This is a genomic window from Thermanaerothrix sp., assembly GCF_056331585.1.
Genome location: NZ_JBWGPQ010000005.1, coordinates 1 through 57,671, shown reverse-complemented (window position 1 = coordinate 57,671; position 57,671 = coordinate 1). Strand labels below are relative to the sequence as shown.

The 57,671-nt window shown below is 51.9% G+C and carries 51 protein-coding genes and 2 tRNA genes (1 of these 53 running past the window's edge); 14 read left to right on the top strand and 39 right to left on the bottom strand.

The genetic code is table 11. The features are described 5' to 3' along the window. Window positions 1-832, bottom strand: partial view of a PIG-L deacetylase family protein gene (locus tag AC01YT_RS03460; RefSeq protein WP_476672814.1) — the 5' portion only. Its footprint begins 59 nt before the window's first position; the window shows 832 of its 891 coding nt (coding positions 1-832); the start codon lies at window positions 830-832; its stop codon lies off the left edge, out of view. A 49-nt stretch (window positions 833-881) separates the two neighbouring features. Continuing rightward, window positions 882-2,036, bottom strand: coding sequence for a molybdopterin-synthase adenylyltransferase MoeB (gene moeB / locus AC01YT_RS03455; protein WP_476672813.1), 1,155 nt, complete (start codon window positions 2,034-2,036; stop codon window positions 882-884). A gap of 83 nt (window positions 2,037-2,119) precedes the next feature. On the opposite strand from moeB, the gene AC01YT_RS03450 reads away from it, so the two are divergent. Continuing rightward, window positions 2,120-4,780, top strand: a complete 2,661-nt coding sequence (locus tag AC01YT_RS03450; RefSeq protein WP_476672812.1) for a CBS domain-containing protein — start codon at window positions 2,120-2,122, stop codon at window positions 4,778-4,780. Beyond that, window positions 4,780-5,325 (top strand): GNAT family N-acetyltransferase, encoded by a 546-nt coding sequence (locus AC01YT_RS03445; protein ID WP_476672811.1) that lies wholly within the window; start codon window positions 4,780-4,782, stop codon window positions 5,323-5,325. The genes AC01YT_RS03450 and AC01YT_RS03445 overlap by 1 nt, the downstream gene beginning before the upstream one ends. Here AC01YT_RS03445 and AC01YT_RS03440 read toward each other — a convergent pair. After that, a complete protein-coding gene (locus AC01YT_RS03440) occupies window positions 5,311-5,907 on the bottom strand; it encodes a class I SAM-dependent methyltransferase (RefSeq protein WP_476672854.1) in 597 nt (198 codons plus the stop codon). The genes AC01YT_RS03445 and AC01YT_RS03440 overlap by 15 nt on opposite strands. A 90-nt stretch (window positions 5,908-5,997) precedes the next feature. Between AC01YT_RS03440 and fusA the strand changes: the two genes are divergently transcribed. From fusA to AC01YT_RS03405, 7 genes are all read left to right on the top strand, one after another. Next, window positions 5,998-8,073, top strand: coding sequence for an elongation factor G (gene fusA, locus AC01YT_RS03435; RefSeq protein WP_476672810.1), 2,076 nt, complete (start codon window positions 5,998-6,000; stop codon window positions 8,071-8,073). 80 nt (window positions 8,074-8,153) lie between these two features. Further along, complete coding sequence (locus AC01YT_RS03430; protein ID WP_476672809.1) at window positions 8,154-8,402, top strand: hypothetical protein; 249 nt, start codon at window positions 8,154-8,156, stop codon at window positions 8,400-8,402. A 73-nt stretch (window positions 8,403-8,475) separates the two neighbouring features. Further along, window positions 8,476-9,042 (top strand): LOG family protein, encoded by a 567-nt coding sequence (locus tag AC01YT_RS03425; protein WP_476672808.1) that lies wholly within the window; start codon window positions 8,476-8,478, stop codon window positions 9,040-9,042. Beyond that, window positions 9,039-10,475 carry a proline--tRNA ligase gene (proS, locus tag AC01YT_RS03420; RefSeq protein ID WP_476672807.1) on the top strand — a complete coding sequence of 479 codons (1,437 nt, stop codon included), beginning with the start codon at window positions 9,039-9,041 and terminating at the stop codon, window positions 10,473-10,475. Before AC01YT_RS03425 ends, proS begins: the two co-directional genes overlap by 4 nt. Before the next feature lie 9 nt (window positions 10,476-10,484). Continuing rightward, window positions 10,485-11,336 (top strand): hypothetical protein, encoded by an 852-nt coding sequence (locus tag AC01YT_RS03415; RefSeq protein WP_476672806.1) that lies wholly within the window; start codon window positions 10,485-10,487, stop codon window positions 11,334-11,336. A 91-nt stretch (window positions 11,337-11,427) separates the two neighbouring features. After that, on the top strand, window positions 11,428-11,700 hold the full coding sequence (rpsO, locus tag AC01YT_RS03410; RefSeq protein ID WP_476672805.1) for a 30S ribosomal protein S15: 273 nt from the start codon (window positions 11,428-11,430) through the stop codon (window positions 11,698-11,700). A 176-nt stretch (window positions 11,701-11,876) separates the two neighbouring features. Beyond that, the gene (locus AC01YT_RS03405; RefSeq protein WP_476672804.1) at window positions 11,877-14,129 is read left to right on the top strand and encodes a polyribonucleotide nucleotidyltransferase; all 2,253 of its coding nucleotides are present in this window, start codon (window positions 11,877-11,879) and stop codon (window positions 14,127-14,129) included. Window positions 14,130-14,184: 55 nt separating this feature from the next. Here AC01YT_RS03405 and AC01YT_RS03400 read toward each other — a convergent pair whose 3' ends face one another. The 19 genes from AC01YT_RS03400 to AC01YT_RS03310 all read right to left on the bottom strand — a co-directional run bounded on the left by AC01YT_RS03400 (window position 14,185) and on the right by AC01YT_RS03310 (window position 32,780). Then, window positions 14,185-15,783: a UDP-N-acetylmuramoyl-L-alanyl-D-glutamate--2,6-diaminopimelate ligase gene (locus AC01YT_RS03400; RefSeq protein WP_476672803.1), complete on the bottom strand. Its 1,599-nt coding sequence runs from the start codon at window positions 15,781-15,783 to the stop codon at window positions 14,185-14,187. A gap of 104 nt (window positions 15,784-15,887) precedes the next feature. Further along, on the bottom strand, window positions 15,888-16,625 hold the full coding sequence (gene atpF / locus AC01YT_RS03395; protein ID WP_476672802.1) for a F0F1 ATP synthase subunit B: 738 nt from the start codon (window positions 16,623-16,625) through the stop codon (window positions 15,888-15,890). Window positions 16,626-16,648: 23 nt separating this feature from the next. Continuing rightward, entirely contained in the window at window positions 16,649-16,885 is a 237-nt protein-coding gene (gene atpE, locus AC01YT_RS03390; protein WP_476672801.1) for an ATP synthase F0 subunit C, read from the bottom strand. A gap of 56 nt (window positions 16,886-16,941) precedes the next feature. Then, complete coding sequence (gene atpB / locus AC01YT_RS03385) at window positions 16,942-17,910, bottom strand: F0F1 ATP synthase subunit A (RefSeq protein WP_476672800.1); 969 nt, start codon at window positions 17,908-17,910, stop codon at window positions 16,942-16,944. Beyond that, on the bottom strand, window positions 17,894-18,202 hold the full coding sequence (locus AC01YT_RS03380) for an AtpZ/AtpI family protein (RefSeq protein WP_476672799.1): 309 nt from the start codon (window positions 18,200-18,202) through the stop codon (window positions 17,894-17,896). The genes atpB and AC01YT_RS03380 overlap by 17 nt, the downstream gene beginning before the upstream one ends. A 35-nt stretch (window positions 18,203-18,237) precedes the next feature. After that, entirely contained in the window at window positions 18,238-19,695 is a 1,458-nt protein-coding gene (locus tag AC01YT_RS03375; protein WP_476672798.1) for an NADH-quinone oxidoreductase subunit N, read from the bottom strand. Further along, complete coding sequence (locus AC01YT_RS03370; RefSeq protein ID WP_476672797.1) at window positions 19,696-21,168, bottom strand: complex I subunit 4 family protein; 1,473 nt, start codon at window positions 21,166-21,168, stop codon at window positions 19,696-19,698. Between the two features lie 11 nt (window positions 21,169-21,179). Further along, entirely contained in the window at window positions 21,180-22,718 is a 1,539-nt protein-coding gene (locus tag AC01YT_RS03365) for a complex I subunit 4 family protein (protein ID WP_476672796.1), read from the bottom strand. Between the two features lie 22 nt (window positions 22,719-22,740). Beyond that, window positions 22,741-24,921 carry an NADH-quinone oxidoreductase subunit L gene (gene nuoL / locus AC01YT_RS03360; RefSeq protein ID WP_476672795.1) on the bottom strand — a complete coding sequence of 727 codons (2,181 nt, stop codon included), beginning with the start codon at window positions 24,919-24,921 and terminating at the stop codon, window positions 22,741-22,743. Between the two features lie 25 nt (window positions 24,922-24,946). After that, window positions 24,947-25,267 (bottom strand): NADH-quinone oxidoreductase subunit NuoK, encoded by a 321-nt coding sequence (gene nuoK, locus AC01YT_RS03355; RefSeq protein ID WP_424912002.1) that lies wholly within the window; start codon window positions 25,265-25,267, stop codon window positions 24,947-24,949. Continuing rightward, window positions 25,264-25,782, bottom strand: coding sequence for an NADH-quinone oxidoreductase subunit J family protein (locus AC01YT_RS03350; RefSeq protein ID WP_476672794.1), 519 nt, complete (start codon window positions 25,780-25,782; stop codon window positions 25,264-25,266). Before AC01YT_RS03350 ends, nuoK begins: the two co-directional genes overlap by 4 nt. Further along, the gene (gene nuoH, locus AC01YT_RS03345) at window positions 25,779-27,008 is read right to left on the bottom strand and encodes an NADH-quinone oxidoreductase subunit NuoH (protein WP_424912004.1); all 1,230 of its coding nucleotides are present in this window, start codon (window positions 27,006-27,008) and stop codon (window positions 25,779-25,781) included. Before nuoH ends, AC01YT_RS03350 begins: the two co-directional genes overlap by 4 nt. Before the next feature lie 32 nt (window positions 27,009-27,040). Then, on the bottom strand, window positions 27,041-27,397 hold the full coding sequence (locus AC01YT_RS03340) for an NADH-quinone oxidoreductase subunit A (protein WP_315625910.1): 357 nt from the start codon (window positions 27,395-27,397) through the stop codon (window positions 27,041-27,043). Between the two features lie 152 nt (window positions 27,398-27,549). Next, window positions 27,550-28,188 carry a hypothetical protein gene (locus AC01YT_RS03335; RefSeq protein ID WP_476672793.1) on the bottom strand — a complete coding sequence of 213 codons (639 nt, stop codon included), beginning with the start codon at window positions 28,186-28,188 and terminating at the stop codon, window positions 27,550-27,552. 15 nt (window positions 28,189-28,203) lie between these two features. Further along, window positions 28,204-29,361, bottom strand: coding sequence for a geranylgeranyl reductase family protein (locus AC01YT_RS03330; RefSeq protein ID WP_476672792.1), 1,158 nt, complete (start codon window positions 29,359-29,361; stop codon window positions 28,204-28,206). Window positions 29,362-29,466: 105 nt separating this feature from the next. Next, entirely contained in the window at window positions 29,467-30,282 is an 816-nt protein-coding gene (locus AC01YT_RS03325) for an FTR1 family iron permease (RefSeq protein ID WP_424912007.1), read from the bottom strand. 186 nt (window positions 30,283-30,468) lie between these two features. Continuing rightward, entirely contained in the window at window positions 30,469-30,984 is a 516-nt protein-coding gene (locus tag AC01YT_RS03320; RefSeq protein WP_424912008.1) for a thioredoxin domain-containing protein, read from the bottom strand. An 85-nt stretch (window positions 30,985-31,069) separates the two neighbouring features. Further along, entirely contained in the window at window positions 31,070-31,270 is a 201-nt protein-coding gene (locus tag AC01YT_RS03315; RefSeq protein WP_315625905.1) for a YgaP family membrane protein, read from the bottom strand. Window positions 31,271-31,349: 79 nt separating this feature from the next. After that, window positions 31,350-32,780 (bottom strand): MFS transporter, encoded by a 1,431-nt coding sequence (locus AC01YT_RS03310; RefSeq protein ID WP_476672791.1) that lies wholly within the window; start codon window positions 32,778-32,780, stop codon window positions 31,350-31,352. A gap of 159 nt (window positions 32,781-32,939) precedes the next feature. On the opposite strand from AC01YT_RS03310, the gene AC01YT_RS03305 reads away from it, so the two are divergent. Next, complete coding sequence (locus AC01YT_RS03305) at window positions 32,940-33,494, top strand: ECF transporter S component (RefSeq protein ID WP_476672790.1); 555 nt, start codon at window positions 32,940-32,942, stop codon at window positions 33,492-33,494. Here the strand turns inward: AC01YT_RS03305 and AC01YT_RS03300 are convergent. Continuing rightward, the gene (locus AC01YT_RS03300; RefSeq protein WP_476672789.1) at window positions 33,489-34,313 is read right to left on the bottom strand and encodes an energy-coupling factor transporter transmembrane component T family protein; all 825 of its coding nucleotides are present in this window, start codon (window positions 34,311-34,313) and stop codon (window positions 33,489-33,491) included. The two genes, AC01YT_RS03305 and AC01YT_RS03300, sit on opposite strands and share 6 nt — an antisense overlap. Next, window positions 34,310-36,046, bottom strand: a complete 1,737-nt coding sequence (locus AC01YT_RS03295) for an energy-coupling factor transporter ATPase (RefSeq protein ID WP_476672788.1) — start codon at window positions 36,044-36,046, stop codon at window positions 34,310-34,312. The genes AC01YT_RS03300 and AC01YT_RS03295 overlap by 4 nt, the downstream gene beginning before the upstream one ends. A 110-nt stretch (window positions 36,047-36,156) precedes the next feature. Here AC01YT_RS03295 and AC01YT_RS03290 point away from each other — a divergent pair, with 110 nt between their 5' ends. Then, window positions 36,157-38,280 (top strand): acetate--CoA ligase family protein, encoded by a 2,124-nt coding sequence (locus tag AC01YT_RS03290; RefSeq protein ID WP_476672787.1) that lies wholly within the window; start codon window positions 36,157-36,159, stop codon window positions 38,278-38,280. A 20-nt stretch (window positions 38,281-38,300) separates the two neighbouring features. Here AC01YT_RS03290 and AC01YT_RS03285 read toward each other — a convergent pair. Next, a tRNA-Met gene (locus AC01YT_RS03285) sits at window positions 38,301-38,372 on the bottom strand. A gap of 86 nt (window positions 38,373-38,458) precedes the next feature. Here AC01YT_RS03285 and AC01YT_RS03280 point away from each other — a divergent pair. Further along, on the top strand, window positions 38,459-39,193 hold the full coding sequence (locus tag AC01YT_RS03280; protein WP_476672786.1) for an alanyl-tRNA editing protein: 735 nt from the start codon (window positions 38,459-38,461) through the stop codon (window positions 39,191-39,193). Between the two features lie 4 nt (window positions 39,194-39,197). On the opposite strand, the gene radC is transcribed toward AC01YT_RS03280, so the two are convergent. The 8 genes from radC to AC01YT_RS03240 all read right to left on the bottom strand — a co-directional run bounded on the left by radC (window position 39,198) and on the right by AC01YT_RS03240 (window position 48,626). Further along, on the bottom strand, window positions 39,198-39,896 hold the full coding sequence (gene radC, locus AC01YT_RS03275; RefSeq protein ID WP_476672785.1) for a RadC family protein: 699 nt from the start codon (window positions 39,894-39,896) through the stop codon (window positions 39,198-39,200). 15 nt (window positions 39,897-39,911) lie between these two features. Then, window positions 39,912-40,952, bottom strand: a complete 1,041-nt coding sequence (gene holA / locus AC01YT_RS03270; protein WP_476672784.1) for a DNA polymerase III subunit delta — start codon at window positions 40,950-40,952, stop codon at window positions 39,912-39,914. A gap of 40 nt (window positions 40,953-40,992) precedes the next feature. Continuing rightward, complete coding sequence (locus AC01YT_RS03265; RefSeq protein ID WP_476672783.1) at window positions 40,993-41,511, bottom strand: DUF6391 domain-containing protein; 519 nt, start codon at window positions 41,509-41,511, stop codon at window positions 40,993-40,995. A gap of 20 nt (window positions 41,512-41,531) precedes the next feature. Next, window positions 41,532-42,848, bottom strand: coding sequence for a BCD family MFS transporter (locus tag AC01YT_RS03260; RefSeq protein ID WP_476672782.1), 1,317 nt, complete (start codon window positions 42,846-42,848; stop codon window positions 41,532-41,534). Window positions 42,849-42,860: 12 nt separating this feature from the next. Continuing rightward, window positions 42,861-44,318 (bottom strand): DNA repair protein RadA, encoded by a 1,458-nt coding sequence (radA, locus tag AC01YT_RS03255; protein ID WP_476672781.1) that lies wholly within the window; start codon window positions 44,316-44,318, stop codon window positions 42,861-42,863. 101 nt (window positions 44,319-44,419) lie between these two features. After that, entirely contained in the window at window positions 44,420-46,909 is a 2,490-nt protein-coding gene (locus AC01YT_RS03250; RefSeq protein ID WP_476672853.1) for an ATP-dependent Clp protease ATP-binding subunit, read from the bottom strand. A 221-nt stretch (window positions 46,910-47,130) separates the two neighbouring features. Beyond that, window positions 47,131-48,183 carry a M42 family metallopeptidase gene (locus tag AC01YT_RS03245; RefSeq protein ID WP_476672780.1) on the bottom strand — a complete coding sequence of 351 codons (1,053 nt, stop codon included), beginning with the start codon at window positions 48,181-48,183 and terminating at the stop codon, window positions 47,131-47,133. 5 nt (window positions 48,184-48,188) lie between these two features. Continuing rightward, a complete protein-coding gene (locus tag AC01YT_RS03240) occupies window positions 48,189-48,626 on the bottom strand; it encodes an acyl-CoA thioesterase (RefSeq protein ID WP_476672779.1) in 438 nt (145 codons plus the stop codon). A gap of 147 nt (window positions 48,627-48,773) precedes the next feature. Between AC01YT_RS03240 and AC01YT_RS03235 the strand changes: the two genes are divergently transcribed. Further along, the gene (locus tag AC01YT_RS03235; RefSeq protein ID WP_476672778.1) at window positions 48,774-49,187 is read left to right on the top strand and encodes an RrF2 family transcriptional regulator; all 414 of its coding nucleotides are present in this window, start codon (window positions 48,774-48,776) and stop codon (window positions 49,185-49,187) included. Window positions 49,188-49,192: 5 nt separating this feature from the next. On the opposite strand, the gene surE is transcribed toward AC01YT_RS03235, so the two are convergent. Both surE and AC01YT_RS03225 read right to left on the bottom strand, forming a co-directional pair. Further along, window positions 49,193-49,999: a 5'/3'-nucleotidase SurE gene (gene surE, locus AC01YT_RS03230; RefSeq protein ID WP_476672777.1), complete on the bottom strand. Its 807-nt coding sequence runs from the start codon at window positions 49,997-49,999 to the stop codon at window positions 49,193-49,195. A gap of 69 nt (window positions 50,000-50,068) precedes the next feature. Further along, a tRNA-Arg gene (locus tag AC01YT_RS03225) sits at window positions 50,069-50,142 on the bottom strand. Window positions 50,143-50,395: 253 nt separating this feature from the next. On the opposite strand from AC01YT_RS03225, the gene AC01YT_RS03220 reads away from it, so the two are divergent. Next, a complete protein-coding gene (locus AC01YT_RS03220; protein WP_476672776.1) occupies window positions 50,396-51,985 on the top strand; it encodes a S1C family serine protease in 1,590 nt (529 codons plus the stop codon). A gap of 156 nt (window positions 51,986-52,141) precedes the next feature. On the opposite strand, the gene AC01YT_RS03215 is transcribed toward AC01YT_RS03220, so the two are convergent. From AC01YT_RS03215 to AC01YT_RS03200, 4 genes are all read right to left on the bottom strand, one after another. Continuing rightward, window positions 52,142-53,290: an HD-GYP domain-containing protein gene (locus tag AC01YT_RS03215; RefSeq protein ID WP_476672775.1), complete on the bottom strand. Its 1,149-nt coding sequence runs from the start codon at window positions 53,288-53,290 to the stop codon at window positions 52,142-52,144. Between the two features lie 64 nt (window positions 53,291-53,354). Then, on the bottom strand, window positions 53,355-53,657 hold the full coding sequence (locus AC01YT_RS03210; RefSeq protein WP_476672774.1) for a hypothetical protein: 303 nt from the start codon (window positions 53,655-53,657) through the stop codon (window positions 53,355-53,357). A 209-nt stretch (window positions 53,658-53,866) separates the two neighbouring features. Continuing rightward, a complete protein-coding gene (locus tag AC01YT_RS03205) occupies window positions 53,867-54,004 on the bottom strand; it encodes a hypothetical protein (RefSeq protein ID WP_476672773.1) in 138 nt (45 codons plus the stop codon). Between the two features lie 230 nt (window positions 54,005-54,234). After that, window positions 54,235-57,471 (bottom strand): winged helix-turn-helix domain-containing protein, encoded by a 3,237-nt coding sequence (locus tag AC01YT_RS03200; RefSeq protein WP_476672772.1) that lies wholly within the window; start codon window positions 57,469-57,471, stop codon window positions 54,235-54,237. Window positions 57,472-57,671: the final 200 nt, after the last annotated feature.

The window sequence follows — 57,671 nt, the reverse complement described above, 5'->3', positions numbered from 1 at the left end:
CATTTTCCGGCAACGGATAAGCCCGCATAAACGTATCCCGCGCCATCCAATGTCGAAAAACACGCCCCAACCATCCACTGGTCAAGCCACCTCCGCCCTGGCTGGCATGGCAGGCCGCCGCCTCTTCACGAATCGCCGCCACCTCATGATAATCTACAACCGCATTGACGGGAAATTCCACTGCCGCAATGGCGGCGAGGTCAATGTCTCCGTTCCGCCCAAAACGATGGGGGTCACGACCCGTCATCCGCATCAAACGGACGCTCAGGCGCAGAAATGTGCGCGGGATAGTGTGAAAATATAGTTTTGCTGGCTGATAAGGCGGCAAACCCTGGGCGTCGAGCCATGGATCGGGTTGTGCAGCCAAATCAAAGGCTCGCACGGTGGCTTGGTGAATGGCAATGTGATCCGGATGTCGGTAGCCTCCAATCGGATCAAAGGTGATGATCACCTGAGGTCGTAAGCGACGAATATACCCAATAATCTTACGCGCCACCTCATCAAGAGGCGCGTTGATCAAAGCCTTTGGATGATGGTTATCGGCACTGCCGGGCATGCCGGAATCGCGATAATCCAGAAAATAGACCCCCGCAAGGCCTAACTTCCCTGCCGCACAACGCAACTCCGCCTCGCGGCGTTCGGCGATCGAGCGATAACCTTGCAAGTACTTTTCATCCACATCACCAGCCTCGCCCCGCGTGGCACAGATCAAATAAACCTCCACGCCCCGGCGAGCATAGTAAGCCAAAGTGCCACCAACGCCAAATGACTCGTCATCAGGATGAGCCAACACCGCTAACAAGGTGGGTTTTATGACCAATTCATGCATCATAGGCATAACCCTCGTTGTCCCTTAGAAAATTAAACTGATAAACTCACGACTAATAGCGTAACATTTTAGGGTCAATCCGCTCAGCCCAGGCATTTAGGCCGCCTTTCAGGTGTTTCACATGCTGAAAGCCCGCCGCACGCATGATCTTAAGCGCGCGGGCCGAACGAACCCCGGTTCGACAAAACAGCACATATTCCGCCTGTGGATTTAATTCCTGCAATTTTGTGGGTAGTTTCTCTAACGGGATCTGCAACGCACCCGGCAACGCCGAAATCTGGCTTTCAACCGGATGACGCACATCTATCAACACCGGCGAAGCACCACTTTGCAAACGTTGGGCCAATTCCTCGGGAGAAAGATCAAACCCTTCGCCCGCCTCAACCTGGGGATGTGGACGCGCTGGCACACCGCAAAAAGCCTCATAGTCAATAAGATGCGTAATCTCGGGATGCTCACCACACACTTTACACTGTGGGTTTTTGCGCAGCGCAATGACTTCAAAGGACATATCCAGGGCGTCATATAGAAGCAACTTACCAATCAGAGGTTGTCCTGCATTTAAGATGAGTTTGATCACCTCTGTTGCTTGCAAGGTGCCAATTGTGCCGGGTAATACACCAAAAACACCGGCATCCGCACAAGAAGGCACACTTTCTGGGGGTGGCGGCTCAGGGAATAAACAACGATAACACGGACCGCGCCGGGCATCAAAAACGCTCACTTGTCCCTCAAAGCGGAACACCGAGCCATACACATAAGGACGACCGGTTAGAACCGCCAGGTCGTTTAACAGATAGCGGGTAGGGAAATTATCGGTTCCATCCACCAGGATTTCATACTCTGAAGCAATGGTTTCCGCATTTTCTGCTGAAAAGATTTCATTATAGACGTCTACCTGGATGAACGGGTTGAGTTCCAAAAGGCGTTTGCGTGCCGATTCCACCTTGAGCATACCAAGACGGTCTGTCCCATGGACAATCTGGCGCTGCAGGTTCGACTCATCCACCACATCATAATCTACCAGCCCAATACGCCCTACGCCTGCTGCTGCCAGGTACAAAGCAATTGGTGAACCCAACCCCCCTGTTCCAATAATGAGCACGGAGGCCGCTTTCAGTTTGCGCTGCCCTTCCATGCCCACTTCCGGGATAACCAGGTGACGCGAATAACGCAGCACTTCCTCTTGGGTTAACTCAGGCAACATGCTGCCCTCCACATTACTCATCCTTAAAAATAAGAGCCGATTTATCCGGGTTTCAATTGTACCGCAGATGTTACAATTAAGCCGTGCACGTCATCTTGACCCATGAACAAGCCGATTTTGATGCCATAGCCGCTTTGCTCGGTGCTTCCCTATTGGATGAGCGGGCATTACCCGTTTTGCCGCGCCGCCTCAACCGCAATGTTCGGGCTTATTTAAATCTCTATGGGAGTGAACTCCCGTTTCACGAGGTGCGTGACCTACCCAATGAGCCCATTGAATGCGTTACTCTTGTGGACACCCAATCCCTGGTTACGCTCAAAGGGATGGGGAAACATACCAAGGTGCGCGTGATTGATCATCACCAACCTCGCACCGATTTACCCGCAGATTGGCAGGTGACCATCGAACGTGTGGGCGCCTGCACGACTTTACTTGTCGAAGCCTTGCGCGAACATCTGGAACCCCTCAATGCCCATCTGGCGACCCTTTTACTCCTCGGCATATACGAAGATACCGGCTCACTCACGTATAACAGCACTACCGCTCGCGATGCCCAAGCCGTTGCCTATTTACTGGAGCAAGGTGCCAGCCTGCATCTTGCCAATCAATTTCTCAATCCACCTCTCTCAGATGACCAACGTGAGGTCTATCATCGCCTCTTAGCCAACGCCGAAACGCATGAGATCAACGGCCAAACCATTGTTATCGCCAAGGGAGAAGCCACCGGACTGGTAGAAGAGGTCTCCAGCATTGCCCATAAACTACGCGATTTATTGGATCCTGATGGTTTGTTTCTACTGGTCAAAACAGCCGAAGGTATACGCTTAGTCGCGCGATCCACAACTGACCGCATTAATGTCGCCAAAGTTGCGGCTCTTTTCGGGGGTGGAGGTCACGAACGCGCCGCAGCAGCCTTGATTCGCCTTTCTGATCTAGAAGTTAATAATGAGGATGAAGCGCTCGAATTTATTTACAGGCGCTTGGTGGATGCGTTACCCCAGTTGGTGGAACCAGCCGTTACCGTGGAACAGATCATGTCCCCACGCCCAATGGTGCTCTCACCCGAGACCTCCGCCCAAGAAGCCGCTCAATTGATGCAACGTTACGGCTATGAGGGCTATCCGGTGGTTAAAGAAGGCAAAGTGATCGGATTGCTGACTCGCCGCGCAGTAGATCGGGCCCTTGCTCATCGGCTTAACTTACCCGCCTCGAGCCTGATGGAGGCCGGAGAGGTCGTAGTCCGCCCTCAAGACCCGCTCGAAGTCGTACAGCGCCTGATGGCTGAAACCGGATGGGGACAAATCCCCGTCGTTGATCCCGAATCTCACACAGTCATCGGTATCGTTACCCGAACGGATCTATTAAAAGCATTAGGACGCAACCATCTTGCCGCACCTTCACGACAGAACTTTGCCGACCGCCTCGAAGCCGCCCTTCCCCCAGCGCGGCTGGCCCTGCTCAAGTTGGTGGCTCAACGTGCCCATCAGCACCGCTTGCCCGTTTATGTGGTTGGGGGCTTTGTACGCGACCTTCTCCTAAACCGCCCCAGCCAAGATTTCGACATCGTTGTCGAAGGGGATGCAATTGCACTGGCGCGAGCCTTAGAGCGTGAATTTGGTGGGCGCGTCACCAGTCATAGCCGTTTTGGCACTGCCAAATGGCATATTGCCGAGATTCGCGTCTCACTTCTGAAGAACGCACTGCACCTAGATGAATCTAATGCAAACGATTTACCGGAGTTCTTGGACTTGATTAGCGCACGCACGGAGTTTTATGACTATCCCACCGCTCTGCCTACCGTCGAGCGCAGCAGTATCAAACTCGACCTTCATCGCCGTGATTTTACGATCAACACCCTGGCGCTGCGCTTGGATGGGCGGCATTACGGAGATCTTTACGACTATTGGGGCGGATACGCCGATCTTCAACGAGGGTTGATCCGTGTCTTGCATTCTCTCTCATTTGTGGACGACCCCACGCGTATGTTGCGCGCCGTGCGCTTCGAGCAGCGTTTTGGATTCCAAATTGAAGAGCGCACCTTACAACTAATGCAAGAGGCACGCGATTTACTCCGCCAAGTCTCTGGCGATCGCTTGCGCCATGAAATAGACCTAATCCTGGCTGAAGAGAACCCCTTACCGGCCTTAAAGCGCCTGGATGATCTCCAACTATTTACAGCGATTCATCCCGATTTACATTGGGAGCCCCATCTTACCGAACCTATGCGCAAGGTACTCAAAGACCCCCTCGAACCTGCATGGTGTCTCCCCGAAACCTGGGGCGGCACCCCAATTCGTCGTGCTTTGGCTTACTTGGTATGGTTCCTGCCCTTATCTACTGAGAAAAGCCTCAGCCTGGCACAACGTCTCCGCCTCCCCCATCATCTGCGCGAGGGATTGAAAATTGGCACAAACCTTGTCCCTAACCTAAAGGATTTGCCCAACCTCACGCCTAGTCAGGTCGTAGCACGCTTAGATGGCGTACCCTTGCCGGTGAGTTATGCACTTTACCAGTTATATTATGATAATGAAGTCGCTGCTGTTCTTCACACGTATGCTACCCGGTGGCGTCACATCCACCCCGTAACAGATGGCCATACCTTACGTACAATGGGTCTTACCCCCGGTCCGTCCTATCGTCGCATCTTATGGACACTGCGTGCCGCCTGGTTGGATGGGCAAGTGCAATCTGCGGATCAGGAGCGCGCCTTGCTGGAGCAACTTCTTGCCTCAAGAACATCGTGATGGATACAACGCCTGTTCCCACCCTTACCCGCAACTGGTTGACACATGTCCGTCTGCGTTACCTCCAGGAAGATGATTTACCGGCCCTGGAATGGGACGGCGTTTACACCCATTTTCGGCACGTTTACCGCGAGGCTTACCAGGCCAGTCTGAAGGGGCAAGCCCTACTGTGGGTAGCCGACCACGAAACGGCAGGGATCATCGGACAAGCCTTTGTCCAATTGGCCAGTTCTCGCCCAGAATTGGCCGATGGCGAAACCCGTGCTTATCTTTATGGTTTTCGCATCAAGCCTGCATACCGCAATGCCGGTTTGGGCTCTTTTATGCTTACCACTATCGTCAACGACCTGAAGCAGCGCGGATATACCTGGCTCACCCTAAATGTTGCCATTGAGAACTTAGCAGCACGAAGGCTTTATGAACGGTTTGGTTTTGTCGTGGTTGGTTACGATCCGGGCTGTTGGTCATATCTCGACCACGAAGGGCAGCGACGTTTTGTCGAAGAGCCGGCTTGGCGAATGCAAAAATGGTTAGGGGACCCCTAACTTTTTCTGAAAAAGAAGCCACACCGCCGGTCTTTGATTACCCTCCCAGGTATCCTTACGCCAAATCGGATGCAAGATGGAGTCCCATGCGTTAATGTCCGCGTCATCGACCCCATGAGTGCTCCGTTTTTCTGCCATTGAGCGGAAATGGGCATACCACAAAAAATACCCCTCCATAGCGAGCCAGGATTGCACCCGCTCACGATATCTTTGCCGCTCGATAGCGCCCAACTGATGATAACAACCGATATCCAAGATTAAGTCAAACGTTGCCTCAGGAAAAGATAAATTAAGCACATTCCCTAAATACAAATTGGCTGATATGCCTTGAGCGCGTAATTTGCGCCTAGCCCGCCAAACGGCCAGGCAGGATAGATCCACCCCGTAAACCTCCCACCCCGCACGTGCGAGCGTTACCACATTCGTCCCACTACCGCATCCAATATCTAACGCTCGTCCCGGTGGATTTGACGCGATAAAATCCATCAACTCAAGGGGCGAGACCCCAGTATCCCAGGGCGGGCGCCCCAGGTAGCGCCACTCTAAATACAACCGCTGCTTCAGGTGCTTTATTCCCCGCACAAACGGCAATTCGTGATTCCTTTTTGACAAGAACGTCGAGAGGCCTTAAAATAACAAGGCTGTGATTCTAGGATAAGAAGGGTTGAGCGCATGAAAGAGTATACCACTGAGTTCATTCGGAATGTTGCATTAGTCTCTCACAGTAGCGCCGGCAAAACCATGCTAACCGAAGCCTTCCTGCACTTTACCGGCGCCACCACACGAATGGGGCGGGTCGAGGATGGCAGCACTGTCTCCGACTTTGATGAGGAAGAGATACGTCGTGGTATCTCGCTTTACACCTCGGTTATTCCCATTGAGTATCGTGATGTCAAAATCAATTTTCTGGACACCCCAGGTTACACCGACTTCATCGGGGAGGTCATTTCCGCACTGCGGGTGTCCGATAGTGCGTTAGTGCTCATTGATTCGGTCTCAGGCGTAGAGGTCGGTACCGAAATTGCCTGGAATTATTGCAACCAATTCAAGTTGCCCCGCTTTATTGTCATCAACAAAATGGATCGGGAAAATGCCAACTTCCAGAAAGCGTTGGCATCAATCCAAGAGTTCTCCGAAGTTCGCCTGGTGCCGGTGCAATTACCGTGGGGTGAAAAGCAAAACTTCCAAGGGGTCATTGACCTAGTTACCATGAAAGCCTACAAGGGCGAGGGGAAAACAGCAGTGGACATTCCTGCTGAATACCGCGCTGCGGCAGAAGAAGCCCGCGTGGCATTGGTGGAAGCCGCCGCCGAAGGTGATGATGAACTGCTGGAGAAATATCTCGAAAGCGGTTCTTTGACAGATGAAGAGATTATACGCGGTTTACGGGGCGCGCTACGGAATCACACGGCATACCCGGTCTTCGTTACCGCTGCTACCGCCGAAATTGGTATTGCACCGCTGTTAGATGCCATTGTGGACTTGTTGCCCTCCCCCGCAGATATGCCCCCTGCTCGGGCAATTGGCAAGGACGGCGAGGAAGAACTACCCGCCTCCGATAGCGGCCCACTCGCCGTTTATGTGTGGAAAACCACCGCGGATCCCTTCGTTGGGCGTCAGACCTTCTTCCGCATTTACTCTGGTCTTCTGGCCTCAGATACACGCGTCTGGAATCAGAGCAAAGGGGTAGAAGAGCGCCTTGGCACCCTCAGCGTACCGCGTGGCAAGGAATTGTTCCCGGTTAAGACCCTTCACTGCGGTGATATCGGCGTCGTGCCCAAACTCTCCGAAACCGTCACTGGTAATACCCTCTGCGATAAAGCCCATCCCTTAACCTTGCCCATTCCTGAGTATCCGAAAGCCCTGTATCAGGTCGCCATTGCGCCTAAGACCCAGGCCGATTCGGCGAAGATCACCCCAACGTTGACCCGCCTGTGCGAAGAGGACATGACTCTCTCCTGGCACATGGAGCCTGCCACCAACCAAACTATCCTCCAGGGCATGGGCGATCAACACATTGAAGTCGCCGTGCGGCGGGCGGAGACCAAATTCCAGGTTGGGTTAGTGATTAGCGAACCCAAAGTTCCCTATCTCGAAGCTATCACCAAGAAAGCCAGTGCCATGTACCGCCACAAGAAGCAAACCGGCGGGGCCGGGCAATTCGGTGAGGTTCACCTGCGTATCGAGCCGCTAACCCCGGATCAGGAATTGGAATTCGTCTGGGAAGTCTTTGGCGGCGCCATTTCCTCATCCTTTGCGCCCTCCATCCAAAAGGGTATCCAGAGTGTGATGAAGGAAGGCGTCCTGGCCGGATACCCCATCCGCGGTATTAAGGTGGCCGTATATGATGGTAAAGAACACCCGGTAGATTCAAAACCCATTGCGTTTGAAATTGCCGGCCGTGAAGCCTTTAAATTAGCCTTCAAGGACGCAGGGCCAGTCCTTTATGAACCGATCATGAAAGTTGAGATCATCGTCCCGGAGGCCAACATGGGCGATGTATTGGGCGACCTTAACTCCCGTCGTGCCCGCGTCCTGGGAATGAACACCGAACGCGGTCGCTCGGTCATCACCGCGCTCGTGCCCTTGGCCGAAATGTTGCGCTACACCACACAACTGCGCTCTCTAACCGGTGGCCGTGGGTTCTTCACGATGGAATTTTACAACTATGAGATGGTACCACCTCATATCCAACAAGAAATTGTAGCGGCGCGACAAAAAGAACTCCAAGCCCAAAAGGCGGATTGATTCCGTCCCGATACAACGACAACCTGTCTGGTACGGGCTAGGTCTAGCCCGTACCAAAGTTTTATCCCGGATAACTAACCATGAGCACACTCGACCAGACCAACCCTCGTTTGGATCCCGAAGCCTTCTGGGATGCCATTCTTTCCCGCGATCCGAACCAGATTCGGGCTGCGTTTGCGCCATTGGGACGTGCGGAGAAACAGGCGGTTATGCAACACCTCTTTCGCATGGCTACTGAACCCGGCTGGCATCCCGAACAACGCCTTTCTGCTCGCACAGCACTCAAAGCACTGGGATTTGTTTCCGAGCAGTTGAACGAGGAAGAATAAGGTCTTTGTCGCATGGAGAGACCACAGTGAAAGATTGGGTTAAAATAAAATATCTTCAATACCAGGTAAAACCATGAGAATTTCGGTCTTTGGAAGCGCACGGCCACAACCCGGCCAACCTGATTATGAAGCGGCTTACGACCTCGGGCGGTTGCTTGCTCAGGGAGGCCATATTTTACTGACCGGTGGTTACATGGGCACTATGGAAGCCGCTTCGCGTGGGGCCGCTGAGGCGGGAGGTCATGTTATTGGGGTGACATGTGAAGAGATCGAGCGCTGGCGCCCAACCAGCGCTAATCGCTGGGTTAAGGAAGAGATTCGGGCTCGCACCCTCATAGAACGGATTTCTATCCTGATCCGAGAATGTGATGCGGCAATTGCCCTACCGGGGGGAGCCGGTACGCTGGCAGAAATTAGTTTATTTTGGAATCATCTGATCATCCAGGCCATTTCTCCCAAACCTTTGGTCCTGGTAGGTCCAGGGTGGCAGCACGTTTTCCACACCCTTTTCAAGGAAATGGAAAACTTATTAGCTCCTAATGAGCAACGTTGGCTAATTTTCGCTTCCGATTATCAAACTGCCTATCGGGAAACACTGAAAGCAATTCAATTTCTCCCTAAGGATGGACGAAACCCATGAGCACAGAGAAGTTACCTGCGCGGAGTGAAAATTTCTCGGAATGGTACAACCAAGTTGTGCTGCGGGCCGAACTGGCCGATTATGCGCCCGTCCGTGGCTGTATGGTCATCCGTCCTTATGGGTGGGCGTTGTGGGAGAACATCCAGCAAGCGTTAGATCGGCGCTTCAAAGAAACTGGCCATGTCAATGCTGCCTTTCCGCTCTTCATCCCCATGTCCTTTTTGGAGAAGGAAAAGGAACATGTCGAGGGCTTCTCACCAGAACTGGCAGTAGTGACCGTCGGTGGCGGAGAGACCCTAGAAGAGCCCTTGGTAGTGCGCCCCACCTCAGAAACCATCATTGGTTATATGTACTCCAAATGGATTCGTTCCTATCGTGACCTGCCGGTATTGATCAACCAGTGGGGCAACGTTGTGCGCTGGGAGATGCGCACCCGTCTTTTCCTGCGCACCCTGGAATTCTACTGGCAAGAAGGGCACACCGCACACGCCACCGAAGAAGAAGCGTTGGAAGAAACCCTACGTATGCTTAACGTTTATACCGACTTTGCCTACAATGAAGCTGCCGTCCCGGTGATTCCAGGTCGTAAAAGTGAGACCGAAAAATTTGCCGGTGCCGTGCAGTCATACACCATCGAAGCCATGATGGGAGATACTCGCGCCCTGCAGGCCGGCACCTCGCATTTTCTAGGACAGAACTTTGCCCGTGCGTTTGACATCCAATACCTGGATCGCAATAATCAACTTCAATATTGCTGGACCACTTCCTGGGGACTCTCAACCCGCTTCATCGGCGCAATCATCATGACCCACGGTGACGATCAAGGGTTAATCCTGCCCCCGCGTTTAGCACCGATTCAAATTGTTATTGTTCCCATTTACCGTAGCGATAGCGAACAATCTCAAGTCATGGCAGTCGTCACCCAATTGCATAAACAATTAAGCACGCGCTTCCGAGTGAAAGTAGATGATCGTAGTGAAGTCACCCCTGGCTTTAAGTTTAACGACTGGGAACTGCGCGGCGTACCCCTACGCATTGAAATTGGCCCAAAGGATGTCGAAAAAGGGGTGCTGACCGTGGCACGACGCGATATACCCGGTAAGGCCGGTAAATCTGTGCTTCATCCCGACAATCTAGAAGCTCAATTTGGCCAATTGTTAGATGAGATTCACCATTCTATGCTCAAACGAGCCACTCAATTCCGTGACGAGCACATCTTCGACCCCAAAGACTATGAAGAACTGCGCGAAGTTGTACAGCATGGCTGGGCTTTCTCGTGGTGGTGCGGTAGCGCTGAATGTGAAGCCAAAGTCAAAGAGGATACTAAAGCCACCACGCGGTGCATCCCGCTGGAGCAACCGGGGGGCGAAGGACACTGTATTGTCTGTGGGCAGCGTGCCACCCAGAAGGTATATTTTGCCCGCGCTTATTAGAAGCGGATTATGCCAGCAATCCCTCTCCATACCTTGCGCCAGCGCCTACAAGAGCTATTGCTCCTCTTTGAGGACACACCACGGTTCAAACGCGGGTTGAAGCACTTGTTGGATCAATATGCTGACCAATCCTACCGCCCTGGTGAAACCGTCCCATTAGCCAAAGCTTCAGAATGGTTATTATTGCCCCCGGTAGTTATTTATGAGATTGAAGCCACACTTCAGGCGCTTGCATCTCAGTACCCAGAATCCGCTCTTAATCTGGCTAGTCTTCTATGGGAGGAGGGCACCTCTCTTTTCGGTCATTTAGCCGCCACGCTCATAAGCGCAGTTCCCATAACTGGCGATAATCTTTCGATCATCCAAGAACATCTCACACAATGGGTTCAAGGAATTGAGAACTCATCTCTAATTGCTATCCTCGTGTTGGCCACCGAAGGGATAAAGAGGGAGGCATGGGATTCCTGGTTAAATCTGATCCGGGGATGGCTCTTCTCTGATTCATTGAATGCGCAAAAGGTCGCGCTGAAGGCTCTTCACAACCTGGTGGATGATCCAACTTTCGATAACCTTCCCCTCATTTTCGATTGGCTCACAACATGGCTCCAGGAGAACTTATCATCCACCCTTCCACAGGAAGCATTTGACCTACTTCAAGCACTGGCGGAACGCTCACCTGCAGAAACTACCTATTTTCTACGCCAATTGATGCGTTTACTTTCCCCTCCACATGCACGACGCCTGATTCGATCGGTGCTCCCTTTGCTCCCTGAGGACTATCGCCTGCGTCTTCAGACTGCCCTACGCCAGTTCTTACTGCCGCAAAAACAACCTCCACCAAGTGGTCAACCTCTGGTATAATATAAAATGCAGTGACTAGACCGGTGGGTGGGAGTAACCTGCCCACCAGGAGACCTGCTCAAATCAATTCAACTAAGGAGAAGCAGACGTCATGACTTTAACAAAAGAGGAGAAAAACAAACTGATCAACGAGTTTGGGCGCCACGAGGGCGACACCGGCTCACCCGAGGTACAAATTGCGTTGCTCACGCGTCGCATCAACCAGTTAACCGAGCACCTCCGGACTCACAAACATGATGAGTCCTCGCGGCGTGGCTTACTCAAACTCGTGGGTCAACGGCGCCGCCTACTGATGTATTTGCGCCGCAAGGATTACACCCGATATGCTGCATTGACCGAACGCCTTAACTTGCGAGCGCGATAAACGGAAGAAAGCGGGTGAGTAGATGGCAGCACGTTGACCATCTACTCACTTTTTTGAGACTAAAAGGGTCATTCTCCCCCCACGCGGTTGGGAGTTGAAATCTGGTGAGGACAAAAGTCCTCAATGGTTTTCAGTTCCTAACCCGCTGGGGGGATAAAAAAGAGGTAAAGGAGAATATGAATAAACCAGAAGCCAAACAATTTACGGCCATTGTTGGTGGTCGTCCGATTATCTTTGAAACCGGCAAACTAGCCGGGCAGGCTGGCGGTGCGGTAACCGTTCGCTTGGGCGATTCGGTCGTCTTCGCCGCGGCCACAATGGGTGACAAACCCAAGGAGGATGTAGACTTCTTCCCGCTCACGGTGGAATACGAAGAGCGTCTCTATGCCGGTGGACGTATTCCCGGCTCGTTCTTCCGCCGCGAGGGAAAACCCTCGGAAGAAGCCATCCTGATCGCTCGCCTATCTGATCGCCCCATTCGCCCCCTTTTTCCCAAAGGGATGCGCAATGAGGTGCAGGTCATTATGTTTTCCATTTCTGCCGATATGGAAAACCCCCTGGATATTTTGGCCGTCAATGCTGCCTCTGCAGCACTGATGGTCTCTGATATTCCATGGGGTGGGCCAATCGGTGCAGTCCGGATTGGGCGCATTGATGGTCAATTTATCATCAACCCCACCTTTGAGCAAAAGGAAAAGTCAGACCTCGATTTGCGCATTGCCGGCACTCGTGAAGCCATCCTGATGGTCGAAGCCGGCGCTAACGAAGTGCCGGAAGACGTTATGGTAGAAGCCCTGGCCTTCGGTCATCAAGCCCTTCAGCCGCTTATTGATGCCCAATTGCAAATGGCTGCCGAAGCCGGCAAGCCCAAGCGCGATGTGCCCTTCTTTGAAATTGATCCTGCCTTGGTCGAAGCCATCCGGGCCCGCGTTGCAGAACAAATCGAAGCCCTTCTTGATGCCCCACACACCAAGAGCGAACTCAACGATGCGATTGACGCACTCGAAGAAAATCTAGTGGCAGAACTGGCGGGTGAAGATGCGACCCAAGCGCGTGCAGTCAAAGAAGCTTTCACCGAGGTCTATCGCGCGATTGTGCGCCGCCGCATCCTTGATAAAGGCCTTCGCCCGGATGGCCGTAAACCGGATGAGATCCGCCCCATTTGGTGCGAGGTAGGAATCTCGCCTCGTGCTCACGGGTCGGGCCTTTTCACCCGCGGCGAAACCCAGGTCTTAACCTTGGCCACGTTGGGCACCCCGCGCGAAGCCCAGGAGCTGGATAGCCTTGAACCGGTTGAAACCAAGCGCTACATGCACCACTATAACTTCCCACCCTATTCAACCGGGGAGGTTAAACCCTTGCGCGGCCAATCTCGACGCGAAATTGGTCACGGCGCGCTGGCCGAACGGGCCTTGGTGCCGGTCATCCCACCCGAGGAAGAGTTCCCCTACACCTTGCGCCTCGTCTCAGAGGTCCTATCATCTAATGGCTCTACCTCCATGGCCTCTGTGTGCGGCTCCACCCTGGCATTGATGGACAGCGGTGTACCGATCAAAGCCCCTGTGGCCGGCATTGCAATGGGCTTAATCAAAGAAGGTGACCAGTACCAGATCCTCACCGATATTCAAGGGCTCGAAGACCATCTCGGTGATATGGATTTCAAGGTAGCCGGGACGGCCAAGGGCATCACCGCACTGCAAATGGATATCAAGATCAAGGGAATTACTCCCGAACTCATGCGTGAAGCCCTGGAGCAGGCACGCCGCGCTCGCCTATTTATCCTGGATGAGATGCTGAAGGTCATTCCTGCCCCACGACCTGAACTTAAACCACACGCGCCACGCATTACGATTATCAAGGTACCTGTGGACAAGATTGGTGCTATCATCGGGCCGGGTGGTAAGATGATTCGCGCCATTCAGGACGAAACCGAGACGCGCATTGACATCGGAGAAGATGGCACTGTGTACATTGCAGCCACCAGCGGCAACGGAGCGGCTCTGGCTCGCGAAAAGATTGAGCGCCTATGCGAAGTTCCGCAAATTGGGCGTATTTACACTGGGCGCGTTGTGCGAGTCACCGATTTCGGGGCTTTTGTCGAGATTCTGCCCAATGTGGACGGTATGGTGCACATCTCGCAACTCGACTCCGAGCGGGTTAAGAGCGTAGAAGATGTCGTGCGCGTTGGTGATGAGATTACAGTCATGGTCACCGACATTGACGAGAACGGACGCATCCGCCTTTCGCGTCAGGCCGTTTTGGAAGGCTGGACCCCGGAAGAAGCACAAGCCCACGATCGAAATGGACGTACCGGTGGTGCGCGCAAACCCTCCGGTGAGGGACGCGGAGGCAGCGCGCCACGGCGCCCCTCGGCTCCGACGGGTAAACCTTCGCGTGGTCAAAAGCCACCCTCAGGTGGACGACGCTAAAACATAAGCGCATCTGCAATACCGCCGCCCCAATATATTCAGGTGGGCGGCCTTTTTATTCCTTTCCCCCTTGAGTCGGCAGATAAGGCATGGGATAACCTGATAGTCCCAGACGCTCAGCTAGGGCTGCCCGCATTGCCAAACGGTCATCCCAAGGATATTCCACCGTTCCAAAGCACATGGATTGCTCATGCCCCTTGCCCAGGGCAATGACCACATCTCCTGGTTGAGCCAGGCAAACACCTAACCGAATTGCTTCACCCCGATCCGGAACCCGAAACACCGTTTCACCCTCTACGGCTCCCTCCCGAACTGCGGCCCGAAGCATGACATCAAGGATCTCCTCAAGCGATTCGGTACGTGGATCTTCAGCCGTCAGAATCGTGATATCCGCCAGACGCGCCGATTCCGCTGCCATAAGGTGTCGCTTTTCGCGATCCCGTAGCCCGGCTGAACCAAAGATGGCGATCACACGCCCCCGCGTCAACTGGCGCACCGTAGTTAAGGCGCGCTTAAGGGCATTCGGCGTATGGGCGAAATCCACAATGGCGAAGAAGTCTTGGCCCAAGTCAATCCGCTCCATGCGTCCGGGAATACCTGGCAAGTTGAATACTCCAAGCTGTGCTGCTTCCGGAGCCACGCTTAATCCCAACACCGTCGCCGCTATCGCCGCCAGAATGTTCGAAACATTATATTCGCCGATCAAACGGCTACGTATGGGAATAACGTGTTGACCCACATGAGCCACAAATGAAAGCCCCTCTGCATCCTGGCGAACAGTTTCTGCCCACACCTCAGCCCCGGGTTGGAGACTGTAAGCAACTTGAGGCCCCTTGACCAAGGCGCTCAGGTAGCCATAAGACACATCATCGCGGTTGAGCACGGCCAGACGTGGGTTCCCTTGGGGTTTGGGTAGCGTCGTTTCCAGAAATTGAAACAAGCGGGCTTTCGCAGCACGGTAAGCCTCATATGAGCCGTGGTAATCCAGGTGCTCATGGGTAATATTGGTGACCACAGCAATATCGAATTCACAAGCAGTCACCCGGTCTTGGGCTAAACCATGCGAAGTCGCCTCAAGGACAGCATGGGTGAGGCCGGAATCACGCATTAGGGCAAGATAGCGCTGAACATCAGGGGCCTCGGGCGTGGTGACATGAAATCCGGTATCCAGCACCTGATCCCCGATCACAGCGTTGACGGTTGAGATCATGCCCGCCTTTAGGCCGGCAGCAAGGAGGATATGATAAATCAAGTTTGTGGTGGTGGTCTTACCATCGGTGCCCGTTACCCCAATCACGGTCATGGAACGCGCAGGAAAGTTATAGAGCGCCGCAGAAAGATAAGCCAGAGCAAAGCGCGCATCTTGCACCTGGATATAGGGGACGGAATGAGAATAGGCATCATAGGGCTGAGTTCCCATAACAGCCACCGCACCCTTCTGGATAGCTTGGGGGATATAACGATGACCGTCCGTGGTCGTACCCGGCAAGGCCACAAACAAACAACCCGGAAAAGCATCCCGTGAATCCATACAGAGCCCCTGGATCATGATGCGTGGCAGTGGCTCAGGATTCAGCACTTCAATCGGCGTTTGAGCCAAAATGTCGTTTAAGGTAAGAGGTCGAGGAAGGGTAATCACCGAAGCGTATGGCATAAAGTGAATTTTAGCCCTTTACAATCAAAACCCCTGCCGGGATGGACAGGGGCATAACTTTTCAGGAAGCCCTGCGCTAGAATACGACCAAGAGGTGATCGAACTCACTGCAAATGCTGGCGCAAGTTTTGCAATTGCCCGGCCACCGAACCATCAATTACCCGATCCCCAACGCGGACGATTAAGCCACCCAAAATTGAGGGGTCAACCCGGAAGGTTACCGACGCACTCCCTCCCAAACGGGCAAGGATATCTCGTTTGACGACCTCTTGTTCTTCGGGGGTTAAAGGTAATGCACTGGTAACCTCTGCAGCGCCACCCGTCAGTGCCTCTTCCTCGAGCACAACCACCTTCCCATCCCGAACGCCGGAGAAGAATTCTGCCAACAATGCCCGTTGACGTTGTTCGTCCAGCGTTTCCTTAATCAGTTTTTGCGTCGCTGCAATGGCCAGAGCAGCAATCTGACCACGCATCTCGCTCAGCACGCGATTGCGTTCCTGCTCTAACTCAGCCAAAGCCTGCTCGCGTTGTTTGCGCAGCTCCTCTTCTTGCGTTGCCCGCACTTCACGCGCTACCGCCTCGGCACGCTCCGTCGCCTCACGCACGATATCTGCTGCCTTTGCCTGGGCCTCGGCAATAATGCGGCTGGCCTCTTTTTCGGCATTAGCTCGGGCTTCGGCGGCTACTCGGGCATCTTCTAAACCTTGTGCGACAATCTTGCGGCGTTTTTCCAACTGGGCCATGAGGGGCTTGAATACCCAGGCTCGCAACACCACAAACAGCACGACAAAACTGAGAATTTGAACAAACAACATCCCCAGGGAGATACCTAATTTTTCCAAGGTTCACTCCTTCACTCGAGGAATTAGAGCACGAAGAGCATCAAGAAAGCGACCACCAAACAGTAAATGGCGATGGCTTCCGAGAATGCGATACCGAGAATCATGTTCGTAAGCAGGTTACCATAAGCATCAGGATTGCGCGCCATTCCCTGCAATGCACCCTGTACACTTAGACCAATACCCACCCCTGCCCCTAGAGCACCAATCATAGAGAGACCTGCACCGATAAACTTCGCCGCCAAGATGATATCACCCGTCATGTTAAATCGCCTCCTCTCGATGAATTTTTTGTTCTCAAAATTAATGTTCCAACGCTCTAATGGTGTTCACCCTCGCCACCATGCCCGCGCGTAGCTTGAGCCATGAACACCATAGTGAGCATACCAAAAACAAAAGCCTGAATTAGGGCAATAAATGCCTCAAACACATACACAAACGATGGGATAAAGACGGGCAACAACGAGCCAACCAAAGCAATCAACACAAAGCCAGCAAACATATTTCCGAACAACCGGAACGAGAACGAGAGAATTTTAGCCAGTTCGGAGATAGTCTCTAGAAGTCCGACTAGGAAATCAATCGCCCCGAAGAAAGGTCGTGAAAACAGCGTGGTGACGTTGAAGAACTTTAGAAAATAGCGCCATCCTTGGGCTCGAACACCGATAACCTGGGTCATGAACACCGAAACCAGTGCCAAACCCACGGTAAAGTTTAGATCGGTGGAGAGACCGCGCACAAAGGGCGTTAGCATATATTCGCCCTTCTCCGTGGTCAGGGTGTACCAGACTCCTCCTAGGGCTTGAATTGCGTGACCGTCCTTTTCGGCATGGTGAATAATGCCGATCGTCTCTACGCCGGGGACCAACTTCATCAGGTTCGCAATCAAAACCACGAGGAAAATCGAAGCGAACCAGGGGAAAATTTCCTTTGCCCATTTTCCAGCTGAACTTTCGGTAAGGTTATAAAGGATTTCGATCAGCGCTTCTAAAGCCCCGGCAATCCCGCGCGACACCAAATCCCCTTTGCGCACTGCCCGCTGAACCGACCACGCGATCCATAAGACAATCAAGTCAACGATCAGCAGGGCTGGTAGGGTGTTGACCAGATAAAAATCTCCCAATGGACCGAGATGGAAAAGCGGCTCTTCGATAAGTTTTTCAGGTGCCACCTGAATATGGGGTTGCACTGGCGCTGCAATATTTACGGCAAATACTCCCAGAATAATACACGCCAGTACAATCCAGCGATTCACGCCCCAACGCCACTTCTTAGGTGTCGTCTCCAAGGTTTGCCTCCTTCAGCGTAGGTTTAGTCGCTTTCGGGGGAATAGGCTTTATTTTTGATACAGCTTTCTTTACCACGTAAAACATAGCCGACAGCGATATTGGAATGCTTAGAACCAATAAGCCCAGTGTGAACCAGGGTCGAGTTCCTAAGCGAGCGTCTAACCAAATGCCCCCAAAAACAGCCAGCAGCACAATGATTAAGGTCAGGCACCCCACCTGACCAGCAATGCCAGCGATGGTGAGATTGATAAATTGCTGCCTGCGGTCCTTCTCGGGCTGTGGCGGCGTCATGACGATGCGATTATAACATGGGCTAAAAAGTGGCGTCAATAAACCCACAATGCCTTTGCCACGCTTCCGGCCCAGGTATACCAGGGGGCAATCCAAGTACCGACCAGCAAAATACCCAATACACAAAATCCCAATGCCAGTCGCCAGGCTGGTCGAATGTCTTTTATCGGTTCAACATTAGATGTAAACCGATATACAGTCTTGAGTACAACTAAGTAGTAGTAAAGCCCAATGACCGAGTTGAACACCCCCACAAAGGCTAACCAAATCTGACCGGCCTCAACTACCGAGCCCAAAACCAGTAGTTTGGCAACAAACCCGGCAAAAGGGGGAATGCCACCCAACGACAGCAATGCCACCAACATGGCAAGCGCCAGCGGTGCCGAACGTTGCTGCAATCCCTCCAGGGCTTTCAAGTCACTTGATCCGATCGCCTGCTCAACGACCGCTAAAACGCCAAAGGCAGCCAGGTTGGTCACTAAGTAGGCAATCAGATAATATACGGCACCGGTCGCTCCAAGTGGTGTGCCAGCCGCAACACCGATCAAAATGTAGCCGGCCTGGGCAATGGAAGAATACGCCAATAGGCGCTTGGTATTGGATTGAACCAACGCCAGGTAATTACCGACGAACATGCTCGCCGTCGCTAAAATACCGATCAGAAGTGTCCAAAACGAGGCTTGATCGGCAAAGGCGCCAATAAGAAATCGTAATAGAACCGCAAAACCAGCCGCCTTTGATGCCGTAGAAAGATACCCTGTCACCGGTGTAGGCGCGCCTTCATAAACATCAGGCGCCCAAAAATGCACAGGAACAGCAGCTATCTTAAACCCAAACCCCGCCAAAACAAAGACTAAGGCTATTGCGATCAGCCAGAGAGGGGCTTCCGCCTGACGCAATGCCATCGGCAGGTCGTACAAGCGTGTGGTGCCGCCCATCCCGTAGAGCAGACTCAAACCGTATAACAACATTGCCGACGCCACCGCGCCAAAGAGCATGTATTTCAACCCGGCTTCAGCCGACCGCACATCATAGAGGTAAAAGCCGGCCAAAACATAGAGAGGTATTGAAGCGGTCTCAATGGCGATAAACAGCATGACTAAATCCGCCGCAGAAGCCATCAAACTTAGCCCCAATACACTCAGGAGAAGCAAGGCATAAAACTCCCCTTTTCCGGCGATCGCTTTCACCTGCATCGCAAAAAGCGCTGTCAGCCCCGCCCCGGCCAGGAAGATCATCCGAAAGACAAACCCCACCGCATCCAGGCGCAGTGTCCCCCCCCACAATAAACGCGGCGCGGAAGATAGGGCGAAGACGAGGCTTAATATCCCAACAACAAGAGTCCCAATTGCCACCACGCCACCTAACCAACGCCGGCGTGAGGCTTCAGAGGTAAATAAGTCCAATCCCAGCACCAGTCCGGCTAAAATTAGTAAACCAATCTCAGGGACTAGAGCACGAATATAGGTCACAGGTAGGGTTGAAGCCGTCACTTACGCACCTCCCACCAAGGCTAAAATGTGACGCACCCCTGACTCAACAAATGGGGTAAGCAGCGAAGGGAACCACCCTAAAAGGATCATAATGGCTGAGAGCAGCAAGATGACCCCCTTGTCCTTTCCACTTACATCTCCCACTTTATCCGCCAATGCAGCGGGCATTTCGTCAAAGAAAACGCGCCGCACGACCAGAAGGATGTAGGCTGAAGTAATAATAATGCCCAATGCGGCAATAACGGCTACCCAGGGAGCGCGTTGCCAGGCACCCAAGAAGACCGGGAACTCTGCGATGAATCCGGAAAAGCCGGGCATTCCCATGGATACTAAACCCGAAATAATGAACCCCACCGCCGCCCAAGGCATCACCCGTGCTAATCCACCCAAAGCGGGTATATCGCGAGTGTGGGCACGATCATACACCATGCCAACAATGGCAAAAAAGAGAGCCGTCATCACCCCATGTGAAAACATCTGCAAGCCAGCACCCAGCAACCCCTCATGGGAAAGGGTAGCAAAGCCGATAAGCACTAACCCCATGTGGGAAACGGACGAGAAACCAATCACGTACTTAAAATCGGTCTGCACCATGGCAATGGCCGCCCCATAGACCACATTGATGGTAGCCAGAGCCAGAATAAGTGGCGACCAAAATTGAGCCCCTTGTGGTAATAACATGATTCCTGTGCGTAAAGCCGCAAAAGCCCCCACCTTCATCTCTACCCCAGCCAGCAACATAGAAATGGCGGTAGGGGCGGCTACGTGACCATCCGGCGCCCAACTGTGGAAAGGAAAGATACCTCCTAATACGGCAAATCCCAAGAAGATAAATGGGAACCAGAAACGTTGAAAATCCACGCCAAAATCGGCTTTCTCCAACGCCAGAAGGTCAAAGGTACGCAATCCCGAATTGAAATACAGGGCTAGCGCTCCCACTAATGCCAGCACCGAACCGATAAACAGATACAACGTTAGTTTCATGCCACCATAATCGCGGGTTTTAGGATAACCCCACAACACAATCATCAAATACTTGGGAAAGACAGCAATCTCAAAAAAGAAAAACAAGAGGAAAAGATCCAGAGAAACAAACACCCCCAAAATGCTGGTGGCCAAGAACATCATAAAAGCGAAAAACTCACGTGGTCGTTCTTCGACATTCCATGAGACCAAAACACCCGAAAACAAGACTAATGCCCCCAGCAGGACCATCGGAAGGCTAAACCCATCCACTCCCACTGAGTAAGAGATACCTAAATCCGGCAACCAGGGATAACGTTCAATGAACTGGTATCCCCCAGCATGGGTGTCATAGCGCAAATAGAGCACCAGGGCTAACCCCAATACCAACGTAGCAGCAACCAATGCAATACCTCGCACCCAGGAGCGGCGGTTCGCTGGTAAGTTCAATAAGATCAACCCGGCCACTAGGGGCGTTAGTACGATGGCGCTCAGAATGGGAAAATTCATTCCTCACCTCATCAGAAGAATGTCACAATGGCTTGGTTGATCATTCCCAGGATCCAGGCTGGCCATAACCCGGTAAGCAGACTGAGACCGATTAGGGGCAAAATAACCACTAGTTCTAGGGCGTTCATATCCGTGAGCACATTTTGCCAGCGCGGATTAAGGGGTCCATGCAATACCAAACGTAAGGCTTTCAGGATATAAGCCCCTGTTAAGAACAACCCGATCGTGCTCAAAGCGGTCGCCAGCATAAGTTGCGGCCATGCCCCTCGCACCACCAAGAACTCCGATATAAATCCCCCCAATCCTGGTAGCCCTAAAGACGCCATGGCCGTGAAGATCAACATCGTCCCATAAATGGGAAGAATGGCATACAGCCCACCAAAAGACTGCAAATCACGGGTATGGGCACGATCATAAATGACACCCACGAGGAAAAACATCCCAGCCGCGCTTAAGCCATGGTTAAACATCTGCAACATGGCACCGTTGAGGGCAAGGTTAGCATCCAGACGGGTTGGAGCATCTACGGCCCGCCAGGCCAGGGCTGCCGCTGCCACGCCCAAGACCACAAACCCCATATGGTTGATTGAAGAATAAGCAACCAGGCGTTTAAAATCTTGCTGTGCCAGCGCCCCCAACGCACCGAAGATAATTGCTGCCACCGCCAGTACCGCTAACCAAGGCGCAAACTGTTGTGCCTCATTGGGAAAGAGAGGTAACACCAAACGAATAAATCCATAGCCACCAAGTTTGAGCAAAACACCTGCCAGGATCATTGAACCAGCGGTAGGGGCTTCGGTGTGGGCATCGGGCAACCAAGTGTGAAACGGCCAAACCGGTACCTTGATTGCAAAAGCAATCACAAAAGCCCAAAAAGCAATCGCCTTTACCGTGCTCATAGACAGTCCCAGTGGGAGATCTAAGCGCGCCAGGGCCGGCCAACGTTGGAACAGCACCACCAGATCAAATGTCCCACTGCTCAATCCCATAACTTGAATGGCCAGCAACAATCCCAATGATCCACCCATGGTATAGAGGATGAACTTAAGCGCGGCATAATGCCGATTAGCACCTCCCCACTGGCTGATCAAAAAATACATGGGCACCAAACCGACTTCCCAGAAAACGAAGAAGAGCAACAGATCTAACGCCAGAAAGACGCCCAGCATACCAGTCTCAAGCAACAGGAAAAGCACTAGGTAAGCCTTGAGGTTCTCTTTGATGCTGCTCGAGGCCAGCAAAGCCAGTGGTGTGAGTAACGTGGTTAGCAGAACAAGCGGAAGCGAAAGTCCATCTATTCCCAAGTGATAAGACGATCCAATGGCGCTATACCAATCTACCTGCTCCACAAATCGAAAGCCATCTACACTAGGTGCCGCATCAAAGCGCGCCCAAAGGGCAAGGGTAAGAACCAAGGGAATGAGAGAAAAGAATAACGCTAACCCGCGTAGGCTTTTTTCCGTACGCAAAGGTAAAATGAGCAAAATAATGGCTCCCGCCGTGGGAATAAATAAGATCAAAGTCAACCAGTGTGCGTCCAACCAGGTCATTCTTTGCTCCTAAAGGCCGAGTTTAAACCATCCCAATGGAGAAGAGTACCAACCCAATGAGCAGGATGCCCACCAGCGCAATCAGAAGGTAGACCTGTAACCGCCCTGGTTGCAGAATACGCAAGCGCGCTCCAACCTCATGCGTTCCTTCTGCCAATGCATCACCAGCACCATTGACCAGCGGACGATCAATAAATTCACGAAAGCCGTGGCCTACGGCTAACCCTAAGCGACCAATTCCGTGCAGTATGCCATCAATGATTTTCCGATCAAGCCAATGATAGGTGAAAACATCTGCAACCCACAGCGCCGGGCGAATAAACACGAGTTGATAAAGTTCGTCAAGATAATATTTGTTCTGCCACAACCGGTATAGCCCACCCAGGGGCTTAGCCAGCACATCTTGAACACGATCGCGCTGGGATTGATAAACCCACCACCCCAGGAAAAGTCCGCCCAGCGAGGCTAGAATAGAAACCAAAAGCGGTGTAGTTGTAAATATTAGGTGATCTGCTTCACTCACATGCCCTAACATGCCCCCCACAAACGCCTCAAACCAATTGGGAAGAACTCCTCCTACCAGCGGAAAAGACGCCGGAATGCCCACCCAACCCGCTGCAAGAGCAAAAACGGCTAACACCGCTAGGGGAATGGTCATGACCGGACGTGATTCCTGCGCCTGTGCCGCTGCCGCAGTACGTGGCTGCCCTAAAAAAACCAACGTCAGTTGACGCATGGTGTAGAATGCCGTTAACAGCGCAGCAACGCCCAGGGTAATAAAAACAGGAAGATTGCCCTGAAATGCTGCGGTCAAGATTTCATCCTTAGACCAGAAACCGGCGGTGATTAGCGGAAAACCAGCCAGTGAAAGCCCCCCAACCAGGAACGTCCAAAAGGTCACGGGCATCTTGTGGCGCAACCCGCCCATGTTGAACATATCTTGGGGATCTACATGTTCGCCGGTATGGTAAACACCATGCTCCATTCCGTGGATGACCGAACCCGACGCTAGAAATAGCAAGGCTTTGAAGAAGGCATGGGTAACCAGATGAAACGTTGCGGCAACGTAAGCACCTATCCCCAAGGCGGCGATCATATACCCGAGTTGCGAGATCGTCGAATAGGCTAAAACGCGTTTGATATCCCGCTGGGCTAAACCGATGGTCGCTGCAAACAGAGCGGTAAATGCACCGATAAATGCCATCGCTACCATCGGAGGCGTCAGCGGTTCTCCCGGCATCCATCCAGCAGAAAGCAAGGGGAAGAAGCGGATCATCAAATATACCCCTGCTGAGACCATGGTCGCGGCATGGATCATGGCCGAAACCGGCGTAGGGCCTTCCATGGCGTCCGGCAACCATACATGCAAAGGAAACTGCGCCGATTTACCCACCGTGCCGGTAAAAAGCAGTAACCCAATTAGCGCAGCCCAGGACAATCCCGCAACAGGCGAGATTGTGGAAGCCAGGATTTCAAGTACCTGGGGATTACCCAGAATTGCACGGTAGTTAAGACTACCAGTAAGGGCATAGAGCGCTGCCAATCCAAGCAGCATAAACACATCCCCAATCCGAGTGGTCAAAAAGGCCTTAACCGCTGCGTTCCGGGCCGATTCTTTGGCATACCAGAATCCGATCAACAGGTAAGAACATAACCCCATGACCTCCCAGCCGATATAAAGTGTTAACAAGTTATCACTGACGACCAATAAATACATCGCAAAGGCAAAGAGGCTAACTAGCGCGAAGAATCGCGCATACATCGGTTCAATCGAAGGTACACGATGAGGATGGCCATGAGCGTCTTTGACTTCGGCGCCGCGGGGAGGCAAACCCGGCCGATCGTGAACGCCCCGGGGATGACCATAATTGTGGTACCCCACACTGTAAATAAAGATCATCAAAATGGTCCAAGCCACAAAAAACAACGTTACAACAGTTAAGGGATCAACCTGGACCCCGATTTGAAACCAAGTATCTCCGGTTGGAATCCAATTTAACGCCGCACTCCAGGGGTGTTCAGCGAGGCGATCGGATTGCAGGGCGCGCCCAAACACGACCATGCTCCCCAGCCACGAGAGACCTACAGCCCCAATAGCCAGCCCATGGCTGAGGCTGTTACGCCGATAAGCAAAGGTCATGATCAAGAAAAATGCCAACAAGGGCGGTAGAGGCAATAACCAAACTAGGGTCTCAAATGGCATGTTGCTTTCCCCTTTATCCTTTGATCTAGCCTTTGAGCAGGGTCATTTCATCAACCACCACCGTGTGGTGGCGACGATAGGCAGAGATGATTAACGCCAGCGCAACTGCCGTCTCGGCAGCAGCCAGTACAAACACCATTGCCGCAAAGACCATCCCATTTACTTGAGGTACCCCCCGCACCTGCGACCAGTAGTGCCAGAAGGCCAAAAGATTGATATTAACTGCATTGAGCATCAATTCAATTCCCATCAAGATAACAATGGCATGCCGGCGAGCCAAAACGGTAAATAAACCAATGCTAAACAAAACCGCAGAAAAAATAAGGTACCAGGAAAGTGGAATCACGATCGTTCTCCTTTCCGTTCAAAGGCAATGTAAACCGCCCCGATCAGCGCAGCCAGCAGTAATACTGAAGCCACTTCAAAAGGCACGGCATACCCTTCTGCGTCTACCAATGCTTGCCCTAAAGGCAAGACAGCGTCAAATGTAGAGCCTAACTCTTGCAACCCAGTGTTTCCAATTATCCAGCCAGCCATGGTAAATGCCAGGATGGCACCAATCAAGCCAGCGATTCCTGCAGCAACCCAGGCATAAGCGTTAAGGCGAGCACCACTTTCATCTGTTCGCTGTGTCACCATAATTGCGAAAACAATCAAAATCAAAATGGCACCAATATAAACCAAGAGTTGGACAATGGCAAAAAAACTGGCCTCTAGAGTTATGAAAAGCACTCCAACACCTAGCAAGGCCACCGCCAGCCACAAGGCAGCATGCATCATGCGGCGTGAAGCCACCATCATCACCGCCGCTCCTACAGTAAGAAAAGCGGTGATTACAAATACCCATTGCAAGATACTCATGAAGCTACCCCTGTTTCAGACGGATTGATCAGATTTTCGGGTCGTGCTACCGGGCGCCCAGGCTGGGCGACCGGTTGTCGGCGCAACCTCTCCCGCGAGGATAACAAACGGTCCAAAATAACATAGGCCAAGGCATTAACACCCAACAAAACTAGAACTCGCACCAAAGGCAATGCTCCGCGCAAGAAATAATCCACAAGTGCAATGATTATTAAGAGGAGCAGTGCTAGTGGAGTCAAAACTTTCCAATTCAAGTCCATCACCTGGTCAATGCGAAAGCGTGGCAACGTTCCTCGCAACAAGATCATCAAAAGATACACAGCACTACTCTTGAGGAATAAATACACAAACCCTAACACCGGATAGGCCTCTGCACCTGGGCCGCGCCATCCACCCAAGAACAACACCGCAAAAATCAGCGAAACTGTAAACGCTTTGAGAAATTCCGCCACATAGAAAAAGCCAAACTTCAACCCCGAATACTCCACGCTATACCCTGCCACCAGTTCTGACTCGGCTTCAGGTAGGTCAAAGGGAGCGCGGCCAACTTCAGCCACTGAGGCCGTCAGGAATATCAAGGCCGGCAATGGTGCGAGGAAGAGAAACCACACCTCTTGGGCCCGGGTGATAGCATTCAAATTAAGACTTCCGCTGAACATGACCGGAACCAAAGCCGATAATGTCATCGGCACACTATAAGAAATAAGTTGTGCCACCGTGCGTAACGCTCCTAAAAGGGCATACTTATTGTTTGAGCTCCAACCAGCCAAAATAATGGCAATTTCACCTATGGCCCCGACGGCCAAAAGGTACAAAATACCCACATTGAGTTCAGCCCCAAACACCGTTGCCGAGAAAGGTATGACCGCCCATACCATGAGCGCCGCCGCCACCGAGAGCACCGGTGCTAAATTAAAAGGCACTCGATCCGCACCCGCCGGCGTAATGTGTTCTTTGGTAAAAATTTTGAGCACATCCGCAATGGGCTGCAACAATCCCCACGGTCCAACCCGATTCGGACCCAGACGGTCCTGAAGTCGTCCGATCAGTTTACGTTCTAACCACAGTTGTAGGATGACAAACAACAGGGCTGCCGTGGCCAGCAGTACTGCGCCTATTGTATAACGGATGACCAGTATCCATCCCTCCGGCACACCCCAAAAGAGCAAGAGATTTTCTAGCCACAGGCGCAAAAACGTGATCGGATCCTGCCAAAAAGCGGTCATTACCCCTCCCATGCAAAATCTTTCTCAAGGCTTCACTGCCAGTTGAGAGCTCCCTTGCGCCAGGCATAAAAAAGGCCACCCAGAAGAATGGCCAGGAAAATGATGGCTTCAACAATCGCAAAAAGCGGTAGCTGTTGATACGCTACCGCCCAAGGATAAAGAAGCACCGACTCTACATCAAAGATTAGAAAAGCCAAAGCAAATAGATAATACTGAATTCGCAGTTGCGTCCAGGTTGGTCCAACGGTTTCAACGCCACATTCGTAGGTAGCTTCTTTAATCGGATTAGGCTTTTTTGGAGCCAATAAACCGGCTAAGAAAATAGCGATAGCTGGTAAAGCAACCGCTACCAGCGTAAAAATTCCGATGTATAACCATGCGCTTAACATATCATGCCTCATGGATCTCAGGATATTTTCTTATCCTGGCGGGATTGTGCCTATCCCCCGCCTATGGCTTTATTCTATCAACGGGTTGCCATCTTGTAAAGCAATCCGAGTGTAGTTATCCAAACAGTGCGATTTTTCACAATTTCTCTGCATTAGGAGAACCGCTTCATCCACCATCTTTGCCATGTCAAGGCCATCACCCACATCAAACCACCCAGCCCAACCCAAATCCAATTAGACACTCCTAGTGGAGTCGCCACATGGATAGTAAATGGCCAAGCTAATATGGGTAACCCTCCACCATCAACCCCCTCCACCGAAGAGGTCTGAGCATAAATCCAAAGCGTCCCTCGAATGGGTTGGTCGGTCTGAGACATTAATCGCCATGTCAGGGTCATTCCTTTTCGGAGATCCACCACTTCCCGCCAAATCCCTGCCGGCTCAACATATCCTCCGTTTATTTCTAATCGCACAGTTAATACTAAACGCAAGGGAGAAGCGACTGGATCGCTCGGTAAGGGAGTACTAACACCTGGTACCCAATTCAATGATATTTTTCCCCATTCCCTGGGACGCAGGCGCTGAGGCCAACCGATAACGAGCTGCCCATGACTTAATGCCCCGACGGTATCTATCTGAATATCTTCACCCTCTGGTTGATTCGATAGCCATTCCAAATCGGGGTGCAAAGTGATCCAAGTCGTACGAGATGGCCAAAGGGCCAACCCCAACAGAAGTGCTCCGATTATGAGCAGACCAACCCGTATTCCCATGGAAACGGAATTTCGCATTTCTTTCACCACTGCCTATGTATGGGGTCTATTTTGCAGATATTGAACCAAAACAAGGGGTAAATAGAGAGGTAAGGATAGAAACAGACGCGTAAAAGACTGGCGCGCAGTGAGCGTATTCAGCCATACGGCTTGCAGTTTAGGACTCGTTACCAGGAAATTTGCCGCTCGCTTAGGATGGGAATACACCCACCGCCCCAAACGCGCCGCAAAACGTAGCTCCCGTCCCAGGGTCGTCTGCACCATACGCGTATAGGCTGCCAAATCAGCCCGGCGGTCAGTTAAGCCGATCTGCAGCGCTTGAGATGCCAGACAGGCACTCCATAAGGCATAGGATATGCCCTCACCCAAAAACGCATCGGCCAAATTGGCAGCATCTCCCACCAAAAGCATCCGTCGGGTATGTAAGGGATACCTTTGACCCCCAAGCGGAATACGATGACCACGCACAAGGCGTACTTGGCCCTTTGCTAAGTGCATATACTGCCCCATGAATCGTTCCAGCGTTCCCTTTAGGTCAGGTACACGCCCCCCATGTGCTGCAAACACGCCTACCGAAAGGTGACCCCTTTTTGGGAATATCCACCCATATCCAAAAGGTAGGACTCCGAAATCAAACGTTAGATACGGCCCTTGCGTTTCTAACCCCCTTGATGGAACATCCACCTCGGCCTCTAAGGCCACACCGGTAACACGACTGAACCCCACGAATTGACGGGCAATAAGACTATTTACCCCATCCGCTCCTACGAGGTAACTTGCGCGCAGAATTCCGGTCGGGGTCTCCACCTCCACATGGTCTGGCGTTTCCTCAATCCTCAAGGCTGGCGTACGATCTTGGAGATGAGCACCAGCCATCTGTGCCAACTCTGCTAACCAAGCATCAAAACGGTCCCGCATTACCAACGCAGCGACGAATGAGTTATCCGTTTTTTCCAAAATGACTTGCCCGTTCCAAGCCAACCGGCCACCGACCGCATAGACTTCAATTACATCCGAAGGTTCGGCAGGTAAACATTGGAGCGCACGCCACGTCAAACCACCACCGCAGGGCTTATAACGGGGCAAGGCCGCTTTCTCAAGTAAGATCACATTAATCCCGACCCGCGCAAGAAGATAAGCACACATCGTCCCGGCTGGCCCAGCCCCGACCACAATGACATCTGCGCCCATAATGCCCTCTTGTGCCCAATCAGGGTTTCTCCATTATAGTCGCCTTTTGGGGCATAATAAGAAAAAAACCCCTGAAACAGGGGTGTTAAAGAAGACTCAGGTAGGTCAGGTTCGGGCAACTCGCCATGAAGGCTTTGGCAATACCAGGATGCCAATGCTCGCCACATACATCAGGTAGGCAATGACCTCCGTGAGCGATGGGTTTGCATTATAGCCAAATAATGCCGTTAACACCTGGCCGATAAACGTGCTCTCAGGCAATAAATGACCGATATCCCAAAGCGGATCTACAACCGCTGGAATCCAGCCAATTTCATTAAACTCATGCACTCCATGGGCAACCAACCCAGCAGCGAATAAGAGAAGTAAGACATTACTCAACTGGAAAAAGCGCTTAAGATTCAAGCGATACGTTGTGGTGAAAATGACCCACCCCACAAATGCGGCCAAGGCCAACCCAAGCAACGCACCACCCCAAGTTGGTAAAGCACCTGCCGCAAAACGGGCCGCCAGGAGAAAAATGGCCAATTCAATTCCCTCACGACCAACCGCCGTAAAAGCCACCAGGAAAAGGCCCCAAGCGCCGCGGCGTTGAGTTTCAACTCGCACGTCATGCTCTAATTCGCGACGAATTGCAGCACCCTGACGATGTAACCAGAGGATCATCCAGGTCAAAAGACCAGCCGCCAGTAGCATCATCACGCCCTCAAAAGCAGCTTCTGCCTGCCCTTCCAGTTCCATACCCAGGGCATTCAAGCCCCAACCCACGACCAGGCTACCTCCCGCTGCTGCCGCTACCCCCAACCACACTGACCGTTTAAGGGACTGCAATTGAAACTTTTCCAGCGCCCCCAAAAGAATGCCGATAACCAGGGCCGCTTCCAGCCCTTCACGTAATGCCAGCAAGAAAGCAGCAAACATGATGCAAACACCTCACAGTAATGGGATTTTTACGGCTGTTTCTGTTGGCTCTGGCCAAGTCAGAAAATAATGCCCACACGCATATTTTATCATATTTTTAGATATATTTGATAAAAATTCGCTTTAATACCAAAAAGAAAAACCCGGAAAAACTTCCGGGTTCCTGGAACGATTCCTGGGTATGATCTATTTTAACGAGAGCCAGGATTTTACTCTCGTGGTTAACATACTATAGAGGGGACAACGGTCATAAACTGCGCTGAAGATTAACCCCAATCCGACAGCTATTAGAATCCAGGAGGCGTTATTGTTCCATCCCAATACCAACACAATGGTCCCGCTTATCAGACGCAATAATCGCTCGGTCAATCCCAACGAGATGTGTGGTGTTTGCCCCCGAGTCAATGCATCAAACAACTGGCCTAACGTCGCTTCGGATTGTAAACCCATTCGACGGAATACTTCTTTGCCCCGATCAAAACCGATTAGGGTTGGGATACCTAGAATGTTCAAGGTCTGCACCAACTCAGGCGATTCATCTGCGTTTACTCGGACAAGTTCTACCTGGCCCGCATATCTCTGAGCCACCCGTTCTAACACTGGCGCCATTACCCGGCACGGTCCACACCAAGGAGCCCAAACCTCAACAACAATGGGTAAGGATGATTGGTTAAGCGTACTTTGCCATTCTTCAAGATTCATTGTCAGTGTCCCTCCGTGGGACAATTAATTGGCTTGCCAGTAGTAGCTCCAGCAAGCCAACCATACAAACGATTGAACTAGGACCCTAAGCCTTGTTGGTGCGGATCTTAAAGAGCGCATATAGCGGGCACCATCCTAGCAGACCGGTAAGCAAGGGCACAAAACCCAAAATCTTAAAGGCAACGCCCCAACCCCCACTAACGAAACCACCCCAGCCTAAAACCAATAACACTAAACCTAGCACGATCCGCACAACACGATCCCAACCGGCTTCATTTACACGCATGGCTGACCTCCCATAACCTAAAAATTTTCTTTCTAATAAATTGGATGCACTTGGTCCCCAAAGGTTACATATGAAGCCCTTATTGATGCCGACGAGACGAAGGAATACCCATCAAGGCCAGATTTGAGAAGAGAAACAAAACCCCAAAAATGAGCATCAGCGGGGTGTAACCCACGGCATCGGCAATCGGTCCACCAATGTAGGCCCCAATTGCCCCCGCTCCCGCCCCGGCCAGGTTAGAAAGCCCCAAAAAACGCCCGGCGTGCTCTTCCGGAACAATTTCGGTTCCCAAAGCCCAGTTCGCCGCATAAAAAAGGCCAGTTGCAGCTCCTAAGACGGCACCGGCAACACGCAACAGGGCTAAATCAGGTGCCAACACCACAATCGCTGCCCCCAGTGCCGCCATGCTCCCCGCCAGCAATAGAATAAGGTGTTTACCAAAGCGGTCGCTTAGCCAACCACTGGGGAGGGTTGAGAGCAAAACGAAAATTCCCACCACCATCACGATACTGGCAGCCGGTGCCGCTGCCCGTTCCCCTTGAAGGTCCACAAACCGCTCTTGCAGATAATAAATAAGAAAAGTGGCCAGATTGGTTGAGCCCACCAGATAAGACAAACGATTCACCACCCACCAAGGAAAACCCGGTGCCAATTTCCAATCTCGACCCAATCCTATGCGCAGACTTCCCAAAACACCGCCTACAACCGCGATCATGATCATCAACAAACCTAGAGCACCGATTAGCCAGCGCCGCCATTCCAATGTCAGGGGTTGGGTGACCGCTACTCCCCACCGAATGACCAATCCACTCCCAAGGATAATGGCCGTGAACAACGCTGTCATTAGCAATAACCGAAAGAAAGGTCGCCAATCCAACGACACGGGTGGGGTTGTCAAACGGCGTTCGGAGATGGTCATGGTAACCCCTGCACAAATGACAAGCACACCGATGACGGCGCCGATGCCTCCCCACAAATTTCCGTTGCCGATCAAACGTGCTACCACGAAGGAAACAAAGATGAGCGGCAAAGGCAGTTCCAGAAACGCCTTTACCCCGGAGAAGCGTCCCCGCAGTGATTCGGGCACCAGATCAGGGATCAGCCCTTGCGTGGCCGCGTGGGCAATATTCGAACTGATCATTGAGAAAATATACAGCCCAAAGAGCACCCAAAAGCCCTCTAGTCCATGCAAACCTGCCGCGACACCCATTAGGATGAACGCGATCACTTCCCCCACTGTCCCTACCAGGATGAACGGACGCCGCCTTCCCCATGGATGAACACTTCGATCCGAAAGCATGCCCATCAGCGCCTGGGTTAGCAGAGCAACCATCAACGCCCATAGGCGGATAACACCCAGGTAGGTACCCTTGGCAACCTCCCCCACAAACTGTTGCACTAATAATGGGACGATAATTGGTGATATCGTTTGACCGCGTGTGGTGAGGGCAAACCAATACAAGTTATATCGAATGTAATCGTACCAGCGGGGATGGGGAGGGTTGGACACAGAAACACCTCGCTTATCATCAAGAATGGCAGGATGGATTCATTTTAGCAAAAGGTTGTATCATGAGGTGTAAGTGCGCGGGATATTCTCAGCGCAACCTTTATGACCCACACGGGTTAGGTAAAATAGTGCCAGCCCTTGAACCATAAGGAGTAAACGATGCCAAACGAACGAACCCGTAAAGTTGTGGTTACCGGTGTTTTGGGTGCGATTGCCATATTCCTGGGCCTAACCCGTCTAGGCTTCATCCCTTGGTTTACCGGCGCCTCGTTGACGATCATGCATGTGCCGGTCATTATTGGCGCCGTCCTCGAAGGTCCGGTTGTGGGTTTGGGAATTGGATTTATTTTTGGCGCCTTCAGTATGCTTCAGGCTGCCATTGCCCCGACCGGACCCGCGGATGTCTGGTTCACTAACCCGCTTATCTCTGTTATTCCCCGGCTCTTCATTGGGCCAGTGGCCTGGTTGGTTTGGCGTGCTTTGGAACAGTGGCCCGGAATCGCCTTGCTCATCGCCGGTATCGCAAGTAGCCTGACCAATACTATCCTGGTACTCGGTGCCATTGGTCTGCTTGGTCTTCTTCCCTGGCCAGCGATGCTGCCAATTGTGGCGTTAAACGGAATTCCAGAAGCAGTTGCATCGGCGCTACTCACACTGGCCGTCGTAAGCGCCTACCGCCAACTACCTCGTCGCGCCCAAGGAGCCCGCTTATAGAAGCAGGATTACACCTGCCAACCCAACTGCGATCAACAGGAACAACCAGTCCCCCGTCGTCCACGGATGCCCTCTGCGGGGGCGCTCTGCGGCGGGATTGCTATATCCCCGCGCCTCCATTGCCAGCGCCAAGGTTTCGGCTTTGCGCAAAGTCAGCAAAAAAAGGGGAATCAGCAGGGGATATAGCTGCCGCACCCGCGCAACCAACCCACCTCGTCCGCTTCCCCAAATGGCCCCGCGTGAGGCTTGTGCTTTAGCAATTCGCTCAAGAATAAGCGCCAGGTAGGGAATAAAGCGCAATGCAATTTGAACTGCCATGGCTACATCACGCGCAGGTATGCCAATAAACCTGAGCGGATACAGCAACTGACGCAATGCCCGCACTATCTCGGTATTTGAAATGCAATACGAGCCTAAAAGTAACCATAACAATAACACTGCAAACCGGGTTCCTAACATCAACCCGGCCATTACACCTCCCTGGCTAATACGCATCCATCCCCACTGCACCACCCAGCTCCCTTCAACACGATAAGACACCCAAATAGTCTGAATCAGCATCAAAAAGAGGAGAAACGGCAGCGGCAAAAGCAGGCTCCGCAATGGGTAACCCCAGCCAACGCGCGCCAAACGCAATATCAGAAGCGCCCCCAATAAAGCCAGAATGAGCCCTCTCAAATGCAGGCTGAACACCACTGCCAATACAATGCCGGTTAAAGCCAATACCTTAACTCGTGGTTCACGGCGATGCACTACCGTGTCCAGAGGGAGATACTGCCCCAAAGAGATCAAACGCAAATATTCAAACGACTCGCTCATGAACCAACCCCTAAGGCCTTTTGCACAGCAGTGATCAATTGAGCCTCGTGGTTCACCCAGGGTACCGGCCAACCTTTTTGACGAAGGCTGAGTATCACATGGAATAACAAAGGAGTCACCAGACCACTGGTCTGTAGCGACAGACCATTAGCAAAAACTTGCTGGGGTAAACCGCCCGCCCAATGAGTGCCTTTTACGAGAATCTCCACTCGGTCGATGAGGGGAAGTAAATCATCCAAATGATGGGTGGCAATCACATGGGTCACACCGTTGGCCTTTAACTGATTCAGACTCAGCAGTAGCCCGCGCCGAGACGCCGGATCTAATCCTGCTGTGGGCTCATCGAGTAACAACACCTTGGGCCGCATCGCCAAAACCGAAGCCAATGCCACTTTCCGCCGCTCACCACCACTTAGCGTGAAAAGCGGGCGGTCTTTGTAGGCGTCAAAATCCAGCCCTACCATGCCTAACGCCCATCGCACGCGCTCGCGCAATTCCTTTACCCCCATTTGGCGCGGAGCAAACGCGACTTCATCCCCAACGTAGGTTTCAAAAAATTGCACTTCAGGATTCTGCATCAATAGGCCAGCATACTGCCGCACTTGACGGAGATCAAGATTGGCCGGCAAGGTAAATGGACCCACCCGCACCTCTCCCTTCTGTGGCAAAAGCAACCCATTTAGATGCTGGAGCAAGGTTGATTTACCTGAACCGGTTGCGCCCATCAAGGCCACGGCCTCACCCTCACCCACCTGCAAATCTACGCCCCGTAATGCCACATGAGCCATCGGGGTGCCTCGTAAATAGGTATGGCCCAATCCCTTCACCTCAATCAAAGCTGAATCCAACTCGCGAGAATTTTCACTAATATTTATTGAATTCCCCTTCGCATCACCCGGAAAAGGTGGGATATTGTTTATTAGATCTTCCGGTTGGAGCACCCTTGCGGGGAAACCCGCATAGATAAAATGTAACTTTTGAGCCAGGCGCAGGGTGGGTGGAATTTCGAGCCCCAGAGATTCAAGGCGACCCGGATTGGCAAACACAGTTTCGGGCGAGCCATCAAGAACAATACGTCCATGGTGCATGACAATCACCCGCCGAGCACGTGCCGCTTCATCCATGTGATGCGTGACGTGGATCAGAGTAATCCCCTCGCGATTGACGGCTTCTGCCAAATCCAGCAAACGCATCCGCCCTTGAGGATCTAGCATCGTAGTTGCTTCGTCCAAAACCAGACAACGCGGGCGCACTACCAGCACCCCGGCTAACGCCAAGCGTTGGATCTGTCCCGCTGAGAGCAAGTGCGGCGGACGTTGCCGATGTTCCCACAGTCCCAACACCTGGAGCATCTCTGCTACCCGTTGGCGTATCTCCGACTCAGCCAATCCCAGGTTTTCCAGCCCAAACGCCACGTCCTCTTCCACCACACTGGCAACGATTTGATCTTCGGGAAACTGGAAAACCATCCCCACAGATTGGCGGATAAACGGGTGTGCAGTCACGTCCCGCGTATTCCATCCTTCTATCCACACATCCCCTTTTTCAGGCAATAACAGAGCATTAAAATGACGAACCAAGGTGGATTTACCCGATCCGTTCGCCCCAATGATAGCAATGTATTCCCCGGCTTCTATCTCTAGATCAATGCCTCGTAAGGCCGGCCAGATCTCGCCGTTTGGAGCACGATAAACGTAATGAAGATTTCTTACACAAATCTGGGGTCTTGTCATTGCCCCGCAATTCTAACACAGCCACATAAACGCCGACGGTGAATTTGGACGCCAAAGACAACCTCAGATACAATTAGGACAGCCTCAAATCCCCTAAGTGGAGATTGGTCATGACATCCAGTTTACGTCCTTTTTTTGCCCCCAAGGGTGTGGCTCTTATTGGCGCCTCTGACAACCCTTCAAAACTTGGCCACGGTATCTTAAGAAACATGGTCTCTTATGGCTACCAAGGTGCCGTCTATCCGGTCAACCCGAAAAGTACCCGCATCTTGGGATTGACATGTTATCCCGACATCCGCCAAGTGCCCGATCCGGTAGATCTTGCCGTCATCATCATCCCTGCACCGCTGGTACCCGAAGCCTTAGAAGCCTGCGGGGAACGCGGAATCCGTGCGGCTATTATCATCTCCGGCGGATTCAAAGAGGTTGGTCCCGAAGGCGCAGCCCTGGAAAAACTCTGCCTGGAAATTGTTCGTAAGCATCACATGCGGCTTATTGGGCCCAATTGTGTTGGAACGCTTAATCTTTACACTGGTCTTAATACCACCTTCATCCAGGGGGTGCCTGCTCAGGGCGGGATCAGTTTCGTTTCCCAATCTGGCGCAGTGGGCGGTGGTGTTATTGACTATCTACGCAATAAAGGGGTCGGCTTTTCCGCATTTGCCAGCCTGGGTAACGAAGCGGATGTTACCGAGACAGATCTCATTGAGTACTTTGCTGTAGATCCCAACACCCGCGTGATTACGGCTTATGTTGAATCAATTCGTGATGGCCAACGCTTTCTCCACGTTGCCAGAGAGGTCACTCGCTATAAACCCATTGTGATGCTCAAGGCCGGGCGCACGGAGGCCGGTGCACGCGCTGTTTCCTCGCACACCGGCTCGCTAGCCGGTGCTAACGAAGCCTATCACGCCGCTTTCGTGCAAAGTGGTGTCATTGAAGCCCAAACTGTGGCCGAACTCTTTGAGATTGCTGTGGCTTTAGATACCCAACCCTTGCCCCAAGGTCGCCGCATCGCCCTCATTACCAATGCCGGCGGCCCAGCGGCGCTAGCCTCGGATAGCCTTGCCGCCCATGGGTTAACTCTGGCCACACTAAGCGCCACAACGCGGCAAACACTGCGCGAGCACCTCAACCCAGCGGCACAGGTGGAAAATCCAGTGGATATGCTGGGAGGCGCCGAGCCCCAAGACTACGCTTTTGCGCTGACCCATACCTTGCAAGACCCTAACGTGGACGCTGTTTTCACCATCTTGGTGCCGCAAGCCCTGGTCAATCCGGCGGAGGTTGCCCAACGCATCGTCCAGACCGCCCAAGCGCAGGCAGACAAACCAGTCCTGGCCTGCTTCATGGGCGAATATAGCGTGGGTCAAGCCCGTGAAGTTTTACATCACGGGCGAATCCCTATGTACACCTTCCCGGAATCAGCGGGTTATGTGTTGGAGGCCATGGCCAACTATGCCCAATGGCGTCAAAAATCGCTTCTAACCCCTCAGCGCCCTCAGGATTGCCAACCTCAAGAAGTGGAGAGGTTACTCAAAGCCCAGGGTGAGCGACTGATCTGGGGGGAATTTGAAACCCGCCCGATTTTAGATGCCTATGGAATTCCCCTTATTCCTGGTGATCTGGCACGTTCCCCGCAAGAAGCGGTTCAGATTGCCGAGAATCTGGGCTACCCGGTGGTGCTGAAAATCGTGTCACCCCACATCCTGCATAAATCGGATGTTGGCGGTATTCGCCTGAACCTGAATAACGCTGAAGACGTGCGTACCGCCTTCTCTGAAATGATGGCGCACATTAGGGCAAGGCTACCTCAAGCGGAGTTGGTCGGCGCTTTGGTTGAACCCATGGCGCCCCAGGGTTATGAAGTGATTATCGGGATGCGGCGCGATCCTAATTTTGGCCCGCTGATGATGTTCGGCCTGGGGGGAATTTACGTTGAACTCTTTCGTGACGTCTCATTTCGGATCGCCCCATTGACCCGTGGGGACGCGTTGCAAATGATTAACGAAACCCATGCCGGGCGTCTTCTATCCGGCTTCCGTGGTCAACCGGAAGCCGATCTAGACGCATTGGTCGATATCCTTCTTCGCTTTAGCCATCTGGCAGTGGACTTTCCTGCCTTGCAAGAGGCCGAAATCAACCCCCTGCTGGTGCGGCCTAAGGGGCAAGGAACACTGGTGCTGGATTGTCGCATCGTGCTGGATGAAAATGAGGTTAATAACAATCCATAACCCTCCTATTAAACATTCAGTGGCGAGGGTGGGACTCGAACCCACAACCAACGGCTTATGAGTCCGCTGCTCTTCCGTTGAGCTACCTCGCCAGTGCGCCAAAATAATACTATGAGCAGGCTGTTTTGTCAACCGGCGTTGAGCCAAGAATTCCCAAACCTTACCTTGGAGTTCAGCAATGACCACGTTACTTTATCTTGAAGATGCCTATCTGCACGAATTTGATGCCATCGTTTTGGACCTAGATCCAGCCTCCAACGCCATTTTGCTCAACCGCAGTGCCTTTTACCCCGGTGGGGGTGGTCAACCGGCGGATAATGGCTGGTTGACGTATGCCGGCGCAACGATTCCCGTCATTCGCTTGCGCAAAGCCCCCGAAGGTTTATGGCATCACCTCCCGCCCGATGCGCCCCTGCCAGAACTGGGCACGATTGTCCAAGGCAAACTTGACTGGGAACGCCGCTACGCTCTCATGCGCACCCATACGGCACTTCACATTTTGTGTGGTGTGGTTTTTCGTGATTACGGCGCGCTGGTCACCGGTGGCGATATGGAGCCTCTTCAGGGACGCATGGATTTTGAATTTGAATCCCTGACCAAAGATCTGGTCGCGGTGATTGAAGAAAGCGTGAACCGTGAGGTGCAAGCGGCACGCTTGGTGCGCACAGCAATTTTGCCCCGCGAGGAAGCCTTCCAAATCCCAGATCTTATCCGCACCAAGATCAACTTACTCCCCCCCGAGATCACCCAGATCCGGACGGTCGAAATTGTGGGGTTAGATCTCCAAGCAGATGGTGGTACTCATGTACGTAATACCGCCGAGGTTGGCCCTATCCGCATCGTAGATTACAAAAGCAAAGGCAAAATCAACAAGCGTTTATATATCGCTTTAGAGCCATGGCCTCAACGTTAAGACTTCAGCCGAAAGCCAAACCACGCTCTTTGAGCGAGACGTAACGACCTTGACCAATCACGAGATGATCCAACACTTCGATATCCAGCAAGCGCCCCGCCTGAATCAACGCTCGGGTTAAAGTAATATCTTCCTGGCTTGGGGTCGGGTCGCCGCTGGGATGATTGTGAACGACCAGGATAGACGCCGCATTGCGCTGTATGGCCGCACGAAAAACTTCGCCCACACGCACGGTAGAGGCGTTCAGTGATCCTTTATACATCTTCTCGATATGCAAGACATGGTTACGGGTGTCGGTCAGAATAACCCACAAATGCTCTTGGGTTAAGGCAGACATTTCATAGAGCACTAATACCGCCGCATCAGCCGGGCTGTGGATGGCTGGACGTTCTTCCGGCGCAGCGGCGACCATCCGCCGCCCCAACTCAATAGCCGCCTTGATTTGAGCCGCCTTAGCGACGCCAACACCATGCTGAGATTGCAATTCATGAAACGAAGCCCGATGCAAGCCGCTTAATCCCCCAAACGTCTGGAGCAACCGCGTTCCCAATTGAACTGCATTTTCCCCTGGGACGCCTACCCGCAAGAGAATGGCCAGTAATTCCGCCGTGCTTAGGGCTTCCGGCCCCAGTTTCGCCAGACGTTCGCGCGGACGTTCCTGATCGTCTAAATCACGAATACGATAACTGGTTGAATTCCCCACGCCCTTTTCCCCTTTTCAAGACCGTACACCTTGAAGTCGAGCTAATCCCACAACCAATTGCTCCAGGGCTAAACGGGGTTCAAGGCTTCCACTCTTAATGGCTAAATCGGTCTCAAATAGCCGTTGATAGATGGCCTCGAGTTCTGCCAACGTGTATCGGCGTACTCGTTCCATCAACCGCTGAGCAATGAAGTCTTGCACCCTCAACCGTTCACCGATAATCTGGGCATCTCGTTCACCCGCCTCGATCAATTCGCGCGTTAGCAGAAGCAAACGAAACTCACGCACGATCAACGCCAATAACCCAATTGGATCTTGTTCGCCAAGCAGAATTTCCAATTGCTGCAAGGCTTGTTTAACATTCCCCTGGGCAGCGGCGTTTGTCATTTCAAACGCGTTGGCTTGTCCGATCGGTGCGGAGAGCAGAAGCACATCATCCTCAGAAACGGGGCGACGATCATCCACATAAGTCAATAATTTGAGGATTTCTTGATGAGCCAAATGAGTGTCGTTCCCAACGTAATTGGCTAATAATCTGGCAGCACCGATGGTAACTACTCCCCCTAGCGCCCGGGCGTGTTGAATTATCCACGTGGGCATTTGAGCCAAGGGCGGAAAAGGAAATGGTTTCTCAACTGCTCGCGCATTATTTTTATGCACCCATTCTAATAGCCACTTCCCAGTGCTTTTCATCGTTGACCACCCTTTATCCTTGCCACTGGGAATCAAGCGATCTTCGGTCCAGATGACCAGATACGTGCTGCCCGGAAGGCTCTCTAACAAAGCGAGAAAGCGCTTTTGGGCTTGAGCCGAACGCAAACGTTGGAGAGGATTGCTATAAACAACCAGCCGTTGCACACCAAAAAAGGGTAACGTCATGCATTCGGCGTATAGGCGTTCTTCATCGTCAGTCTGAGCATCTAAGCGGACAAAATTAAAATCCCCTATCCCCTGTTCACCCAATATCTGGTGAGCTAACGTCTCCAGATAAGCCTGCATCCCCGGTAAATCTTCACCGTATATAAGATGAATCTGAGGCTCGGTCATCTGCGTCATTGGGCATCCTTAAACCCAATTCACTTAAAACCCAATTCACTTATCGCGTTTTCACATGATAGATCATGTAGCCTTTGCGCTCAAAGCAATCCACTTGCTCAATCTGTAAATCCCCCAAGTCGGCTTCGGTGGTCAGGGTGCGCTGAAGCCATGGCCCAAGTGGCGCCGTCAAAATAAGCACCAGAGTTACCAGGAACATGACCAGGGGTAAGCGTTCTAACTTCTCCCGCCAACTGCCTTTCACCCCCACCATACTCAGCCAGGCAACCAAGCCCGCTCCTAATCCCATTGAGACGTAATTTGTACCACAATTGGGGTGAATGGCCAAATCACGCTCTCCGGCCCTTAAACGCTGCAATGCCTCGGAGAGTCCAGCCTGAAAGGTCTCAATATCCACGTTTCCAATGATCCAGAATCCGCGGGCATTTGAATTTCCTGCCATGCGTAAGTCAGGGCGCTTGGCGGCCAGAACCTGAATCGTGGCATGCTCAAGCGCGTGATTGCGGCGAGTGCGCAGCCACCCATTTGGGCCCATCCATTCAAAGATCGAGTTTTTCATTGGGTAAGGCATCCTTTCTTTTATCCGGCATCAAGTTCCTGCATCATAGCGGCTCGGGTTCCCAAAGAAAGACGCTGGGACGTCGTACGAAAAGTTTCCACATCAATGTGACGTAAAAGTCCGATGGATAATCCTAACAACATCGCCTGAACACCGAATACCACCCCGTAGCCCAGCAAAGCATTTTGACTCATAACTAAGATAACATCCCTCACCGCTCCACCGAGAACCGATCCCAAGATGCGCGCTAAAGCGCTGGCCATTCCCCATGCCCCCATATACATGCCAACACTTTTGGTTGTCATATCCAACATTAAAGAGAGGTTCGAGACAGTAGCCAAACCGCTCCCAATACCTAATAGGACAACGCCCGCATAAAAAATCTGGGCCGAGGCGACAATACCTGCCCCGATCATCAGAACAAAGCCGAATAGCGCAGTTATCGCGCCCAAGAAGGCAACCCGGCGCTTACCCCAACGCGGTTCAAGCCAGGTTGCGGCCAATAGGGCAACTAAAAAACACGTGCCCCATATGGAGGTAATGCGCGTGGTTGCGGCTACAGGGAGATTAAAAGCTTCGGCGGCATAGGGCTCAAGCAGGATATCTTGACCCAAAATCGCAACTAACAAGGCGCTCAAATAAACAAAAAAGAGGCGGGCCTGTGGATTGTGCCAGATCAAACGAAGTTGCAAACCCCATGAGGCTGGCACTTCTGGTATGGCCTGGTTTGAAGGCATAGTTGATCGCGGTTCTAATTTTACTAGTCCTAATAGGCCCAATACCAGTGCAACCACAGCAACTGAACCGAATGCGCGTTGTAATTGCTCAGGGGAATATTCAGCCAGAAGTCGGCTCAAACCCGCCGCTGTCAGGATGATTCCCACAATCATAAGAAACCACATGGTTGCCACCGTGCGCGTCCGCTCCCGTTCACCTGAAAGCTCGGTGGCTAGTGAGAGATAAGATACAGCAGCAAGATTATAACCCAATCCCCATGCCCCGAACGTTAGCCCCAGTAGCAAAAGGCCAATGAAAAAGTTTTCGGGCAGGATAAACACCACCATCGGGGCAACCGCAAGGCCACCAACACAGAAAAGCAACCCTGCCAAAATGTAAGGGGAACGACGCAACCCCGCGATGGGATGACGATCACTAAATGCCCCGATAGCAACCTGAACCGGGGAGAACAAATAAGGCAATGAAGCCAGCAATGCCACCAGTGCTGCTGAGATTCCTAATTCCTTGATCATGACCCGATTTAGCGTGCTATTTATCGGCACCAGGGTGACCGCTACTGCTGCATGAATGAGTGCCAATTGCCAACGTTTAAGACCCATCTCTTCACCCTCTCAAGAGGATTTAGCCGGGGAATCAAGAAGCGCCAAGCGTAAGGCCTCACGCAGGGAACGGGCCTCTAGAACCTCAATCCCTTCTGGCCAGGGGTCAACACGACGCAATCGCCGCGGCACAATGGCCGTCTTGAAACCCAGTTTGGCGGCTTCGCGTAAACGAGCATTCATCTGAGCCACCCAGCGCAATTCACCCGAGAGCCCAATCTCGCCGATGAGCACTGTATCTGCGCGGATCGGGACATCGCGATAGGACGATGCAATCGCCGCAGCCACTGCCAGATCTGCTGCCGGTTCGGCGATCCGTAATCCCCCCACGACATTAACAAAAACATCCTGATCACTTAGACGTAACCCCAGGCGACGGGTCAACACCGCCACAATCAGCAATAGACGATTGACGTCAAGCCCATTTGGCGTGCGACGGGGATTACCCAAATTCGACGGGCTGGTCAACCCTTGAATCTCCACCAGCAGTGGACGCGTGCCTTCCATGGTTACCGCGATGGCTGAACCTGGGGCATTCACCATTCGTTCGGCTAAAAAGACCTCGGAAGGATTGGGCACCTCGGTCATGCCAGTTTCTCGCATCTCAAACACTCCTACTTCCGAGGTGGCACCAAAGCGATTCTTAACCGAACGTAATAAACGCACCGCCTGGTAGCGATCCCCTTCCAGGTAGAGAACCGTATCTACGATGTGCTCCAAAACGCGCGGGCCAGCAATCATCCCTTCTTTCGTCACATGACCAATCATGAAAACGGTTAGCCCCGAGGTCTTTGCCAATTCCCGTAAACGCGATGCACATTCCCGTACCTGACTTACCGAACCGGCACTGGATTGTAAAGCCGGCAAGTATATAGTTTGAATGGAATCAATGATAACCAAGCCAGGTTTAATTTCACGAATATGATCCAGGATGACATCAAGGTTAGTTTCCGTCACTAGGAAAAGATGCTCGAGAAAGAAATCACCTCTATGTTCATCCTCTTCGCTTTGTTCCATTTGGCGAAGCAACCGTAATGCCCGCATCTTAATTTGGCGCTCTGATTCCTCGCCCGACACATAGAGCACCGGACCAGTCACAGCATTGACCAGGCCCTGCTGGATCATCTCCAATGCCATTTGGAGCAGTAAAGTAGATTTTCCAATTCCCGGATCACCGCCCAGAAGCACTACCGAGCCCCGCACAATACCGCCCCCAAGGACGCGGGCAAACTCCGCCATTGGCAATATCCACCGGTCTTCTGCTACTCCAGGGATCTCCTCTAAGCGCAGAGGGCGAGAATGACTAGTCAAACCACGCAGAGAGGTCGCTACCGCGGTGGATGAACTAGGGGCCGCAATGACCTCTTCCACCATGCTATCCCACGCCCCACATTGAGGACAACGCCCTAATGGGCGGGGAGAGGTTCGGCCACATTGCTGACAGACATAACGGGTTTGTGTTTTCGCCATAGTCGCAAAGAAAAGGGGCTGGCAAGCATCCAGCCTACCAACCCCGTCCTCACTACTAAATAAGGATGCCCATCATCATGAGGTTGCCACACCCATCTTAATTAGATACTCATCTCAACCGTCTTTTGAGCCTCGGCTGGCGAGCCTTCTTCCTTGCGAAGCACAATCTCGCCATCTACAGCATCCACGACGATGACATCACCCTCGTTGAACTCGCCGGCCAGAAGCGCATCTGAAAGACGATCCTCAATGCGGTTCTGCAGCACTCGCCGTAATGGCCGCGCGCCCATCTCCGGGTCGTATCCTTCCTCGGCCAACAGTCGGATGGCCGCTTCGGTGGCTTTGAGCGTAATGTTGTTCTCGCGCAAGCGGTCAGAGACTTTTTGAATCTCCAAGCCGACAATCTTGAGCAAGTCTTCGCGATTGAGAGCGCGGAATACCACCACACCATCAAGGCGGTTGATGAACTCCGGCCGGAAAACGCGACGCAGCGATTCAAGCAGTTTCTTGCGCATCTCCTCGTAAGCCAACTGTTCTTCAAGTGTCTCGTCGCGCTTGACCTGGAAGCCCATCACATTCTGACGCTTGATCATGTCGGCCCCGATGTTCGAGGTCATGATAATGATAGTGTTGCGGAAATCCACCCGATGACCACGCGCATCGGTCAGGTGCCCTTCCTCCATGATCTGCAAGAGCATATTGTGGGCTTCCGGATGGGCTTTCTCAATCTCATCAAAGACCACGATGGAATAGGGCCGACGGCGAATCGCCTCGGTTAACTGACCCGCCTCTTCATAACCCACGTATCCGGGCGGTGCACCCACCAAGCGGCTCACCGTGTGACGTTCCATGAACTCCGACATATCCAACTGGAGCAATGCATCTTCACTACCAAAAAGGAAGCGTGCCAGTGCCTTGGTTAACTCAGTCTTGCCCACGCCGGTTGGGCCAAGGAACATGAACGATCCGATCGGGCGACGCGGGTCTTTCAAACCCGAGCGAGCGCGGCGAATCGCCTTGGAAATGGTTTCAATGGCCTCATCCTGCCCGATGATATGTTTGCGCAGTTCTTCCTCCATATGGAGCAAGCGTTCCGATTCGGTCTGCGCCATTTGCTTGACGGGGATACCCGTCCACATCGAAACCACCTCAGCAATGTCCTCGGCAGTCACAACCGGACTGTTCTCGCGGTCCCAGCCACTGCGCAGATGCTCAATCTCTTCTTCAAGCATCTGTGCCTTTCGGGTTAACTCCTGCACCTCCTCATAACGCCCGTCCTCGTTGGCCAAGATAATATTCTGGCGCAATGCCCGCAAGCGGGTCATAAGTTCCTTCACCGTCTTGGCGGATTGGCTTTTATACATGCGAACCCGCGAGGCCGCTTCATCAATCAGATCTATGGCTTTATCCGGCAAATAACGCTCGGTGACATACCGCGCCGAAAGGCGGGCCGCCGCTTCGAGCGCTTCATCCGAAATGATCAAGCGATGGTGCTCTTCATAGGCGCCGCGGATTCCGCGCAGGATTTCAATGGTCTCCTCCACCGTGGGCTCATTGACCATAATTGGCTGAAAACGGCGCTCCAACGCGGCATCACTCTCAATATACTTGCGGTACTCATCCAAGGTAGTAGCACCAATCACCTGCAACTCACCCCGCGAAAGGGCAGGTTTCAGGATGTTCGCCGCATCCACAGATGAGCCGGCCGAACCCGCGCCGACGAGCATGTGCACTTCATCAATGAACAGGATGGCGCCCGAAGCTTTCAGTTCTTCAATGACGCGCTTTAAGCGTTCCTCAAACTGGCCGCGGTACATCGTTCCTGCCACCAACGAACCCACATCCAGTTGCAGAACTCGCTTGCCCAACAGGGGTGCCGGCACATCACCCTCAACAATGCGCTGCGCCAAGCCTTCAACAATCGCCGTTTTCCCAACCCCGGGTTCACCGATCAGAGCCGGATTGTTCTTGGTACGGCGCGCCAAAATTTGGATGACACGCTCAATTTCCATCTGGCGTCCAATGACCGGGTCGAGTTTATTTTCCTCGGCCAATGCCGTCAAATCAGTCGCCAGTTGATCAATCAGGGTTGTCTTTTGCTGGCTTTTCTGCTCTTGGCGTTGGGACGGCGCTCGCCCTGAGGCACCCTGCAAGGCGCTACCGCTCTCTTGCAGCACACGCTTCGTCTGGCGCTTGATCTGCTCCGGGGTTACGCCCAATTTACGCAACACGTCCAGCGCCTTACCCTCAGTAGAACGGATCAGACCCAGCAGCAGGTGCTCAGTACCGATATAATGATGTCCCATATTCCGGGCTTCTTCAATGGCATACTCTAACACCCGTTGCACGCCCGGCGAAAGATCAATTCGACCACCACGGTATGTACCAAAGCCGCTGATGCGATCGACAATATCCTGAACCCGTTCGGGTTCCAAACCCAAATCGCGTAATACACGGCTGGCAATACCGCCTTCTTCTTGAATTAGGCCTAACAGCAGGTGTTCAGTGTTTATGGTGCTCTGGTGCATGCGCTCGGCCTCTTGATGCGCCAGGCTCAACACTCTACGCGCCCGCTGCGTGAAACGTTCCATCCCAGACAAGGTAATCCTCCTTCAATGCAAAACCAACTCTCCAAATAACTTTAATTTCTCAACCTATCATGATGCGCAAATTTGCGTCACCAGAAACGACACTTTATCATGGGGAGCGCTCATTGCTCCGCCCTGTGTGTAATTCTACCAGAGTTTAAAGGCTTGTCGAGAGCCTCCTTTATAATGACGTAAAAGGTTACCATCCCTTGTTTCCGACGCAGCTATGGGTTCAAAAAATAAGCCAGCAACCAACGCGTGGTCGCTACCAAGGCTTCCGCATGGGTGCGCTCATAATTGTGAGAGGCATCCACTCCCGGCCCGATTAGAGCAACTGGCGCATTTCCACCTGCGCGCCAAAATGCGCTACCATCGGAGCCGTAATAGGGGTAAATATCCACCTTATATGGAATCCGATAGTGCTCGGCGAGTTGCTGTAACCGTAGACTCAGCCTTCGATCATATGGCCCTCCGGAATCCTTGACGCATAACGTGGCATGAAATTCATCCGAGGTCTGCCCCTCACCCACAGCAGCCATGTCCACGACGACCATTTCTTTTAAGTCCGAGGGTAGACCTGCTGAAGCCCCATGCCCCACCTCTTCATAGGTACTAAAAAGAGCACAAATCGTATGCCGCGGTTTTACTTGTGCCTGGACTAACGTCTTAAAGGCCGTGACTACACAAGCCACTCCCGCCTTATCATCGAGGTGCCGCGAACGCACAAAGCCTGCATTCACCTCGACGCGAGGGTCAAACGCCACAAAATCGCCCACCTCAATCCCTAAGGCGCGCGTTTCATCGGCGCTACTGGTACGAACATCTAAGCGAACCTCCATGTTCTCGGCCTCGCGCGGTATTTCGGCAGTACGCTTTCCATAGACATGTGACGATGCCACAGTGATCAACAAACTACCGCGATAACGCCGTCCATCGCGCGTAAAGATAGTGCAACCCTCCGTCTCAACGGTATTCCAGGCGAAACTCCCAATCGGGGTCAATTTCAAACGTCCGTTCGGCTTAATTTCCTTGACCATTGCCCCCAGGGTATCAAGGTGTGAGGCAACCACCCGAGGTGCTGATCTGTCTTCTCCTTCCAGACAAGCCAATAGCGCCCCTTTAGGGGTTCGCTCTATATGAACCCCATTCAGGCCATTTAAAGTCTGTTCCAGATACGTCACAGCCATATCAGTAAATCCAGTAGGACTGGGCACATTCAACAAACCAGTAAGAAACTCTATCAACTCGTCTCCATGGATATCTGGTAACGTTTCCATACGAATCACCCTTCAGCGTAAGCCGGAATGCCTTCAAATGCCGCAATGGTGTCACGCCAATGCCGACTCAAAGGAACGCTGGTCTGAGAGTGGTAATCATAAGCCACCATGACCACTTCAGCCTGGGCTTTTATCTGCCCGGTTGCAGGATTCTCAATCACGTAAACCATTTTCAGGCTCTTATTTCCCAGGTGCACTGTTTTAACCCCAACCCTCAATTCTTCCATTAAAGAAATTGGAGCACGATAAGCAATATGAATATTGGCGACAATCAAACCCAGATCGAGAAATGAGTGACCATCAAACAGACCAAGGTGGATTAAATAGGCTAGGCGGGCCTGTTCCAAGTACGTAAGGAAGCGCGCATTGTTAACGTGCCACTGGGGATCCAAATCCCCGTAACGAACTTGAATCGGATAATAGAAGCGGAAATCCACGTTCATGTTTCGCATTATAATGGCAAGACCCAAACTACGTCAAAGGTCATCCTTCCAGGATGACCTTAGTCACTTGTTACAAGGGGTACAAATGCATAAACTAAATAATATAGATAATTTCTATCCGCATTTCCGAAAAGAGGGATAGCAACTATGCAAATTACACGACAAGCTGACTATGCCTTACGCGCAATTTATTATCTAGCCCAATTAGGGCCTAACCAGCGGGCAGCAACCAGCGAGATCGCTGAACAACAGAATATTCCGCCTTCATTCTTAGCCAAAATCATCTCGCAGCTTTCGATCGCCGGTTTGATTCATACCTCGCGAGGCGCACGTGGAGGCGTTTCATTGGCTAAACCGCCTCATGAAATCAACGTGCTTGAAGTTGTTGAAGCCATTGATGGGCCGATTATGCTCAATGAGTGCACCCAATCACCAGATGCTTGCCCCTTTGGTGAGAATTGTGCCCTCCGCCCATTATGGTGTGAGGCAAAAAGTGAATTAGTTGAACGGCTCCGCCGCGCCACCTTTGCTAACGTAGCCGCCACCTCTGCCGCTGGTTAACCCATCTAGCCCTGACGCAAGTGTGCCTCTAAAGAGTGAAGAGGATAACGCGCCGTCATATCCAGGGTCAGAGGGGTAACCGACACAACATGTTCATATAGCAGTGCGTAAACATCAGAGTCTTTTGGTACTTCATCAGGTGAAACCTGCACCCGGTAACCTAAAGGGGCTTCCTCATCCAGCCCGCCTCGACGGGTAGAGTAAGGCACATAATAGCGGTGTAGAGCCAATCGCGTCACTCGCCATGGTGTTTCTGGAGTAGCCGAGGCGGGAATCTCAACTTTAAGAATTTGCACATCGCCCGGCAAACCAGACTGCAAAATGCGCTGGGCAAAATAAGCGGTAAAGTGCGCGGCAACCGAAAAATCCACCTCGGTTGAATGAGAAAGATGATTTTGAATCCCGGTTTGAAGCGATACGGCCAGGGCTGGAATACCAAAAGAGGCTGCCTCCATTGCAGCACCAATCGTGCCTGAGATGGTGATTCCAGTGCCTACATTCTCACCATAATTAATCCCTGAAACCACCAAATCGGGGTAACGAGGCATCAGTTCTAAAATGGCATGGTCAACCGCTTGGGCAGGCGACCCATTTACGCCATAAGCCACCCAGGTTAAGCCGCACCTCTCTCTCACCCGTTGTTCAATCCGCCCATTCATGAAATGAGGCATGCTCCGCCCCGCACCCGTAGATTGAGTCAGCGGTGCAGCAATGGTAACATCTCCCATGACGGCCAAAGCACAAGCGGCAGCCCACAAACCCGGCGACTCTACTCCATCGTCATTGGTGAGTAAAATCAAAGGTTTTTGCATCTTCTAACCCCTTGAGGATGGAAATTACCAGAATGAAAAAGAGCGGTTACCAAACCGCTCTACCATCTGTGCCCTCGGCGTGACTCGAACACGCAGCCTTTTGCTCCGCAAGCAAACGCTCTATCCATTTGAGCTACGAGGGCGCCTTGTGCTCATAATATACCGCGAGGGCGCAGAATCGTCAAGTGCTATGCCTGAAATGGCAACTGTAGCACTTGTGAGAATCGGTACATCATAGTATCCCAAAGTTACCCTCTACTATGATAAATTTAGTTGAATTTTGCCCTGGTTAGGATAAAATATAATCAAGCATGCCTTGGGTGATCTGACTATAGGGGGTAATTATGGGGGCGCTCTGAAGGAGTGCTTATTCTAAACCACAGAAAGGATACCATAATGTCTTTAAAACTGGCAACTGTTTTGCTAATTGTCGCCTTGGTACTTACTGCTTGCTCGGGGTCGTCACCATCCACTCCTACTGCAGCTCCAACAAATCAAGCCCCCGCCCCAGAAAACACTCCCACTCCCCAAGGCCCCCAAGCAGTCAGTCAAATTGAGGATCTAAAAAAAGCCACGATCCAGATTGAAGCCCAGGGCACTTTTGTGGATCCCGAAGTCGGATTGATGCTCAATGTCGCCGGACGCGGTTCCGGCTTTATCATTGATCCTTCCGGCATTGCGGTTACGAATAACCACGTCGTCACTGGTGCCGCGTTGATCAAAGTATGGGTAGGGGGTGAGACTGAGCCACGTAATGCGCGTATTCTGGGCGTTTCAGAATGTTGGGATTTGGCCGTCATTGACATCGAGGGGGATGGCTTTCCCTATCTGGCGCTTCACGAGGGGGAGATAAACCCCGGGCTGGAGGTTTATGCCGCCGGTTTTCCGCTCGGTGACCCTGAATACACGTTAACCAAAGGAATTGTATCTAAGGCCAAAGCCGATGGAAAAACTTCCTGGGCTGCGATCCCCGCCGTCATCGAACATGATGCGCGTATTCGAGGTGGCAACTCCGGCGGTCCACTAGTGGATAATCAAGCCCGCGTTGTGGGAATTAATTACGCTGGGAACAACGTCTATGACATGAATTTTGCCATCCGCGCCCAAGATGCAATGAAAGTGATCGAAACCTTACGCAAAGGCCAAGACTTTGAATCCATTGGCGTAAATGGCCAGGCTGTGATGAGCGAAGACGGGAGCTTGAGCGGAATCTGGGTTGCTTCAGTCAAATCAGGCTCTCCCGCGGGTAAGGCCGGCGTCCAAGGTGGAGACATCATTACCCGTATGGAAGGGTTGGTTCTAGCCACCGACGGCACGATGAGTGATTACTGTGACATTCTGCGGACCCGGAGTTCCGACAGCCCGATCGCCATTGAGGTCTTGCGTTTCGATACCCAGGAAGTTCTCTCGGGTGAACTCAACGGGAAGCCACTAGAAGCCAAGTTCTCCTTTGCCCAAGAACTGGGTGACGAAACCTCAGACACAGGCTCTGCTGCCACAGATTACATCTTAGTTCAGGATAACTCGGGCGCTATTCAGGTCGCCATTCCTTCCACCTGGAGCGAGATAGATGGCTCACCATGGGTCTTAGATAACGACGTGATCGGTGCCAGCATCACAGCGGCAGCAAATCTGAACAACTTTATAAATTATTGGGATGAACCAGGGATCTTCTTCGCCGTCTCCGATCAGGTAGCCCAACTGGCTGGTTACATTCAGTTGCTTGATGCCTATCGTGAAAGCTATCGCAGTGAGTGCAAACTGCAGGGGCGTTATGATTACGAAGATAGCGCCTACGAAGGGGCTTACGATGTTTATACCAACTGCAACGGTGCTGGGAATGCTCTCATCGTGCTCACGGCGCGACCCAAGCAAAACAAGACGGCTTTTTTGGTAACCTTCATCTTTAACGCGATGAGCGATAGTGATTGGGTTGCCCTTGATCAGGCTTTGAATACCTTTGACGTCGTGGGGGCTTTACCCTAAAGTTCATTTCGGCTGTTTGCCTAACGACAAGGGCATCCGACAGCAGTTATAATCCTGTCGGATGCCCTTGAATTACAAAATCCTTGGAAAGGTTTTAAAACCCGTCGAGCGCAGAAAAACCTGCGCCCGACAGTACCCCGGTTCTGGTGCAACGCTTTACTCCCCCTGGTTCGCGTTAAACCCTTCTTCATGGATCAGCGCCACAAAAGCCTCTACAACTTGTGGATCGAATTGCGTACCGGCACAGCGCTGAATCTCTTCTAAAGCCACCTCTGCAGAACGCGCTGGACGGTAAATACGTCCGCCAGTAATGGCTTCAAACGCATCTACAACCGCCAAAATGCGCGATCCCAATGGAATTTGATACCCCTTCAATCCATGAGGATAACCAGTCCCATCAAAATGCTCATGATGACAATGGATGATCGTTGCAACCCCGTTTAAACCGGTGACAGTTTGCACAATCTGTGCTCCAATTTCGGGATGCCGCCGCATCAGCTTCCATTCATCTTCGGATAGCGGCTCGGGTTTCTGCAAAATCTCGATGGGGATTCCCACTTTGCCTAAATCATGGAGCAACGCCGCCAATCCGATGGTCTTAACCTCTGTAGGCAAACACCCCAAACGTTCGGCAAGGCGTTCAGCCATCTGAACCATGGTAAGGCTATGTTGGGTAATAGATACATCATAGTGCTCAATGCTCTTTGAGAGCATGAGAACATCATTATGCAACGGTGGACGCAATTCTGGATGGGACGTAAAAGTCAAAATAGATTGCGCATAACGCGACAACAAGCCCGCCAGCCTCAATTGACCGTCGTGAAAACGCGCCGATTGTTTTACCCCAATGATCAGTACGCCCTTCGCAGCAGAGGAATCCTCACCGATTGCCACAATAAACAAAGCATTAGCATCGTGATAGCGTAAAGTGCGCCCTTCATCCAGGCTTAAGGAATCCTGCTCACGCGAAATCAACAAGGGTTGTCCTGATGAAACCACCTGATGATATAAACGCTGAGCATAGAAGGGTTCTGCTAACCGCCGCAAATGACCACCGCCATCGGCGAAAACCACAGCGCGCGTTTCAAACCCCCATTCTGACCCCAACACAACTACCTTACAAAAAGCCACACGGGTTACACTCACCACACACGCCGCCAGGCCGGATAACGCCACCCCCAAGGCATCCTCATAGGTAGGCATGGCAGGGGCAAACGACGCCGTAGTCGGCTCAAATCCGGTGGTGGTCACCGATTCGGCCACTATGCGACGCAGTTCACCCGTATCCGGAAGGCGAGAATCCATCCAAAGCATCCTTGGGTCGAATTCGTTATCCTGCGGCAAGCCGGTTACACCTCAACGCACCGGATCAATGCACACCCACTGGGATAGGGATCTCAACCCGCAGCGGCAACTCATGCGCTAGGAATTGGGCTGCAAAGTCGCTCAACGTTTCCGCTTGAATGCTGCATAAGCGTTCCATCATCTCAGCGGAAAACGTAAACGACTCGCCGTTGTAACCCTGGGCAATCGCCAAAGCAGGATTTTGAAGTAGTTGATCACGGAAACGCTTACTGACTACTGCAGCACAGAAAAGGTGGCTCACCTCGGCTTCGGTTTCGGCCTTGCGATAAGTTACGGTTTGGGTTCCCCAATCCATCGCGTAACGCATTTTTACCTCCATTAGTATAGTATATTGGTATATAGACTAAAATTTTGCAATCAAGTTTGTTATCCAACTCACGCCTAAAACAAAAACTGCGGGTTTTGGTCCTTTTAGACCAATCATTAACCCCGCAGTTATTTTCAACGCCCTGTTGAGGCGCTAAGCAGCAATTACTCGTGCGAAAACGCCTGCTTCCTCTTCTCAGTCAACCCGACTTAACGCACCGTATCACCACTGGCTTGAGGGGAACGTCGTACCGTATCACCACTGGCTTGAGGGGAACGTCGTACCGTATCACCACTAGCCTGAGGCATTTCCATTGCTACATGCACCGAAAACAGGGACGTTTTCATGCTCCAATCTCCTTTCGCCTTCTTTCAGGTTCAAATTCTTTGTTTAGTATGCAACCCTTTAGGATGCAAACCAGGCTTCAAATGAGGCTCATTTCCTCATCAAATTGTTAACAATGAGTAAAGAGCTCAATCCAAGCCCAGCTCAATTTAAAACCTTGCAGAGACGACAACCCCACCATCCCCTAAGGGCTTTCGCCGCATTACTATATAGAATTCAGCCCAATAAGAAACTAACGAATAAGGGCTTCAAATAAAGATTGAGTCTGCAGCGAGGGCGCTGTGTTCAATTCTTCTGAGAGCACCCGCCGGCAATAATCGTACTGGCGCACCACGGCAGCTCGATTTCCCATAGCGGCATAAGCCTGCATGGCTAAACGGTGTGCTTCTTCAAAACACGGATCTTCTTGGAGAAGTTGTTGCGCACATGTTAATGCGCCCTGGGCATCACTCTGTTGCAAGTACAATTCCCCCAACCTCAAGACAACCCCGGTATAGGCATTGAACAGGCGCTGACGTTCAATCAGAACCCAAGTCTCATCCAAGCCAGGTAAATAGGGCCCTTGGTAGTAGCGCAAGGCGTTTTGGTAGTGAAGGATTTTTTGCCGTGGATCGCTACTCCGTTCGGCATGGTAAATTTCGCGGAAAAACTGCTCGACATCATACTCATAATCCAAATCAGTATTGAAGCGATAAATCCCATCCTGAAAAAGAACCACATCCTTGCCTACTGCGCGGCGCAAGCGATAAAGTGTGTTCTTGAAGCGAAGGTGCAATTCATGCGGAGAGCAATCGCGCCAAAAGACATTTCCGACGATTTCGCGCGTCACTCCATCGGGACGAGTTAGCAAATAGAGAAATAGATCGCGTGCACTTTGCGTTTGCCAATCCCCAATCGTTAAGGCACGGTTATTAAGTTTTATTTGTATTTTTCCAAGAGTCTGAATGACTAATAATGGGCCAATAAAAGGGATCGTTGCAGCTTGTCGGCGCAAACGGCGGCGCAGAACATTCAATTGGACATCAAATCGCTCTAAACGAACAAGCAATTCATTTACCAATCCCGATAACCTATCATCGTTAACCAAGGATAATAGGATAGGACGGGATTCTCGAACCAAACTGAGAATACCAGGGGGTGTATCTCGATTTATCAAAGAGGATATAAAGTTCAAGATATCTTGCTGCAAATCCTCAGTATGCGGTAAAAGATTCCATCGAGCCAGCAAGAGAAAAAGGCGAGCACGCAAAGCCTCTGAAGTATGCCCTTGTGACTCGAAGAAATCAGCTGCAAGTTGCAGATCTTGAATTGCTAATGCAGGGTTTCCATTGAATAATTTGAAGCGCCCATTTTCTAAACGACATAAGTTTTGCTCGTAAGCGGAACCGCTTTCTTCAGCCATTATCCAAGCCTGCTCTAAAAACGGCTTAGCTTGAATAAATTGTCCTTGAAGATCCAGCATTACTGCTTGACTCAATTGAAGATAAATGCTCAAAAAACGGTCACCCAACCGTCCTACTATGTGGTTGGACTGTTGATAAGCCTCTAAGGCCGAACTCCATATACCAAGATCACGGTAGAGATCCCCAATTGAGGCTAATGCATAAGCCTCCATCCGTAAGTAGCTGCTTTGACGCGCATATTCAACCGCTTTTTCCAAAGTAGCAAGTGCACCTTCATAATCCCCCATCTGTCTTTTGAGATCTCCCAAGTTGTTAAGGACATTTGCCAATCGTACAAAGTTATGGGTGGATAACCAATGATTAATCGCTTGGGAAAACAATCGTTCAGCTTCCAGGTGATTTCCTAACGCCGAATTAATAGTACCCATCTCCATTAAGGAAAATGCAATGAAATTAGACTCTGCAGTCCCTTCGAAATACCGAAGGGATTGTTCAAAAGTCGCTAATGACTCACGCATATAGCCTTGATGATATAGAATGATGCCTTTCTGTTGCAAGGTAATTCCGAATAGTTTTCGAGAGTTTGGACAGTCACCCACTAAGGAAAGAGCCTCATTAACATCATTCAATGCTACGTTGTATTCTCCAATCCGCCGTAGGGCTGCAGCGCGTCGCACTAATGTCTCAACTCGTTGGATTTTCTGGTCTTCCGGATAAAGATTAAGCGACTGATCTAAATAAGCTAAGCCTTCATGAACGCTTCCCTTGATAAGGCATAAATTCCCTTTCAATGAAAGCAAAAGTGGACTCTGTTGAAAAGACGTCTCCGGCAACTCATCCAGCCATTGTTGTAAGGTGATTAACCTTCCGTCCTCAAACAACTCCGCCCCCACTTCCTCTAGCAACGGTACGGTTTGGTCCACTCGCCCCAGCCGACGGTAAAGCATGTAAATACGCTCCCACGCCCGCTGTTGACAATAGCGTTCACTTAATCGCGCTACCAGCCGTTCAGCTTCCTCGGGACGTTCGGCTAACAACCGCTGCTGTAGAAAATCGGCAAATAAATGATGATAGCGATACCAAACCCGTCCCTCCCCCACTGGCGTTAGGAAGAGATTCTCGCGCAACACCGTGTTGATGAGGGCATTCCAATCAGCCTGAATGCCTAACGCCTCACCAATAACTTCCTTACACTCCGTGGCATCAAACTCTTCTAATAGAGAGGAATAGAGCAAAAAATCACGCAATTCAGGTGGCTGACGTTCCAGCACTTGGGTCGCCAAGTAATCATACAGCCCAACCGAGGCAATCCGCCCCCGGCGCAGGCGATCCAAAATACCCGTATCGGCCAATTGGGAGGATAATAACAACCCTGTAATCCATCCTTCTGAAAGCCGCGCCAATTCATAGGCCACACTCTCTGGAATGGCTTGACGCAAAGTCTGCCCGAAGAAGGCTTGCACTTCTTGAGGAGTAAAAGCCAAGTCCTCCGCCCCTAAACCTCCTACCAACGAACGGGCCACCATTAGTGGAAGATCGGGAAGAGCAATCAGCGTGCGTGAGGTGAGGATCACGTGGCAATTTTCATCGCTGTCCTGGACCAAACGACTGATAAAATAGGCAATCGGTTCACTTTCCTCGATCAGGTGATAATCATCCAAAACGATCACAAAGTGTTCATTAATCGCCTCAAACATGTCCTGGATAACAGCGCTGACCATCGTATCCAGGTTTAGTTCCCCCTCCGCCATGTTTTGTAATACTGCGCGCGAACGCTTGCCGAAGAGAGGAAACTGCATTGTAATGGAAGCCACTAAATGGCTAAGAAACCGGATTAGTTCCTGATCTAAAACATCCAGCGCATACCAGCAAAAAGGCCATTCGGTATGATGGGCAAAATCTACTACCAGCGAGGTTTTCCCGTACCCGGCTGGTGCGGCGATAATAATCAACTTATATTCTAGTAACTCGTGGAGCGCGTCAATTAATCGAGGCCGGCTTAAGAGATCATTGCGTCGGCGCGGGACAAAAATTTTGGTCGGCAGGATGGGAACCGGTGCGTCCATAGCAAGCCTTCGTGAAAAATCAGCGCGCTAAATGCCCGCGGAACCTCAATAATGGCAAAAAATAAACCGCTTTTATAATAACACAAAACCTCATGGCTGCATCGTCATGCGCTCGACCATGAGGTCTCTGGTGGGCGCGGAGGGTCTCGAACCCCCGAACCTCACGGATGTGAACCGTGAGTCGGGGGTTCGAAGATCAT

Excerpts from the sequence above, each read along its gene's own strand:
- AC01YT_RS03305 (WP_476672790.1), top strand. The coding sequence starts at position 32,940 with ATGCCAAACGAACGAACCCGTAAAGTTGTGGTTACCGGTGTTTTGGGT.
- AC01YT_RS03445 (WP_476672811.1), top strand. The coding sequence starts at position 4,780 with ATGGATACAACGCCTGTTCCCACCCTTACCCGCAACTGGTTGACACAT.
- AC01YT_RS03380 (WP_476672799.1), bottom strand. The coding sequence starts at position 18,202 with ATGACGCCGCCACAGCCCGAGAAGGACCGCAGGCAGCAATTTATCAAT.
- proS (WP_476672807.1), top strand. The coding sequence starts at position 9,039 with ATGAGCACAGAGAAGTTACCTGCGCGGAGTGAAAATTTCTCGGAATGG.
- AC01YT_RS03205 (WP_476672773.1), bottom strand. The coding sequence starts at position 54,004 with ATGAAAACGTCCCTGTTTTCGGTGCATGTAGCAATGGAAATGCCTCAG.
- AC01YT_RS03265 (WP_476672783.1), bottom strand. The coding sequence starts at position 41,511 with ATGAAAAACTCGATCTTTGAATGGATGGGCCCAAATGGGTGGCTGCGC.
- fusA (WP_476672810.1), top strand. The coding sequence starts at position 5,998 with ATGAAAGAGTATACCACTGAGTTCATTCGGAATGTTGCATTAGTCTCT.
- AC01YT_RS03320 (WP_424912008.1), bottom strand. The coding sequence starts at position 30,984 with ATGAATCTTGAAGAATGGCAAAGTACGCTTAACCAATCATCCTTACCC.
- AC01YT_RS03430 (WP_476672809.1), top strand. The coding sequence starts at position 8,154 with ATGAGCACACTCGACCAGACCAACCCTCGTTTGGATCCCGAAGCCTTC.
- AC01YT_RS03280 (WP_476672786.1), top strand. The coding sequence starts at position 38,459 with ATGACCACGTTACTTTATCTTGAAGATGCCTATCTGCACGAATTTGAT.
- AC01YT_RS03250 (WP_476672853.1), bottom strand. The coding sequence starts at position 46,909 with ATGGAACGTTTCACGCAGCGGGCGCGTAGAGTGTTGAGCCTGGCGCAT.
- nuoL (WP_476672795.1), bottom strand. The coding sequence starts at position 24,921 with ATGCCATTTGAGACCCTAGTTTGGTTATTGCCTCTACCGCCCTTGTTG.
- radA (WP_476672781.1), bottom strand. The coding sequence starts at position 44,318 with ATGGCGAAAACACAAACCCGTTATGTCTGTCAGCAATGTGGCCGAACC.
- AC01YT_RS03330 (WP_476672792.1), bottom strand. The coding sequence starts at position 29,361 with ATGGGCGCAGATGTCATTGTGGTCGGGGCTGGGCCAGCCGGGACGATG.
- AC01YT_RS03220 (WP_476672776.1), top strand. The coding sequence starts at position 50,396 with ATGTCTTTAAAACTGGCAACTGTTTTGCTAATTGTCGCCTTGGTACTT.
- AC01YT_RS03210 (WP_476672774.1), bottom strand. The coding sequence starts at position 53,657 with ATGCGTTACGCGATGGATTGGGGAACCCAAACCGTAACTTATCGCAAG.
- nuoH (WP_424912004.1), bottom strand. The coding sequence starts at position 27,008 with ATGACCGCTTTTTGGCAGGATCCGATCACGTTTTTGCGCCTGTGGCTA.
- surE (WP_476672777.1), bottom strand. The coding sequence starts at position 49,999 with ATGCAAAAACCTTTGATTTTACTCACCAATGACGATGGAGTAGAGTCG.
- atpE (WP_476672801.1), bottom strand. The coding sequence starts at position 16,885 with ATGACGGGTGATATCATCTTGGCGGCGAAGTTTATCGGTGCAGGTCTC.
- AC01YT_RS03215 (WP_476672775.1), bottom strand. The coding sequence starts at position 53,290 with ATGGATTCTCGCCTTCCGGATACGGGTGAACTGCGTCGCATAGTGGCC.
- AC01YT_RS03290 (WP_476672787.1), top strand. The coding sequence starts at position 36,157 with ATGACATCCAGTTTACGTCCTTTTTTTGCCCCCAAGGGTGTGGCTCTT.
- AC01YT_RS03405 (WP_476672804.1), top strand. The coding sequence starts at position 11,877 with ATGAATAAACCAGAAGCCAAACAATTTACGGCCATTGTTGGTGGTCGT.
- AC01YT_RS03315 (WP_315625905.1), bottom strand. The coding sequence starts at position 31,270 with ATGCGTGTAAATGAAGCCGGTTGGGATCGTGTTGTGCGGATCGTGCTA.
- AC01YT_RS03245 (WP_476672780.1), bottom strand. The coding sequence starts at position 48,183 with ATGGAAACGTTACCAGATATCCATGGAGACGAGTTGATAGAGTTTCTT.
- AC01YT_RS03260 (WP_476672782.1), bottom strand. The coding sequence starts at position 42,848 with ATGGGTCTTAAACGTTGGCAATTGGCACTCATTCATGCAGCAGTAGCG.
- AC01YT_RS03235 (WP_476672778.1), top strand. The coding sequence starts at position 48,774 with ATGCAAATTACACGACAAGCTGACTATGCCTTACGCGCAATTTATTAT.
- AC01YT_RS03295 (WP_476672788.1), bottom strand. The coding sequence starts at position 36,046 with ATGACAAGACCCCAGATTTGTGTAAGAAATCTTCATTACGTTTATCGT.
- AC01YT_RS03415 (WP_476672806.1), top strand. The coding sequence starts at position 10,485 with ATGCCAGCAATCCCTCTCCATACCTTGCGCCAGCGCCTACAAGAGCTA.
- moeB (WP_476672813.1), bottom strand. The coding sequence starts at position 2,036 with ATGTTGCCTGAGTTAACCCAAGAGGAAGTGCTGCGTTATTCGCGTCAC.
- AC01YT_RS03325 (WP_424912007.1), bottom strand. The coding sequence starts at position 30,282 with ATGTTTGCTGCTTTCTTGCTGGCATTACGTGAAGGGCTGGAAGCGGCC.
- holA (WP_476672784.1), bottom strand. The coding sequence starts at position 40,952 with ATGACGCAGATGACCGAGCCTCAGATTCATCTTATATACGGTGAAGAT.
- AC01YT_RS03200 (WP_476672772.1), bottom strand. The coding sequence starts at position 57,471 with ATGGACGCACCGGTTCCCATCCTGCCGACCAAAATTTTTGTCCCGCGC.
- AC01YT_RS03300 (WP_476672789.1), bottom strand. The coding sequence starts at position 34,313 with ATGAGCGAGTCGTTTGAATATTTGCGTTTGATCTCTTTGGGGCAGTAT.
- rpsO (WP_476672805.1), top strand. The coding sequence starts at position 11,428 with ATGACTTTAACAAAAGAGGAGAAAAACAAACTGATCAACGAGTTTGGG.
- AC01YT_RS03425 (WP_476672808.1), top strand. The coding sequence starts at position 8,476 with ATGAGAATTTCGGTCTTTGGAAGCGCACGGCCACAACCCGGCCAACCT.
- AC01YT_RS03350 (WP_476672794.1), bottom strand. The coding sequence starts at position 25,782 with ATGAGTATCTTGCAATGGGTATTTGTAATCACCGCTTTTCTTACTGTA.
- AC01YT_RS03340 (WP_315625910.1), bottom strand. The coding sequence starts at position 27,397 with ATGTTAAGCGCATGGTTATACATCGGAATTTTTACGCTGGTAGCGGTT.
- AC01YT_RS03400 (WP_476672803.1), bottom strand. The coding sequence starts at position 15,783 with ATGCCATACGCTTCGGTGATTACCCTTCCTCGACCTCTTACCTTAAAC.
- AC01YT_RS03370 (WP_476672797.1), bottom strand. The coding sequence starts at position 21,168 with ATGAATTTTCCCATTCTGAGCGCCATCGTACTAACGCCCCTAGTGGCC.
- AC01YT_RS03365 (WP_476672796.1), bottom strand. The coding sequence starts at position 22,718 with ATGACCTGGTTGGACGCACACTGGTTGACTTTGATCTTATTTATTCCC.
- AC01YT_RS03335 (WP_476672793.1), bottom strand. The coding sequence starts at position 28,188 with ATGCGAAATTCCGTTTCCATGGGAATACGGGTTGGTCTGCTCATAATC.
- AC01YT_RS03240 (WP_476672779.1), bottom strand. The coding sequence starts at position 48,626 with ATGAACGTGGATTTCCGCTTCTATTATCCGATTCAAGTTCGTTACGGG.